This is a genomic window from Citricoccus alkalitolerans (genome assembly GCF_039528175.1).
In the GTDB taxonomy this organism is placed as follows: Bacteria; Actinomycetota; Actinomycetes; order Actinomycetales; family Micrococcaceae; genus Citricoccus; species Citricoccus alkalitolerans.
The window spans coordinates 386264-442444 of record NZ_BAAALH010000002.1; the positions used below are offsets into that span (position 1 = coordinate 386264).

Annotated in this window: 55 protein-coding genes and 1 pseudogene (1 of these 56 running past the window's edge); 25 read left to right on the forward strand and 31 right to left on the reverse strand. The window is 65.2% G+C overall.

Going from position 1 to position 56181, the window contains the following annotated elements:
• Positions 1-61: 61 nt before the first annotated feature.
• Positions 62-1489, reverse strand: coding sequence for a vanillate/3-O-methylgallate O-demethylase (gene ligM, locus ABD134_RS07630; RefSeq protein WP_344228319.1), 1428 nt, complete (start codon positions 1487-1489; stop codon positions 62-64).
• Positions 1490-1680: 191 nt separating this feature from the next.
• Between ligM and ABD134_RS07635 the strand changes: the two genes are divergently transcribed.
• Both ABD134_RS07635 and ABD134_RS07640 read left to right on the forward strand, forming a co-directional pair.
• Entirely contained in the window at positions 1681-2163 is a 483-nt protein-coding gene (locus tag ABD134_RS07635; RefSeq protein ID WP_159553023.1) for an acyl-CoA thioesterase, read from the forward strand.
• A gap of 101 nt (positions 2164-2264) precedes the next feature.
• On the forward strand, positions 2265-2885 hold the full coding sequence (locus ABD134_RS07640) for a MarR family winged helix-turn-helix transcriptional regulator (protein WP_344228325.1): 621 nt from the start codon (positions 2265-2267) through the stop codon (positions 2883-2885).
• Between the two features lie 39 nt (positions 2886-2924).
• Here the strand turns inward: ABD134_RS07640 and ABD134_RS07645 are convergent, their stop codons facing one another.
• The 8 genes from ABD134_RS07645 to ABD134_RS07680 are packed head-to-tail and all read right to left on the reverse strand — an operon-like array spanning position 2925 to position 11754.
• Positions 2925-4154 (reverse strand): MFS transporter, encoded by a 1230-nt coding sequence (locus tag ABD134_RS07645; protein WP_344228327.1) that lies wholly within the window; start codon positions 4152-4154, stop codon positions 2925-2927.
• A complete protein-coding gene (locus ABD134_RS07650; protein ID WP_344228329.1) occupies positions 4147-5430 on the reverse strand; it encodes a 2-hydroxyacyl-CoA dehydratase in 1284 nt (427 codons plus the stop codon). The genes ABD134_RS07645 and ABD134_RS07650 overlap by 8 nt, the downstream gene beginning before the upstream one ends.
• Positions 5427-6596 (reverse strand): 2-hydroxyacyl-CoA dehydratase, encoded by a 1170-nt coding sequence (locus ABD134_RS07655; RefSeq protein ID WP_344228331.1) that lies wholly within the window; start codon positions 6594-6596, stop codon positions 5427-5429. Before ABD134_RS07655 ends, ABD134_RS07650 begins: the two co-directional genes overlap by 4 nt.
• Positions 6593-7834 (reverse strand): CaiB/BaiF CoA transferase family protein, encoded by a 1242-nt coding sequence (locus ABD134_RS07660; protein WP_344228333.1) that lies wholly within the window; start codon positions 7832-7834, stop codon positions 6593-6595. The genes ABD134_RS07655 and ABD134_RS07660 overlap by 4 nt, the downstream gene beginning before the upstream one ends.
• Positions 7831-8973 carry a CapA family protein gene (locus tag ABD134_RS07665; protein WP_344228335.1) on the reverse strand — a complete coding sequence of 381 codons (1143 nt, stop codon included), beginning with the start codon at positions 8971-8973 and terminating at the stop codon, positions 7831-7833. Before ABD134_RS07665 ends, ABD134_RS07660 begins: the two co-directional genes overlap by 4 nt.
• Positions 8974-8981: 8 nt before the next feature.
• A complete protein-coding gene (locus ABD134_RS07670) occupies positions 8982-9815 on the reverse strand; it encodes an amino acid ABC transporter ATP-binding protein (RefSeq protein WP_344228336.1) in 834 nt (277 codons plus the stop codon).
• On the reverse strand, positions 9815-10786 hold the full coding sequence (locus tag ABD134_RS07675; RefSeq protein WP_344228338.1) for an amino acid ABC transporter permease: 972 nt from the start codon (positions 10784-10786) through the stop codon (positions 9815-9817). Before ABD134_RS07675 ends, ABD134_RS07670 begins: the two co-directional genes overlap by 1 nt.
• Positions 10787-10803: 17 nt before the next feature.
• Positions 10804-11754 (reverse strand): transporter substrate-binding domain-containing protein, encoded by a 951-nt coding sequence (locus tag ABD134_RS07680; protein WP_344228340.1) that lies wholly within the window; start codon positions 11752-11754, stop codon positions 10804-10806.
• 233 nt (positions 11755-11987) lie between these two features.
• On the opposite strand from ABD134_RS07680, the gene ABD134_RS07685 reads away from it, so the two are divergent.
• Positions 11988-12191: a hypothetical protein gene (locus tag ABD134_RS07685; RefSeq protein ID WP_344228342.1), complete on the forward strand. Its 204-nt coding sequence runs from the start codon at positions 11988-11990 to the stop codon at positions 12189-12191.
• 23 nt (positions 12192-12214) lie between these two features.
• Here the strand turns inward: ABD134_RS07685 and ABD134_RS07690 are convergent, their stop codons facing one another.
• Positions 12215-13414 carry a YeiH family protein gene (locus ABD134_RS07690; protein ID WP_344228344.1) on the reverse strand — a complete coding sequence of 400 codons (1200 nt, stop codon included), beginning with the start codon at positions 13412-13414 and terminating at the stop codon, positions 12215-12217.
• Between the two features lie 71 nt (positions 13415-13485).
• Here ABD134_RS07690 and ABD134_RS07695 point away from each other — a divergent pair, with 71 nt between their 5' ends.
• Entirely contained in the window at positions 13486-14508 is a 1023-nt protein-coding gene (locus tag ABD134_RS07695) for a LysR family transcriptional regulator (RefSeq protein WP_344228346.1), read from the forward strand.
• Between the two features lie 204 nt (positions 14509-14712).
• Positions 14713-15711, forward strand: coding sequence for an MDR family oxidoreductase (locus ABD134_RS07700; protein ID WP_344228348.1), 999 nt, complete (start codon positions 14713-14715; stop codon positions 15709-15711).
• A gap of 115 nt (positions 15712-15826) precedes the next feature.
• On the opposite strand, the gene ABD134_RS07705 is transcribed toward ABD134_RS07700, so the two are convergent.
• The gene (locus ABD134_RS07705) at positions 15827-16993 is read right to left on the reverse strand and encodes an epoxide hydrolase family protein (RefSeq protein WP_344228350.1); all 1167 of its coding nucleotides are present in this window, start codon (positions 16991-16993) and stop codon (positions 15827-15829) included.
• 117 nt (positions 16994-17110) lie between these two features.
• On the opposite strand from ABD134_RS07705, the gene ABD134_RS07710 reads away from it, so the two are divergent.
• On the forward strand, positions 17111-17467 hold the full coding sequence (locus ABD134_RS07710) for a VOC family protein (protein ID WP_344228352.1): 357 nt from the start codon (positions 17111-17113) through the stop codon (positions 17465-17467).
• 876 nt (positions 17468-18343) lie between these two features.
• On the opposite strand, the gene mdlC is transcribed toward ABD134_RS07710, so the two are convergent.
• The 3 genes from mdlC to ABD134_RS07725 form a co-directional block, all read right to left on the reverse strand.
• A complete protein-coding gene (gene mdlC, locus ABD134_RS07715) occupies positions 18344-19936 on the reverse strand; it encodes a benzoylformate decarboxylase (protein WP_344228354.1) in 1593 nt (530 codons plus the stop codon).
• Between the two features lie 153 nt (positions 19937-20089).
• Positions 20090-21076 carry a lactate/malate family dehydrogenase gene (locus ABD134_RS07720; RefSeq protein WP_344228356.1) on the reverse strand — a complete coding sequence of 329 codons (987 nt, stop codon included), beginning with the start codon at positions 21074-21076 and terminating at the stop codon, positions 20090-20092.
• Between the two features lie 130 nt (positions 21077-21206).
• Entirely contained in the window at positions 21207-22583 is a 1377-nt protein-coding gene (locus ABD134_RS07725; protein WP_344228358.1) for an MFS transporter, read from the reverse strand.
• Positions 22584-22778: 195 nt separating this feature from the next.
• On the opposite strand from ABD134_RS07725, the gene ABD134_RS07730 reads away from it, so the two are divergent.
• The gene (locus tag ABD134_RS07730; protein WP_344228360.1) at positions 22779-23705 is read left to right on the forward strand and encodes a LysR family transcriptional regulator; all 927 of its coding nucleotides are present in this window, start codon (positions 22779-22781) and stop codon (positions 23703-23705) included.
• An 87-nt stretch (positions 23706-23792) separates the two neighbouring features.
• Here the strand turns inward: ABD134_RS07730 and ABD134_RS07735 are convergent, their stop codons facing one another.
• On the reverse strand, positions 23793-25286 hold the full coding sequence (locus ABD134_RS07735; protein ID WP_344228362.1) for an aldehyde dehydrogenase family protein: 1494 nt from the start codon (positions 25284-25286) through the stop codon (positions 23793-23795).
• 238 nt (positions 25287-25524) lie between these two features.
• Here ABD134_RS07735 and ABD134_RS07740 point away from each other — a divergent pair, with 238 nt between their 5' ends.
• Positions 25525-26439: a ketopantoate reductase family protein gene (locus ABD134_RS07740; RefSeq protein WP_344228364.1), complete on the forward strand. Its 915-nt coding sequence runs from the start codon at positions 25525-25527 to the stop codon at positions 26437-26439.
• Between the two features lie 164 nt (positions 26440-26603).
• Complete coding sequence (locus tag ABD134_RS07745) at positions 26604-27194, forward strand: MBL fold metallo-hydrolase (protein WP_344230782.1); 591 nt, start codon at positions 26604-26606, stop codon at positions 27192-27194.
• Between the two features lie 272 nt (positions 27195-27466).
• Here ABD134_RS07745 and ABD134_RS07750 read toward each other — a convergent pair whose 3' ends face one another.
• A complete protein-coding gene (locus tag ABD134_RS07750; protein WP_344228366.1) occupies positions 27467-27787 on the reverse strand; it encodes a putative quinol monooxygenase in 321 nt (106 codons plus the stop codon).
• A 313-nt stretch (positions 27788-28100) separates the two neighbouring features.
• Complete coding sequence (locus ABD134_RS07755; RefSeq protein WP_344228368.1) at positions 28101-28901, reverse strand: gamma-glutamyl-gamma-aminobutyrate hydrolase family protein; 801 nt, start codon at positions 28899-28901, stop codon at positions 28101-28103.
• Positions 28902-29053: 152 nt separating this feature from the next.
• Here ABD134_RS07755 and ABD134_RS07760 point away from each other — a divergent pair, with 152 nt between their 5' ends.
• A complete protein-coding gene (locus tag ABD134_RS07760; RefSeq protein ID WP_344228370.1) occupies positions 29054-29794 on the forward strand; it encodes a FadR/GntR family transcriptional regulator in 741 nt (246 codons plus the stop codon).
• 327 nt (positions 29795-30121) lie between these two features.
• Here ABD134_RS07760 and ABD134_RS07765 read toward each other — a convergent pair.
• Positions 30122-31105 (reverse strand): annotated as a pseudogene (locus tag ABD134_RS07765) (aminotransferase-like domain-containing protein); the annotation flags it as partial.
• 429 nt (positions 31106-31534) lie between these two features.
• A complete protein-coding gene (locus ABD134_RS07770; RefSeq protein ID WP_344228372.1) occupies positions 31535-32008 on the reverse strand; it encodes a hypothetical protein in 474 nt (157 codons plus the stop codon).
• A 90-nt stretch (positions 32009-32098) separates the two neighbouring features.
• On the opposite strand from ABD134_RS07770, the gene ABD134_RS07775 reads away from it, so the two are divergent.
• Positions 32099-32542, forward strand: coding sequence for a hypothetical protein (locus ABD134_RS07775; RefSeq protein ID WP_344228374.1), 444 nt, complete (start codon positions 32099-32101; stop codon positions 32540-32542).
• Positions 32543-32613: 71 nt separating this feature from the next.
• Here the strand turns inward: ABD134_RS07775 and ABD134_RS07780 are convergent, their stop codons facing one another.
• Both ABD134_RS07780 and ABD134_RS07785 read right to left on the reverse strand, forming a co-directional pair.
• Entirely contained in the window at positions 32614-32742 is a 129-nt protein-coding gene (locus ABD134_RS07780) for a hypothetical protein (RefSeq protein WP_344228376.1), read from the reverse strand.
• Between the two features lie 149 nt (positions 32743-32891).
• Positions 32892-33467, reverse strand: coding sequence for a TetR/AcrR family transcriptional regulator (locus ABD134_RS07785; RefSeq protein WP_344228378.1), 576 nt, complete (start codon positions 33465-33467; stop codon positions 32892-32894).
• Positions 33468-33487: 20 nt separating this feature from the next.
• Between ABD134_RS07785 and ABD134_RS07790 the strand changes: the two genes are divergently transcribed.
• The gene (locus tag ABD134_RS07790; protein WP_344228380.1) at positions 33488-34843 is read left to right on the forward strand and encodes a multidrug effflux MFS transporter; all 1356 of its coding nucleotides are present in this window, start codon (positions 33488-33490) and stop codon (positions 34841-34843) included.
• Between the two features lie 312 nt (positions 34844-35155).
• On the opposite strand, the gene ABD134_RS07795 is transcribed toward ABD134_RS07790, so the two are convergent.
• From ABD134_RS07795 to ABD134_RS07805, 4 genes are all read right to left on the reverse strand, one after another.
• Entirely contained in the window at positions 35156-35986 is an 831-nt protein-coding gene (locus ABD134_RS07795; RefSeq protein ID WP_344228382.1) for an SDR family NAD(P)-dependent oxidoreductase, read from the reverse strand.
• Positions 35987-36325: 339 nt separating this feature from the next.
• Positions 36326-36673, reverse strand: coding sequence for an SDR family NAD(P)-dependent oxidoreductase (locus tag ABD134_RS15525; RefSeq protein WP_378108259.1), 348 nt, complete (start codon positions 36671-36673; stop codon positions 36326-36328).
• 96 nt (positions 36674-36769) lie between these two features.
• Positions 36770-38200 carry an aldehyde dehydrogenase family protein gene (locus tag ABD134_RS07800; RefSeq protein ID WP_344228384.1) on the reverse strand — a complete coding sequence of 477 codons (1431 nt, stop codon included), beginning with the start codon at positions 38198-38200 and terminating at the stop codon, positions 36770-36772.
• Between the two features lie 97 nt (positions 38201-38297).
• The gene (locus ABD134_RS07805) at positions 38298-39044 is read right to left on the reverse strand and encodes a MoaF C-terminal domain-containing protein (RefSeq protein WP_344228386.1); all 747 of its coding nucleotides are present in this window, start codon (positions 39042-39044) and stop codon (positions 38298-38300) included.
• A gap of 300 nt (positions 39045-39344) precedes the next feature.
• On the opposite strand from ABD134_RS07805, the gene ABD134_RS07810 reads away from it, so the two are divergent.
• Positions 39345-39956 (forward strand): TetR/AcrR family transcriptional regulator, encoded by a 612-nt coding sequence (locus tag ABD134_RS07810; protein ID WP_344228388.1) that lies wholly within the window; start codon positions 39345-39347, stop codon positions 39954-39956.
• A 348-nt stretch (positions 39957-40304) separates the two neighbouring features.
• Positions 40305-40841 carry a 2,4'-dihydroxyacetophenone dioxygenase family protein gene (locus ABD134_RS07815; protein ID WP_344228390.1) on the forward strand — a complete coding sequence of 179 codons (537 nt, stop codon included), beginning with the start codon at positions 40305-40307 and terminating at the stop codon, positions 40839-40841.
• A gap of 67 nt (positions 40842-40908) precedes the next feature.
• On the opposite strand, the gene ABD134_RS07820 is transcribed toward ABD134_RS07815, so the two are convergent.
• Entirely contained in the window at positions 40909-41256 is a 348-nt protein-coding gene (locus ABD134_RS07820) for a hypothetical protein (RefSeq protein ID WP_344228392.1), read from the reverse strand.
• On the opposite strand from ABD134_RS07820, the gene ABD134_RS07825 reads away from it, so the two are divergent.
• The 3 genes from ABD134_RS07825 (at position 41255) to ABD134_RS07835 (ending at position 44669) form a co-directional block, all read left to right on the forward strand.
• Entirely contained in the window at positions 41255-41590 is a 336-nt protein-coding gene (locus ABD134_RS07825) for a hypothetical protein (RefSeq protein WP_344228394.1), read from the forward strand. The genes ABD134_RS07820 and ABD134_RS07825 overlap by 2 nt on opposite strands.
• A gap of 641 nt (positions 41591-42231) precedes the next feature.
• Positions 42232-43032, forward strand: coding sequence for an SDR family NAD(P)-dependent oxidoreductase (locus ABD134_RS07830; RefSeq protein ID WP_344228396.1), 801 nt, complete (start codon positions 42232-42234; stop codon positions 43030-43032).
• Positions 43033-43103: 71 nt separating this feature from the next.
• A complete protein-coding gene (locus tag ABD134_RS07835) occupies positions 43104-44669 on the forward strand; it encodes an amidohydrolase (protein WP_344228398.1) in 1566 nt (521 codons plus the stop codon).
• 229 nt (positions 44670-44898) lie between these two features.
• Here the strand turns inward: ABD134_RS07835 and ABD134_RS07840 are convergent, their stop codons facing one another.
• Positions 44899-45642: an SDR family oxidoreductase gene (locus ABD134_RS07840; RefSeq protein WP_344228400.1), complete on the reverse strand. Its 744-nt coding sequence runs from the start codon at positions 45640-45642 to the stop codon at positions 44899-44901.
• Between the two features lie 25 nt (positions 45643-45667).
• The gene (locus ABD134_RS07845) at positions 45668-45958 is read right to left on the reverse strand and encodes an SDR family NAD(P)-dependent oxidoreductase (protein ID WP_344228402.1); all 291 of its coding nucleotides are present in this window, start codon (positions 45956-45958) and stop codon (positions 45668-45670) included.
• 191 nt (positions 45959-46149) lie between these two features.
• Here ABD134_RS07845 and ABD134_RS07850 point away from each other — a divergent pair, with 191 nt between their 5' ends.
• The 3 genes from ABD134_RS07850 to ABD134_RS07860 all read left to right on the forward strand — a co-directional run bounded on the left by ABD134_RS07850 (position 46150) and on the right by ABD134_RS07860 (position 47808).
• Positions 46150-46827 (forward strand): MFS transporter, encoded by a 678-nt coding sequence (locus tag ABD134_RS07850; protein ID WP_344228404.1) that lies wholly within the window; start codon positions 46150-46152, stop codon positions 46825-46827.
• Positions 46828-46854: 27 nt separating this feature from the next.
• On the forward strand, positions 46855-47427 hold the full coding sequence (locus ABD134_RS07855) for a TetR/AcrR family transcriptional regulator (protein ID WP_344228406.1): 573 nt from the start codon (positions 46855-46857) through the stop codon (positions 47425-47427).
• Positions 47428-47550: 123 nt separating this feature from the next.
• The gene (locus tag ABD134_RS07860) at positions 47551-47808 is read left to right on the forward strand and encodes a putative quinol monooxygenase (RefSeq protein WP_344230784.1); all 258 of its coding nucleotides are present in this window, start codon (positions 47551-47553) and stop codon (positions 47806-47808) included.
• Between the two features lie 47 nt (positions 47809-47855).
• Here ABD134_RS07860 and ABD134_RS07865 read toward each other — a convergent pair whose 3' ends face one another.
• Both ABD134_RS07865 and ABD134_RS07870 read right to left on the reverse strand, forming a co-directional pair.
• The gene (locus tag ABD134_RS07865; RefSeq protein WP_344228408.1) at positions 47856-49463 is read right to left on the reverse strand and encodes a potassium channel family protein; all 1608 of its coding nucleotides are present in this window, start codon (positions 49461-49463) and stop codon (positions 47856-47858) included.
• A gap of 439 nt (positions 49464-49902) precedes the next feature.
• Positions 49903-50481 carry a TetR/AcrR family transcriptional regulator gene (locus ABD134_RS07870; protein WP_344228410.1) on the reverse strand — a complete coding sequence of 193 codons (579 nt, stop codon included), beginning with the start codon at positions 50479-50481 and terminating at the stop codon, positions 49903-49905.
• A gap of 120 nt (positions 50482-50601) precedes the next feature.
• On the opposite strand from ABD134_RS07870, the gene ABD134_RS07875 reads away from it, so the two are divergent.
• From ABD134_RS07875 to ABD134_RS07890, 4 genes are all read left to right on the forward strand, one after another.
• A complete protein-coding gene (locus ABD134_RS07875; protein ID WP_344228411.1) occupies positions 50602-52110 on the forward strand; it encodes an APC family permease in 1509 nt (502 codons plus the stop codon).
• Positions 52111-52458, forward strand: a complete 348-nt coding sequence (locus ABD134_RS07880) for a cupin domain-containing protein (RefSeq protein ID WP_344228412.1) — start codon at positions 52111-52113, stop codon at positions 52456-52458. It abuts the gene before it with no gap.
• 38 nt (positions 52459-52496) lie between these two features.
• The gene (locus ABD134_RS07885) at positions 52497-53810 is read left to right on the forward strand and encodes a flavin monoamine oxidase family protein (protein ID WP_344228414.1); all 1314 of its coding nucleotides are present in this window, start codon (positions 52497-52499) and stop codon (positions 53808-53810) included.
• 477 nt (positions 53811-54287) lie between these two features.
• Positions 54288-55160 (forward strand): MBL fold metallo-hydrolase, encoded by an 873-nt coding sequence (locus ABD134_RS07890; RefSeq protein ID WP_344228416.1) that lies wholly within the window; start codon positions 54288-54290, stop codon positions 55158-55160.
• Between the two features lie 151 nt (positions 55161-55311).
• On the opposite strand, the gene ABD134_RS07895 is transcribed toward ABD134_RS07890, so the two are convergent.
• The gene (locus ABD134_RS07895; protein ID WP_344228418.1) at positions 55312-55776 is read right to left on the reverse strand and encodes a MarR family winged helix-turn-helix transcriptional regulator; all 465 of its coding nucleotides are present in this window, start codon (positions 55774-55776) and stop codon (positions 55312-55314) included.
• Positions 55777-55832: 56 nt separating this feature from the next.
• Here ABD134_RS07895 and ABD134_RS07900 point away from each other — a divergent pair, with 56 nt between their 5' ends.
• Positions 55833-56181: the start of an MFS transporter gene (locus ABD134_RS07900; RefSeq protein ID WP_344228420.1), read on the forward strand. 1310 nt of this gene lie beyond the right edge of the window; the window shows 349 of its 1659 coding nt (coding positions 1-349); the start codon lies at positions 55833-55835; its stop codon lies off the right edge, out of view.

Here is a 56181-nt window from a genome sequence, read left to right on the forward strand (position 1 = left end):
GGCGATCCCCAGCGGTGGGGATCGCCCGCGAAGCGGTGTAGGGCCGTTCAGGCTAAGAGCATCAGCCCTTGTAACCGGTGCGCCAGCCGCCCTGGTAGGACTCGCGGGCCACGGCGGAGAACGGAACCGGGGAGACCGTGGCGGAGACCTCGGTCTGGACGTGCGGCTCGACGGTGGTCTTCTTGGTGCCACCGTCCGGCTCGCCCCAGATGACCCTCAGCTCGGCGCCCTCGGGGACGTCCGGGTTGATAGTGGCCAGGGAGAGGGCGCGCTTCTCATTGGCGGAGTAGCCGGTGAACATGGACACGCCGACCACGTTGCCGTCGGCGTCCACCACGGCGTCGTAGTTCGAGGATCCGTAGTTGGCCAGCGGCAGGTCGAAGTACTTGAAGGGGGTGCCCTCCGTGTCGTACAGCGAGGACTGGATGCGCTTGATGTCCTCCGGATCCCAGGCCAGGGTGACCTTCTTGCGCTGGGCGGCCGGATCGATCTTCTCCAGGGCCTCGCGGCCGATGAAGTCGTGGTCGAACTTCACGAAGTTGCCGTAGCCCAGCTCCCACGGGTTGAGGTAGTAGTCCTCGATGTTGTCCGAGACGAAGGAACCGGCCACAGCGTTGTTGGCCTCGTACGAGTCGGCACCCAGCCACTGGCGGTACTCGGCCATCATGCCGTCGCCGGTGTAGATGGCCGGCAGCGGGGAGGGGATCCAGCCCGACTCCAGGGTGTTCGAGGGGTACGCACGCGAACCGACGGCGAGCATGCCGAACTCGGCACCGGCGGCCATGATGACGTCGCGGATGCGGTCGTAGTCGGCGTAGGGGCCCCAGATCTCCAGGCCCGGGGCGCCGGACATGCCGTGACGCAGGGTCCGGACCTGGGTGCCGTCGATGTTCATCCAGGACATGTTGAAGAAGCCCAGCTGCTCCAACGGGCCGCCATGCAGCTTCTCGATGATCTCCCAGGCGCGCGGGCCCTGGATCTGGAAGCGGTAGTACTCGCGGTGCACCGGCTTGCCCATGGGGCGGGACGGCGAACGGCGGTCCTCGACGATCTCGAGGTTCTTGTAGTCACCGCGCTGCGCCTGGAAAAGCATCCAGTTGGTGACGGGGGCGCGGCCCACGTACACGTACTCCTCCTCTTCCTGGCGGAACAGGATGCCGTCACCGATCACGTGGCCGGCCGGCGTGGTGGGCACGTACTGCTTGGCCTTGTTCACGGGGAACTTGGCCACGGAGTTGATGGCGGTGTCCGAGATCAGCTTGATCGCGTCCGGGCCGCGCAGGATCAGGTTGTCCATGTGGTGCGACTGGTCGAACAGCACCGCGGACTCGCGCCAGGCGCGCTGCTCCGAGCGCCAGTTGGAGAACTCGGGGGCGACGACGGGGTAGATGTAGGCGCCGATCTGCGAGTTGCGCAGGTGGTCAACCACATTGCCGGACGCGTCCAGCACGTCCTGCAGGGACTTGGTGTTTGCAACGGTTTCGGTCATCGAAACGGTCCTTTCTGGGTTTACTGCTGGGGCGACCGCGCGGACGGGGGTGATCCGCACCACACGAGGTTCACCTCACACAATATACCTATGATGATAGGTATGTCGAGGCCCTCTTCGCGTTCTCCCTCCGCATCTTTCGCCCACCCCCGCTTCGGGCGCAACACCTGGGCCCGGGCTACGCTCGGACCATGAGCGAAGAACCGACCGACCGCACCGCCGCCCTGCCCACGATCGGCCTGGACGGACCTATCGATCCGGCCACGGACGGCGTCAGCTTCCACACGCGCAAGTGGGTCAAGCCCGAGGATCTCAACGCCAACGGCACCCTCTTCGGAGGCTCCCTCCTGCGCTGGATCGACGAGCAGGCCGCGATCTACGCCATCATCCAGCTCGGCAACCACCGCAGTGTGACCAAGCTGATCTCCGAGATCAACTTCGTCTCCTCCGCCGAGCAGGGGGACATGATCGAGATGGGCTTGAAGGCCACGCACTTCGGCCGCACCTCCCTGACCATGCGCGCCGAGGTCCGCAACATGATCACCCGCCAGGTCATCCTCACCATCGAGAAGATCGTCTTCGTCTCCCTCGGCCCGGACGGGAAGCCGGTACCGCACGGCTACACGGACATCACCTACCACCGGGACCGCCTTCCGGTACAGAACCGCAGTTGATCCCGCACCACACCCCCGTGCCCGACGCCGGCCCTCGCCCTCCGGCGCCCCTCGCCGGGTCGACGGCGGAGAATCACAAGCGACTTGATATCCTCGAAAAGGTGACTGTGATCGAACGAGACCCGCGGGGCGCCCCGGCCACCGACCGGCTGAACTACACCGCCTACCGGCTGAGCCGGGCTCTGGACCGGTTCACCGAGAACTTGGCCCTGGCCCACGGGGTCACGCTGTCACAGTTCCTGATCCTCCAGGTGCTGGGCGAGGGGCTGCCCCTCTCCAACGCCCAGCTGGGACGGCGCACCTTCGTCAGCGCTCAGGCCGCCCACCTGGTGGCGAACGAGCTGATCGACCTCGGACTGGTGGAACGCGGCAACCATCCGACGAACAGGCGGGTGCGGCTGGTCAAGCTGACCGAGAGCGGCTGGGACCTGGTGCAACGCTCTGGACAGGAGCTGCAGCGCCACGAGCGGCGGCTCACTGCGGCCATGGGCGAAGACCTCGGCAACTCGATCGTCGAGGTCCTGGACCACGCGGCCCGCGAGCTCGCCGGCGGATACTTCGGGGATGACGAGGCCGAGGCGGACGCCATCTCCCGCCGGCAGATCACCAGCCGCCCCCGGCATGTCCCCTCGCGTCTGGCCGCGAACCGGCTGCGTTCCGCCGGCAAGGACGCCCAGGCCTCCAAGGACCCGAGCGACATCACGGACGACTCCGCCCACTAGTCGCTGGACCGACCGATGGTCCCCGCTGCGGCAACGGCATCAGGAGCGCGCCGGTGCCGTCCGGACCAGGACCAGCACGGTGCAGGCCAGGGCGCTCGCCGCGGCCACCGCCAGGGACACCCGCCCGGAGCTCGCGTCGATCAGCCAGCCCATGAGCAGGGCACCGAACGGCACCATCCCGTAGCTGCCGAGGGTCATCCAGGACATCATGCGCCCGATGAACCGGGGATCCACGGATTCCTGTGCCGCGGCGTTGACGATCCCCTGGTAGTAGCCGACGCCCAGCCCCAGCAGTGGGGCGGCGCACAGGAAGAGCACCAGGGTGGGGGCGGCCGCGTTCAGGCCCAGCACCACCCCGAACACCGCCGTCGCCGGGACCATGGCCCGGACGGAGACCTTGCGGTGCCGGGCCGCCAGGATCCCTCCCAGCACGGCGCCCACGGCATTCAGCGTGTGCACGGCGCCGACAGCACTGGCGTCACCGCCGTAACTCAGGTCCACCGTGGAGGTCAGCACCAGCCCGAAGTTCATGGCCAGCAGGGACACCACCACGTTCACCACCAGTAGCGTGTTCACGTCCCGGCCGCGCCGGAACGGGACCCGGCCGCGTGGGCGGACTCCGCCGTCGCGCTGGTCCCGGTGGTGCAGTTCGGTCGGACGGATCATCCACCGGGAGCCGAAGACCACGAGGTAGGCGCCGGCGTTGATGAGGATGCACACGGCCGCGCCGAATCCCTGGAAGGCCAGGCCCGCGAGAGCCGGGCCGACGGAGCGGGCGGCCGCCAGGGCGATCGTGCTGATCGAAGCGGCACTGGACAGGCTCCCCGGGCCCACGAGTTCGAAGATGATCGCCTGCGCCGCAACGCGTTCGAAGGCCTGGACGGAGCCGAGGACGCCGACCAGCCCGTAGATCAGCCACAGGTCCGGATCCTCGCTCACCACCAGGGCCAGGGCGGCGGTGACCACGGCGGAGAGCAGCGAGGTCACCAGCAGCACGGTCCGCGGTGCCACCCGGTCCACCAGCCGGCCAGCGGCCAGCCCCAGCACGAAGATGGGCAGGAACTGCGCGATCGTGATGCCGCTCAGGGCCTGGGCACTGCCCGTGGCATTGAGGACAACCAGTTGCAGTGCCAGGTTCTGGAACCAGACTCCTGTGTTGGAGATGACCTGGCCGATGAAGTACAGCGAGAAGTTCCGCTGCCGGAACGGGCCGGCCGGTCCCGAGTCCTCGTCCGCGCCGGATTCATCCGGTTCATCCGGTTCAGACACGGTGCCGGATGAACTCGGCTATCCGCTCGGGGATCCGTGCGGCCGAACTCGACCGCTGGTCCGCGTTGTTGGCCCGGATCTCGAGCACGGGGATTCCTTCGGCCTCCAGTGCCTCGGTGATGAATCCGCTGCCCGGGGTGTCGTCGGCCACCAGGTGCACCACCCCGTCCACCCCGTGGGTCAGGGCCTCCTTGACGTACCACTGGGAGGACCATGGCGGGACGTAGAGCTGGTCGGTGATCCCCACGAATCGCGCGGCCAGTGCGCGCACGGGGTCATCGCCGTACCGGAGGTAACCGTCCGCGGCGATCGCCAGGTACATGGACCACACGAACACCGCCCCGAACTCCTCCTGGAACCGGGTGTACAGGCCCAAGTCGGACCACAGCCCCCGGCCGACCCACATCAGCCGCTTCCGCTCCCCCGGGCACACGGCGACCCGCTGGTCCACGCGCTCGGTGGTCTCCTCGTAGAGGCTCCGCGCCGCGTCCACTCCCCACTGCGTGCCGCGCTGCCACTGCGGCGCCATCACGGCGGGCATGGTGTCATTGACGAGCACCGGGGTGGGCCGGGTGGTGGCGATCAGGTCCCGGGTGCGCCGGTTCCACTCGGCCTGCTCGTTGCCCAGGGCCATGATCTCGGCCAGGCGGTCATAGTCCATGGTCCGCCCGGTCCGCTCCTCGAGCCAGGCGATCAGGTCCTGGATCTCCCCCTGGAGCAGGTCCAGCCGTTCCGTGCCGAAGGCCTGCTCCCACTGATGCGGCACCAGCTCCCACCACCGGTCCGGCACCGGGTCCGCACCGGTGCGGGACAGCAGGAAGGTCTCGGTTCCCGGGCGGTTGCCCCACTGCTCGAAGATCTTGGCCGTGACGTCCCCACTGCGTTCGGCCACCGCGAAGCGGGGGACCGGCAGCCCACCCCACGGCCGGTCCTCGTCCGGCAGGTCCTGCTCCCCCAGCGGCATGGCGTCGTACTGCAGGCTGAAGTCCGGCAGCCCGCCCGCGGCCAGCCGCTCCATGGAAGCCGGCCCGGCCTGCTTCGCCGCGATGATCGAGGACCACCACTGCGTGACCACGTAGGGAATGTCCAGGGCGCGGAAGACCTCGTGCGGGGCGTCCGCGTTGACGAGCGCGATCGGCTCACCGGCGGCCGCGCGGCGGCGCACCGTCTGGAACCACTCCTTCTGATGGCGGGTGGCGGCCGCGGCCGAGCGGAGCCGCTGCCCCGCGGGGGCCTGTGGCGTTCGCGGCTGGGCCGGTGTTCGCGGCTGGGTCACAGCACGTCCTTCCTGTTCACGTAGTGGCTCAACGTGCGGATGACCCCGGCGGTCGCGTCGTGGACACCGTCAGCGGGCACCCGGAGGTGCTCGGCCAGCCAGAGGTCGCGGCGGGCCAGAGCGGGGCGGTGATCCGCCAGATCCCAAGCGGGGCCGTCGTCCAGGTCTCGCACCAGCGCCACCACCCCCACGGCACCGCAGCGGTCCGACTCAGTCAGCAGGTGGCCGGTCCGCTCGGAGGACAGGGACCGGGCTGCCGCCGGGGGGCGGGTTGCATGCCGCCGGGCGAGGAGGTCACAGGTCTCCTCGAGGGTGGCGGCGGTGACGGCGTCACCGATCCAGGCGGCATCGCCGGCGTCGTGGTCCTCGCCCACCACGACGGCCCCGGCCGCCTCGAGCCGCTCATACACGGTGGCGTCCGGATGCGAGCTGCCGGTCAGGTACACCGGCGTTCCCGCGCAGGCTGAATCGGCGGACGCGTCCGGCTCCACCGGCTCGGCGGTGATCCGCACCAGGTCCGCGATCCGCTCCAGGGCATCCTCGGGAGGCAGCTGGGCCGCGGCCCGGTAGACCATCAGCGCCGTGGTACCGGAGAGAACCCGTTCACGACGCCGGCCCCGCACTGCCTCGAGCGCCTCGCCCAGCGCCGCTTCGCGCGCCGCGGCATCGGCCAACGACGTCGCGTCGGCCTGCTGGCCGGTGACCCCGGAGGCGAAGGCCGCCAGTCGCTGGTACTGGTGGGACACGAAACGCCGCCGGTGATCGCCGCCGCCGCGGGGCGCATCCAGGAAGTGGACCGGGAACGGCACCCGGCCGCGCTCGGCCAGGATGCGCAGGACGTAGTACACGCGCAGGTCTGCCATGGAGTCGTTGCAGACCACCAGTCCGGATAGCCCATCATGGGCACCGGAGAGGATCTCGTCGAGCACCCGGGCCGCCACGGCATCGGTGGCCCCGAGCAGCTCGGTGGCCTCCTGGGAGACCGCCCCGGTCCACGAGCCGAGGATCCGCACCGGCACGGCCCCGCAGGCCAGGACGATCTGCCGCGGCACGTCCGCCCCGACCACACCCACCCTCGGCTCGGTCTCGAGCCCGCCGCCGGAACGCGGCCTCGGTGCCGGCGTGAGGGCCGGTCCCGGCACCACCGGTGTCCCGCTGGTGCTCACAGCACTCCCGCGGCGCGCAGATCCTCGATCCGGCCGGCGTCGTAGCCCAGGGCCTCCAGGACCGCGTCGGTGTGCTCGCCCAGATGGGGGGCCGGCACGTCCAGGGTGGTCTGGCTGGCGGAGAAGACCACGGGCAGTCCGGAGCCGTAGAGCCCGTCGAAGTGCCCGAACTTCGGGTGGACGAGCGGGACCACCTCGCCGCGCTGGACCACCTGCGGATCCCGGACGGCCTCGGCGGTCGAGCGCACCGGGGCGGCCGGCGCTCCCTCACGGGTCAGGGCCTGCAGCACCTCATCCAGCGGCTTCTCGGCGGCCCAGCCGGCGATCAGTCCGTGCAGGCGGTCGGCATTGGCCACGCGGGCGTCCCGGGTGGCGAAGTCCTCGGCGTCCAACAGATCCGGCCGGTCAATGGCGCGGAGCACCCCGGAGGCGAACTGGTCGGTGGGTGCGCAGATCGCGAAATAGCCATCTTCAGCACGGAACGTCCCGAACGGGGCCAGCCGGGGCACATAGGCGCCGGTGCGCAGCGGGAAGCCCACCGACTCCAGGGCGTCGAAGGGCTCGCAGGCCACCATGGAGGTCAGCGCCCCCAGCATGGAGACGTCCACGTGCTGGCCCTCGCCGGTGTGCTCGGCCTGCAGCGCGGCGGCCAGGGTGCCGATCACCGCGAAGAGCGGTGCGGACAGGTCTCCGATCGGCAGTCCGAAGCGCACCGGGGGCTGCCCCGGCTCTCCGGCGGTCATCATCACGCCGCTGAGGGCCTGGACGATCGTGTCCATGGCCTTGCGGTCCCCGTTGTCCGGGCCGGCACCGAAACCGCTGATCGAGGTGTAGACCAGCTTCTCGTTCAGGTGGCGCACGGAGGCGTAGTCGATCCCGAGCCGCTTGGTCACCCCGGCGCTGTAGTTCTCCACCAGGATGTCCGCCTCACCGATGAGGTCGAACAGCACCTGGCGGCTCTCCGGGTGCTTCAGGTTCAGCGTGATCGATTCCTTGCCCCGGCCGCGGAGCATCATCGAGACGGACATGTCGTCATCCGAGGTCCGGCGCAGGCTCAGCCCGTCCTCGGTGACGTAGGGAGAGTTGTTGCGGGAGGAGTCCCCACCCCGGGCGGGGTTCTCCACCTTGATCACCCGGGCGCCGAGACCGGCCAGCAGCAGGGTGGCATAGGGGCCCGCCAGGGCGGTGGTCAGGTCGATGACGGTCTTGCCCTTGAGCGGTGCGGTCACGGTGTTCATCGGGGATGGTCCTCCAGTTGTACGGTCAGTCGGTCTCCGCTCCAGGCCAGGACGGTGTCCAGACCGGCTTCGCGGGTGATCTCTTGCAGGTAGCGGCCCACGTCCTCGCCGCCACCGGCGCGGGGCACGGGAACGGGCCGGGCGTCGTCGTCGATCCAGCACGGGATGACCTCTGCGCCGACCTCGCCCTCAGCACCCAGGGTGATGACGGCGATCGCCGTGTTCCGGCTCTCGGGGTGGAAGGGGTACTCCGGCATGGCTGGGTCCGGTGAGAACCCGAACAGCCGGATCCGCTCCCGGGCCCAGGCTCTGCGCTCGGGTGAGTCCCCGGGCTGGCCGCCCAGGGCGTGCGTCACCGTGGCGAGGTTGCCCAGGCCGTGGAAGATGGGCCTGCCACGGTAGGCCTCTACGCCCTTGAGGATGTGGGCGTGGTGGGCGATCACGGCCACCGCCCCGGCGTCGATCGCCGCGTGGGCGATCTCGTACTGGTATTGCGCGATGTCCACGGGCTGGTGGACCAGCCCCTGGTGCAGGGCGACGATCACGTCCGCACCGTCCGCCACCTGGGCCGCGACCCGGCCCGAGAAGGCCGCCAAGGACCGCGGCTCGGCGAACGTGTAGGTCCGCGGCGGGCCTCCGGGATTGGCGCCCCGGGGTTCGTAGTGCGTGATGACCTCAACCCAGGCGCAGCCGGCCTTGCTGCTCCCGGCCCAGGACTCCCGAGGACCCACGCAATTGACGCTGAGCACCGTAATCTGCCGACCCTGGTGCCCGACGACGGCCGGTTGCCAGGCCTCCTCCAGGTCGCCGCCGGCACCGGTGGTCAGCATGCCCCGGTCCCTGCAGTGCCGCCGGGTGTCCTCGATCCCCTCGCCGCCGAAGTCATAGACGTGGTTGCCGGCCAGGGTGAGGACATCGAAGCCCGCACCGGCCACGGCGTCCAGCGCGGACGGGGGCGCGGGCAGGGCGGGCACGTCCGAGGACATCGTGGCGGTGGCGTCGGTGTGCGGCACCTCGAGCTGGCCGATGACCACATCGGCCTCCGCCAGGACCGGAGCCACGGCGGCCAAGAGCGAGGTGGCGTCCTCGCGTTCCAGGACGAGGTCCCCGGTGGCCATGACGATGGTCTTCGGTGCCATGCCCGTCGTCAACCCTGCCGCTCGTCGTTGGCCCGCATCGAGCGGGCCAGGAAGGAGCGCAGGCGGTCCGTCTCCGGGGCACGGAAGAACTCGTCCGCGGGTCGGTCCTCGATGACCCGGCCTTCGGCCATGAACACGCACCGGTCCGCGACCTCGCGGGCGAACTCCATCTCGTGGGTGACCACGACCATGGTCCGGCCGGAGGCGGCCAGGGCCTTCATGGTCTGCAGCACCTCGTCGATGAGTTCCGGGTCCAGGGCGCTGGTCGGCTCGTCGAACAGCAGCACCCGTGGCTCCACGGCCACTGCCCGGGCGATGGCCACGCGTTGCTGCTGGCCGCCGGAGAGCTGCCGCGGGTATGCGTCCGCCTTGTCCGAGAGGCCCACCTTCTCCAGCAGGCCCCGAGCAGCCTCCTTGGCCTGGGCCGAGGGGACCCCGTGGACCGCGATGGGGGCCTCGGTGACGTTGCGCAGCACCGTCCAGTGCGGGAACAGGTTGAACTGCTGGAACACCATGCTCATCCGGCGGCGCTGGGCGCGGACCCCAGCATCGGTCAGCGGGCGCAGGGTGCGGCCCTGCTCGAAGCCGAGCAGATCCCCGTCCAGGTACATGGCACCGCCGTCGATCGTCTCGAGCTGGTCGATGCACCGAACGAGGGTGGACTTGCCGGAGCCGGAGGGTCCGAGGATGGCCACCACCTCGCCCTCGTTGACGGTCAGGTCGATGCCGTCCAGGGCCGTGTGGTCGCCGAACTGCTTGCGCAGGCCCACCACCTCGAGCACCGGGGTGGCGAGTGCCGCTCCCGCCGCGCCGCGCGCGGTGCCGGTCTGGGATCCGTTCATCACTGGTTCTCCTTGGTCCGGTTGTCGATCGGGGTACCGGCCAGGCCGGCGTCGGGAACCGGCTGGGCAGCGGTGCCCGCGGCCGTGCGCCCGGTGGCCTTGGGGGCCGTGCGGGTGGCACCGCGGCTGTAGTGGGCCTCGACCTTGCCCTGGATGACCGTGAGGACGGAGACCGCGATGAGGTACCAGATCACCGCCACGATCAGCATGGGCACCACGTCATAGGTGCGGTTGTAGATGACCTGGACGGCATGCAGGAGATCGCCCATCGCGATGACGCTGACGAGGGAGGTGCCCTTGAGAGTCGCGATGACCTGGGAGCCGGTCGGCGGGATGATGACCCGCATGGCCTGTGGCAGCACGATCCGGCTGAAGGAGTGCCACCGGCTGAAGCCCATGGCCGCCGAGGCGTCATGTTGGCCCTGGTCCACCGAGAGGATGCCCGCCCGGATGATCTCCGCCATGTAGGCCGCCTCGTGCAGGGACAGGCCGATGATGGCCGCGGTCAACGGCGTGATGAGATCGTTCGTAGACCAGCTGAAGAACTCTGGCCCGAACGGCACGCCCACGGAGATCCGCGGGAGTAGGTAGGCGAGGTTGAACCAGAAGATCAGCTGAACCAGTGGTGGGACCCCGCGGAAGAAGCCGACGAAGGCCTTGCACGCCAACCGTGCGGGCCAGTAGTCGCTGAGCTGTCCGGCAGCGAGCACCACGCCGAGGGAGGTGCCCAGCACCATGGCGACCGCCATCAGCAGGATGCTGGTGAGCAGGCCGAGCAGGACGCTCGGGTTGAAGAGGTACTCGGCGACGATCGGCCACTCGAACCGTTCGTTGGTGACGAGGAAGGACAGGATGCCGAAGGCCATGAGGGCCAGCACCACGGTGCCCAGGATCCGCAGGGGCCTGATCCGGGGACGGGCGTCGGCTACATCGACGGCATCGGTTCGCACGGGGGGTGCGGCAGTGGTCATGGGCATCTCCGAGACGGTCATTCGCCGGATGATTCACCGGACGTCTGGCCGGTCATCGGGTTGAGGGTGGGGGCGTCGACCTTGACATCGTCCAGGTCCCAGTCGGCCATGATGCGGTCGTACTCACCGTTCTCGAAGATGCCTTCGAAGGCGGCCAGCATGGCCTCGGAGAGTTCATTGTCCTTGGGCATGAACATGGCGAGCTGGTCGACGCCGGCGCCCTGCTCCTCGGACTGGGCGATGAACTCGAACACGCCCTCGTCCTGGTTCTGGATGTCGATGGCTGCGGTTTGGGTGGTCCCGGCGTAGTCGGCGCGGTCCGACCGGACGGCGAGAATCGTGGAGTTGGTGTCCTCCAGCCCGAGGAACTCGGGGGCCTCCAGGCCTTCACCCGCGCACCACTCGGTGTAGCGCTCCAGCTGGCTCTCGGTGACGGAGCCCGTGACGCCGGCGACGCGGGCGCCGCAGAGGTCTTCCGGTGCGCCCAGGTCGTCCTGCCGTTCGCTCAGGTAGAGGTAGGACGTCCGGGTGGTCATCCAGACCACGGCGTCGAAGTCCTCCTCCCGCTCCGCGGTGGTGCGCACCGGCCCGTTGAAGGCGTCATAGCGGCCGGACAGCATGCCGGTCAGCATGGCGTCCAGCCCGGACGTGGTCTGAATGGTGAACGGGACGCCCAGCTGCTCGGCGAGGGCTTCCTGGATGTCCGGGTCAATGCCGGTGATCTCGCCACCCTCCTGCAGAGTGCGGTACGGCGGATGGGTGTCACCGGCGATGGTGATGCCCCCGGCAGACTTGATGTCCTCCGGCAGCAGGTCATACGCCGGAGCCTCGGTGTTGACCTCACCGGAGGCAGTGGACGCGGACCCCTCACCGGAGGACTCCACGCCGGCATCCGACGAGGAACAGGAGGCGAGGGCGAGCACGGTCAGGCCAGCGAGGGCTGCGGTGCCGAGACGGCTGTACTTCATGGCGATCTCCCAGATAAGTGAGGTGCATCACGGACGGAATGTCTGTAGAGAATATCATGTCGCTTGATATTCGTCAGCCCCTCTGGGGCAGACGCTGGCGGGCGCGCTCACCGCACAGCGGCGCCGAGGACTTGATCAACGATGTGGATCGTCAATCAAATGGCCGGGCGGCGATGAACCCGTGCACGGCGGAGCCGGGAGACCGATGATGGGAACAGGCGAAAGGAGACGTCGTGGGCGATCCGAGAACTGGCCCCGAGACCAGCAACACCACGCACACCGCCACTGCCGAGGCCACGAGCACCCACGCTGAGGTGGCCGACCAGCTCATGGCGGAGGCCACGAAGGCCCAGGCCCGGCATGATCAGGATGATGCCCGCGCGGACGACTGGGGCAAGGCCTCCTTCCCTGCCTCCGATCCGCCGCAGAACTACTGAGCCACCGGGGCCCGACGCCGGTGCTACAGCCCCAGCGCGGCGATGCCTCCCAGCGAGATCCCGAGGATCACCACCGTGGAGAGCAGGCCGAGCAGCACCGGCCGGTAACCGACCCGGACAAGGCTCTTCAGATGGACCCCGAGTCCCAGGGCGAACATCGCCGCCGAGAGCAGCAGCGTCTGCAGGATCTGGACCACGTCCAGGACAGCCTCGGGCAGGACCCCGGTGGTCCGCAGGATCATGGCCGCCACGAAACCGAGGACGAACAGCGGGACGATCGGTGGACGCTTCGCCGTCTGCTTCGCTGCCCGGGAGGAGGCAGCGGGACCAACTACGGGGCCTACGGTGGAACCAGTGCCGGAGCCGCCGTCCATGCCGAGCCCGCCAGCCGTGACCGCCCGGCGCTGCTGCCGCCGCAGGTGGATGGACACCCCGGCCGCCATCGGTGCCAGCATCAGCACGCGGGCGAGCTTCACCGTCACGGCAACGGCGAGCGCACCACCACCCACCGCCCCACCGGCGGCCACCACCTGAGCAACCTCATGGGTGGAGGCCCCGATCCAGATCCCGAGCGTCTCCGCCGGCAGGCCCAGCAGCCCGCCGACGAACGGCACCAGCGGGATCATGAACGTCCCGAACAGCACCACCAGCGCGATGGCGGTGGCAACCTCCTCCTCCTTGGCCTTGGTCACCCCGTCCATGCCGGCCACCGCCGCCGCGCCACAGATGGAGAAGCCGGAGGCGATCAGCAACCGCTGGGCCGGACTGATCCCCAGCCGGGCACCAATCCACAGTGTCCCGAAGAACGTCACCGCAACGGACGCCACCACCACGGCCAGCACCCCGAAGCCCAGGTCCAGCACCGAGGTCAGGGACACCTGCAACCCGAGCAGCACGATTCCCGTGCGCAGCAGCTTCTTGGCCGCGATAGCCACCCCTGGCGCGAGCACCGCCGGCACGGGGGCCAGGTTCCGCCACAACGCCCCGGCCGGAATCGCCACGAGCAGCGGGCTGATGCTGCCCGGCAGTAGCTGAACCAGCCCCCAGGCGAGTCCCGCCCCGGTGAGACAGACGGCGAGGCCGGGCAGGGCCGGCGTCGGGAACCAGCGGAAGCCCCGCCGTGTCTCCTGCCGATCCACGGGGGCCGAACCGCGCTCGCCGCCGTCCCCAGGGGTCGGCGAGGGTGCTACGGAGCGGTTTCGGATGCTGTCAGCTAAGGGCATCCTTCGACGATTCCAGCACCGGCGGACCGCCAGTAGCCCCCGCCTGACCAACGCGGTCATATGATGCTGATATGTCCACAGCAGCAGAGGATGACCCACAGCAGAGCCGCCTGCCTGGCCCGCAGCACGCCCAGCAGCATGCCCCGTCACATGCTCCGTCCCACGCCCCGCACATCGACTCGTGGCTGAACCTGACCATGCTGCGCCTGCTGGTGGGAGTTGCCGATCACGGGAGCCTGAGCTCGTCGGCGCGGGCGGCCGGGATTGCGCAGTCCAACGCCTCCCGATCCCTCCGGACGCTCGAGCGGCGATTGGGATACACGCTGCTGCGCCGGTCCACCCGCGGCTCGACGCTGACCCAGGAGGGCGTGCTGACCGTCGAGTGGGCGCGCGAGGTGCTGGACGGCGTGGACCGACTGTCCGCGGGGGCCGATGCCCTGGCGCACCGGGGGCAGGAGGAGTTGGCGATCGGGGCGAGCATGACCATCGCGGAGCACCTGCTGCCGGGATGGATCGGGGCCTTCAGGGCGCGGCGGCCGGGCGTGGCCACCCAGTTGCGCGTGATGAACTCGGCCCACGTCATCGAGGCGGTGACGGCAGGGACGGTGGCACTGGGCTTCGTGGAGACTCCCGACCTGCCGGCGAACCTGCGCGCGGTCACGGTCTTCACGGACCAGCTGGTCGTCGTCGCCGCTCCGGGGCAGGCGTGGGCCCGCCGCACCGAGCCGCTGGACCCGGACGAACTGGCCACCACCGCCCTGGTCGAGCGGGAGGAGGGGTCCGGAACCCGCGCGTTCCTCGACCGCCTCGTGGACGACCACCGCCCCGCCCCGCTCGTGGAGCTCAACAGCAATTCGGCGATCTGCCAGGCCGTCGTGGAGGGCATCGGCCCCGCCGTCCTGTCCCGCCTCGCAGTGGAGGGCTACCTGCGTTCCGGCCAGCTCGCCGAGATCCCGACGCGTGGGCCACGACTCGATCGCATGCTCCAAGCCGTCTGGCGGGGTCGACTGCCCGACAGCGGCACGGCAGCCGAGTTCCTCGAGGTCGCCCGGGGCGGTGGATGCGGAGGCTCCCCTGTGCAAGATTCCCGGTGATCCAACGCTGCGGCTTGAGCCCTGGCGTTGACCTACTTCTCGCACGATTCCCGGTGATCCTGACTCTTCCCGGTCATCATGACCGGGACTAATCAGGATCGGCGGGAAAACTGCCCTGGGCCCATGGCGCCCGGCAGTGCTCCTCCGTACCGTGAGTGGAGAAGAGCCACCGGTATCGAACGAAAACCGAACGAAGGAGGACGCATGCGCGCAGTGATTGTGGCAGCCAAGGGCGCCGAGGCCGAGGTGAGAGAGGTGATGGAGGACGAATTGCTGGTCGGCGTCGGCGAATCCGGAACCGTGGAACTGGACGTGCTCTATTCCAGTTACAACTACAAGGACGGCATGGCCATCAACGGTGGCGGCAGGGGCATCCTGCAGAGCTTCCCGATCATCCCGGGGATTGACATCGTGGGCACGGTGACCCGTTCTGAGGACCCGAAGTGGTCAGCCGGAGACACCGTGGTGCTCAACGGGGACGGCATCGGAGAGTCCCTCCATGGCGGCTTCGCCACCCGCGCCAGGGTTCGGCCGGATGCCCTCGTGGAACTTCCCGAGGCGCTGAGCCCGGAGCGCGCCGCGGCCCTCGGCACGGCCGGATTCACCGCGATGATCTCCGTCCTGCAGCTGGAGGACGCTGGGGTGACCACGGAATCCGGTGATGTGCTGGTGACCGGTGCCGCAGGCGGGGTCGGCTCCGTGGCGGTGTCCCTGCTGGCCGGCCGCGGCTACCGCGTGGTGGCCTCCACCGGACGCGTCGAGGAGGAGGGCGACTACCTCCGCGGCCTCGGCGCCGCCGACCTGATCGACCGCCACGATCTCTCCGATGAGCTGGGCAAGCCCTTGCAGTCCGAGAGGTGGGCCGGGGCCATCGACGTCGCCGGCAGCACCACCCTGGCCAACATCCTCGCGCAGATGCGGTACGGCGGCACCGTCTCGGCGTGCGGCCTCGCCCAGGGCATGGACCTCCCCACCTCTGTCACACCGTTCATCCTGCGCGGCGTCACGCTCACGGGCGCGAACTCCGTCAATGCCCCGCGGACACTGCGGCAGCGGGCCTGGGACGCACTGGCCGCGGAGCTGGACCTGGAGAAGCTGGATGAGATGACCACGACGATCGGGCTGGCGGACACCATCCCCTACGCCGAGTTGATCCTGGCCGGACGCACGCGCGGGCGCACCATCGTCGACGTCAACCGCTAGGCCGGACCACGACGGCGGCGCGGTCCAGCAGACGAGCCCGGCGCACCCCGCGCTCCGGGCCCGGCCTCGGCGACCGGAACCACGCCGCGGGGGCGCGGAGTAAGGCTCACCACCGTCACCGGAGGTCGCGGAAGAACGCGGTGATCTCCTCCGCCAGGGCCTCGGGCTGCTCGAGTGCCGCGAAGTGCCCGCCACGGTCCATCTGCGTCCAGCGGCGAATGTCCGTGAAATGCCGGGCGGCCAGGCTGCGCGGCGGCACCCGGATCTCGGCGGGGAATGCTGCATAGCCGGTGGGCACGTCCACGGTGGCACCGCCGGAGAAGGGCCCGATGCCCTGGACCTGCGCGTGGTACGGCCAGAACGAGGAGGCGACGGCTCCGGTGAACCAGTACAGGGCGATGTCCGCAAGCATCCGATCCCGGCCCACCGCCTCGAACACGTCACCGCTGTGGTCTGTCCACGCGTGGAACTTCTCGCTGATCCACGCCGCCAGTCCGGCCGGGCTGTCCATCAGGGCAGCCGCGAGAGTCTGGGGCTTGGTGCCCTGGATCTGCGTGTAGGCGCCCTCCTGCCGACGCCATTCCGCCTGCTCCTCCAGGTAGCGCCGCTCGTCCTCCGTGGCATGTCCGGCGGGAACCGTGCCGGGCAGCCCGATCAGGAAGTTCAGGTGGATACCCGTGATGCGTTCCGGGTGGCGGACGGCCAGGTTGGTGGAGACATGTGCACCCCAGTCTCCGCCCTGAGCCGCGAACGCGCGGTAGCCGAGAACCTCCGTCATCAGCTCAGCGAAGAGATCGGCCATCTCCGGCACTCCGAGCCGAGGCTGCCCCGGCCGGAAGGAGAGCCCGTAGCCCGGCAGGGAGGGCGCCACCACGGTGAACGCATCGGCCGGGTCTCCACCGAAGCGGGCCGGGTCGGTCAGCCGCGGGATGAGGTCCAGGAACTCGAACACCGAGCCGGGCCATCCGTGGCTGAGCAGCAAAGGCATCGGCGCCGGCCCCTGCCCCTGGACGTGAAGGAAATGGAGCGGGATCCCGCGCACCTCGCTGCGGAACTGCGGGAAGGAGTTCAGCTCGGCCTCCTGGGCCCGCCAGTCGAACCCGTCCCGCCAGTAGCCGACCAACTCGGCCAGCCAGCCGACGTCGGTCCCGTGGGCCCACGCGTCACCCGGCGCCGGGTCCGGCAGCCGCGTGTGGGCCAACCGCCGGTTCAGGTCCTCGAGGGCGGACGCGGGGATGTGCAGCTCAAAGGGCGTGGGCTGGCGAGGGTCGACCGTTGTCATGGCCCTATTGTGGACCACGCCACACCCGGCCGCGACAACCTCGGATGGACGGACGCGGGAGACGGACAGAGCACCGGATCATCGACGCCGGCCCGCCAGCCTCCTTAAGATGGACCGATGGCACCCACCCACCACACCATCGACTACGTTGAGCTCGCCGCCCCGGACCTGGAGACGGCCAAGGCCTTCTACGGCGAGGCCTTCGGCTGGGCCTTCAACGACTACGGCCCTGACTACGCAGGCATCCAGGCGACCAAGGGTGACGGTGAGGTCGGCGGCCTGAACCCCCACGCGGCCGCCGGATCCGGGATGCCGCTGGTCATCATCTACTCGGACGACCTCGACGCGACCGTGGAGGCCGTGCGGTCGGCCGGCGGGCAGATCACCGAGGGCCCCTACGAGTTTCCCGGCGGCCGGCGATTCCATTTCACCGATCCCGGCGGCAATGAACTGGCGGCCTGGTCCACGTCCTGACGCGGCGAGGTCCGCACCCGCAATGCTGGCCCGCACCACGGATGGACGGGGCGAGCCCCTTCAGGGCGGCACGGGGCGTTCCACCCCGGCCCTGAACCCGCGGTTCCTCGGAGAGCTGCCCGCCATCTTGGGCACGGACGTCGCCCAGTTCGCCCGGTTGGCCTGCTCTTCTGGGCGACGGCGGCCATCGAGGTGGCTACAGCCCTCGCCATTGCTTTGATCGTGCCCGCGGCCCGTCCCGTTGATGGCGACGATCCCCACGCGGCCCGCACTGCGGGCGGACCCCGGCCGGAAAGCCCTGTCAGCAAGCCAGCCGGCTTCGACGCAGTCTGGGCGGTCGGCCTTGTTTGAACCGGCTGGACACGGCCTCGTTGATCTCGCGATCCCGGGCCTGATGCGGGAGCACCACCGCACCTGAGTCAGGGCACTCCAATGGCCGAAACCGTTTCTGACTAGGGGTCTTGCCATAGCTACGGTTTTCAGCGATGAACTAGCATGGGAAGACAACGTTCCGGTGCGTCCCAATGGAACGATGCCCCCCACTCGAAAACTCCACTGCGCGCCCTCTGAGGGACCCACCCTGACTGACACCTGTTTCTCAGGATGTAGATGAGTTGAGAACTCACGGATACTGCCGCGACAGCGTGACAACTCAATTGGCGCCAAATGGAGACCGCCGAGGCCACCTCCAATAAGAATCCAACAACGCCTCTGTTCCCTCGGTCGCGCCAGTCACGCCCGCCTCCTCTCGAAACCGGCCGGACCGTCACACACCTTCTCCTTTCAGCCCCTCATGGCCGGCAGACATGGTTGAGGCGGCTTGCCAGGAGTTAGTATGCGCTGGTATTTTCTGTGCCCCGCTCCTCTAGTTGTGTATCACACCACTCTGGCGTCGATGAGGACGGGGCCTTCTGCCTGTAGCGCCTGGCGATAGGTGGCCATGAATTCCTCGCGGGTGGTGGTGCGGCTGGCGTTCACCCCGTATCCCTGCGCCAGGGCGACGAAGTCGATTTCGCCCAGCGTCAGCCCCGGCACGTCGGGCACGCCCATGCGCCGAGCGAAGCCCGCCAGCGCTCCGTATCCGGAGTTGTTGACGATCACGAACACGGTGCGCGTGCCGCGCTGGGCGGCCGTGTACAGGGCAGTGATCCCGTAGTTGGCCGATCCGTCCCCGACGGTGGCCACGACGGTGGACTCCGGGGAGGCCAGAGCGATCCCGACGGCTGCTGGCAGGCCGAAGCCCAATCCTCCGGAGGCTGGGAAATGATACCGGCCGGGTTGGTCGATCGCGATCCGCTCGAGGTACTCCAAGTCCAGGGTGGTGGTCTCATTGACGTAGACGACCCCGTCATGGACGTGCTGGTTCAGCACTTCCAGGATCTCCGTACCGGTCATACCCTCCGTGGAGGTCCTGGCCGCGGGCAGCTCGCGTTTCGGACGCCGGGACCCGCGGTCCCGCACCTTATTGGCCAGCACCGTGATAGCGGCGGCGACGTCAGCGATGACTGCCCGGCCGAACGGCGCCCGGGTAGCCTCAGAGGGGTCCTGGGTCACGTGCCACACCGACGTGCCGGCGTCGAGGTAGTCCCCCGGTTCCCACCGGTGGTAGCGGAACACGGGTGCACCGAGGACGAACACGGCGTCGTGTCCGGACAGTTGGCGGCGCACGGAATCGATTCCCGGGACCATGACGCCGGCGAAGTTGGGGTGGGTGGTGGGGAACGGACCGCGGGGCGGCGACGGCGCGACGTACACGGCGGCATCGGCGTGCTCGGCCAGGCGGACCACGGAGTCGAGGACCGCCGGATCTGCCACGGCTGCCGCGTCGATCTGGGGACCGAGTACCAAAGCAGGATTCTGCGCGCCGTCGATAGCTGCGATCAGCTCCTCGGCCAGATGCTCGGGCAAAGCCCCCGCGGTGCTCACAGAGCGATGGCTCAGCAGGGCGTCGTCGGACAGGGCTGGCTCCGCCCAGTCATCCAGTGGGACCGAGACGTAGACGGGGCCCTGGGGGTGGGTGGTGGCCTCGAGAACGGCCTGGGAGAGGGTACGGGGCACATCGGCGGCGGCCAGCGGTTCGTGGGCGTACTTGGTCAGCGGTGAGGTCAGCATTCCGGCGTCCACGTTGGCCAGCATCGCCTGCTGCCCGACTGTGCGGCGGACCTGCTGACCAGCCAACAACACCAGCGGTATGTGGGCATACCGAGCGTTGGTCAACGCGCCCATGGCGTTGCCAGTCCCTGAGGCGGCGTGCAGGTTCACCAGCACGGGTCGGCCGGTGGCGCGGGCGTAGCCCTCGGCCATGCCGACCACGACCTGCTCGTGCAGACCCAGGACGAAGTCGAAGTCGGGCCCGAGTCCTGCTAGAAAAGGCAGCTCGTTGGAGCCTGGATTGCCAAAGATCGTGGTCATCCCGTGGGCTCGCAACAGATCTGCGGATGCTTCCAGGACCGTCTGTTTCTCTGCCATGATTTGATTCCCTTCAGTAGTGCGATTCGAGAGTGAAGCCTTCACTGTGTCCGATGTCCCAGCCACCGGGAGAGAGAGACGAAGAGAGCGGTTTGGCCCGTGACCGGCTCGCTCTCTGTTGTTTCAATCGGGGCGGTCTAGAGGGTTTCCTGATCACGCCAAGGCGTCTACCTCAGCTTGAACGCGCCGGGCTGCGGCGAGCAGCTCCAGAGCCTCAGTTGGTTCAGCGGCCGGCGGGAGGACGTCGATGCGGTCCTCGGTTCGCCGAACCTCTAGGGCTATGAAGGAGCCCGGATAATCGTCTAGGTGTTCGGTACTGGCGGTGGTGACGACGGGTCGGCCGGCCTGCAGTTCCTGCAGTAGGTACCGCACCCCCACGCCGGTGGCCCAACCGGAACTGCGGCCCGGTTCCAAGTCGGACCAACGACGGAACCAACCGTGGACATCCGCCAGAACGTCATCCCGCTGGGAAGCGCTGAGGGCCACAGGTTGCCCGTCCAGCGTGAGACTGGAAAAGAGGGGGACCTGGCCGTTGCCGTGCTCGCCCATGACCTTGCCCTCGATGCGTTCGGTGTCGACTCCGAGGACCCGGGCCACTGCCAAGCAGAATCGAGCGGAGTCGTTGAGGGAGTAGCCCAGAATCCGGTGAGCGTGCAGTGAGCTGTTCCGGGACAACCATCCAGCCAGGATGTCGACCGGGTTCGAGAGGAGCAGGACAAGGCCACCGGGTCCGGCGAGGGATTCGATCTGCGGCCGCAACAGGCCCAGCAGCTCGGTATTGGCGTCAAGAAAATCATTGCGGTCGCCGTCGGGCACCTCTGGCTTGGAGGCGGCCACCACGACGACATCAACCGGACCGTCCGCCGGCGCTCCGTTGACGACCCGGGGCGCTGGGACATGGGCGACGACTTGAGCGTCCGTGATGTCGATGGCATGGCTGGCCACGAGGTTCTCGCGAACGTCCACCAAAAACAGTTCACGCCCTAGCCCGGCCAGGGCGATGTGGGCGGCCACGGACGATCCTACGGTACCGGCGGCACCGATAATCGCGATCCGGCGAGGCCAGTCAGCCCCAGCTTCACTTGTCTCACGGCCAAGGTCGGCGACCAAAGTCGGAGGAGGCGGCTGAAAACTCTTCATCGCGGTTGATGCCTTTCTCTCTCGCGCCCGCGAATCTCCGGGCGTCAATGCACTTCTTCGATGCCTCGGTCTTTCGTGGTGATCCAGGCGGCTCGGGATGTCCGTGCCACGGCGAGGCGGGTCCGCGCGGCTAGTCTCGACCAGCGGGTACGGCGTCGCCTGCGGCGCGGGTTTGGGCGCCCGCCGAGTCTTGCAGATGCCTCTGGCCGGCTGCGCTGCGCGACATGCGCACAAAGGCGATCGCCACGGCGGCGATCACGCCGGGTACGGCAACGGCCAGGAAATTTTGCTGGAACGGGAGGGCCAGCCCCAGGAGTGCGCCCCCCAGCACGGGACCACTGATGGCACCGATCCGGCCGACCCCTGCGGCCCAGCCAACCCCGGTCGAGCGGACCAGCGAGGGGTAATACTCCACGGCAAGGGCGTGGATGATTGCCATGGTTCCGATTGTCGTTGCGCCGGCCACGACGAGCAGCAGGTTCAGGACGAGGGCGTTCGGGCTGAAGCCCAGGGCCGTCAGAGACAGAGCCGCCAGGACAAAGTAACTGAGAATGATCTTCTTGATCCCCAGTCGGTCGGCGAGCCAACCAGCGGTTATCGCTCCGGTTAGGCCTCCCACGTTGAGGATGACCAAGTTGAACAGCCCCGAGCCCAAGGGGTAGTCGGCCGACATCATCAAGGTGGGCAGCCAGGTATTCAAACCATAGGTAAGCAGCATGGTCATGGAGAAAACCACCCAGATAAGAACAGTGTTGACGGCGTTGCCGTGGCGGAAGATCTCAGCGATGGGCGCTTTCGGGGCCCCGACCGACTCCACGGCAACGACCGTCGAGGAGTCTACCTGCGGGGCGATGCGGGACACGACGTTTTCGAACTCCGCTCGGCGGTGGGGCTGCCGGCTCAGAAACTCCGGTGATTCGGGAAGGCGCTTCAGCATCACTGGAACCAGCAGGATGAACGCGGTAGCCAAAAGGAAGACACTCCGCCAGCCGAAGGCAGGGATCATGACGATTGCCAACAGCGCAGCCATGATGCCGCCTGCCGAATACAGGCCGGCGACCAGGCAGACAAGGAACGCTTTGGATCGCCGGGGCGCGTACTCACCGACCAGAGAGATGAAGTTGGGAGCTAGAGCGCCGATGGAGATGCCCACGATCGTTCTGCTGATGCCGAGAGTAATCACGCCCACAGACAGAGCACACCCGAGCGATGCCACCGCTGAGGCGACGAGGGAGGCAATGATGATGGGACGCCGGCCATAGCGGTCCGCGAGAGGGGCGATGACCATCCCACCGATGAGCATCCCCACCAATGCGACAGAGCCCAGCACCCCCGCCTCGATCAGGGTGAGTTGCCAGTCCTCCCGAAGCACGGCGACGACTGAGCCGTAGGAGACCATGTCGTAGCCGTCCACGATCATCAGCAGCGAACACAGCAGGACAACGCGCCAATGGAACGACGTCATCTTTGACTCGTTGACGAGCTTGTCAATCGGAATCGCGGTCATGGCCATCCTTGAGGGTCGGAGATTGATCTGAAGCAACGCTAGTGAACCGAATCACATAGGTCCAATGAATAGCCTCAATTGCGTCTATTGAAATAATCTATTATGGTGGTGTTGTCTGAAGTGCGAGCCTTCCGACGCCTCAAGAACGCTGTACGAGCCACGCCATCGCTGCAGGAAAGGTCGCGAGATACCGCCATGGGCCACTTTGAGCTTTCCCTGATCCCCACGTTTATCGCCATCTATGAAACCGGGAGCCTCACTCGCGCGGCTGAGACCCTCGCCATCTCGCAACCGTCCGTGAGCTACACACTGGCCAAGCTGCGCAAGCAGCTCTCGGATCCGCTATTCGTCCGGACTGCCGAGGGAATGCAACCGACGCGACGAGCCATAGAACTGTTCGCCGTGTTCAAGGCGGTCGCGAACGACGTCGAGGATGTCGTCCAGAAGGGACGCGAATTCGACGCGCGGACGTCGAATCACACGTTCAGGTTGTGCCTTTCAGACCTCGGCGAACTCGCCTTCCTGCCAGCGGTGACGGAACGGCTGGCCGTGGAGGCGCCCCAAGTGCTGTTAGAGGTGGTGCCGATGCAGATCGACCATGTCGCCGAGTGGCTAGAACTAGGCACTGTCGATGCGGCCATCGCTAGCGTGGAGCTCCCCGGGCACGCTCGCCAGGAGATCCTGGACCAGGAGCGGTATGTCTGCGTCATCCCGCAAGGACTGGACGCGGATAACCCAGCTGCTCCCGAAGGCGGGCGCCTGTCCGTTGAGCAGTTCGGCGCTTTGAGGCACGTGGTCATTGATAGAGCCATGGGGCACTCCCAGGCCGATGCAGCGCTGGCCACTCTTGGCGTAGGGCGCGACGTCAGGTTGAGGCTGCCACATTTTGCCAGCGTGCCGGCCGCCCTGACGAGCAGCGACCTGGCCGTCATCGTCCCGCTGCGGGTAGCGCAGATCTTCCAGCGCCTCTGGCCGGTCACCGTCCGGGAACTTCCCGTGGAGATCCCCAGTTTCGATGTTCGACTCTACTGGAAAGACGCGGAAACCCGGTCGACGCCAGCGGAGTGGTTCCTCGACTTCCTCAGGCGCGTCCTAGCCGAAGCCGGCACTGGCAATCCCTGACTGGGCCGCCAACACAGCGTTGGCCGCCGGCCCCACCTTGCGCCAGAGCGGAGGAGGGCCGGCAGCCGGATCGTACCGAGAGTCCGATTAGAAGGGATACTCGCGCGGAGTGTGCTGAACGCTGATCCAGTGCTCGGTGGTGAACTCGTCGATGGCCCAGTCACCGTTGAACCGGCCCAGCCCCGAGTTCTTCTCCCCACCGAAGGCCACGTGGCTCTCATCATTGACCGGGATGTCATTGACATGAGTCATGCCGGCTCGAATGCCCTTGGCAAAGCTGATACCCCGATGGAGGTCGCCAGTGAACACGGCGCTGGAGAGCCCAAACGGCGTGTTGTTCGCGGCCTGGAGAGCTTCGGCCTCGTCGGCCACTCGGATGATCCCTACCAACGGACCGAAGATCTCCTCACGGGCGATCTCCATCTCCTCGGTCACATCAGCGAACACGTGAGGAGGCACTACCTGTCCCTGCACCTGCCCCTCCAGCATGACGCGCGCACCTTCGTGCCGGGCGCGAGCCACCTTTTCGAGAAGTCCGTCAAGTTGGGAGCGATTAATGACGGGACCGACGACAGTCGCCGGATCCGCCGGATCTCCGCACGGGAGAGTACGGACATGGGCCACGAATTTGGCCACAAACTCGTCATAGACGCCATCCTCGACGATGATGCGGTTCACAGCCATGCAGATCTGCCCCTGGTGCAGGAACTTCCCCATGGCCGCGGCGCGGACCGCCTGATCCAGGTCCGCATCCGCGAGGACGACGAACGGGCTGTTGCCGCCAAGCTCGAGGGCAACATGCTTGAGGTGTCTGCCGCCGGCGGCGATCTTGCCGACGTTCTGACCTACCGGAGTGGACCCGGTGAAGGAGATCAGCGAAGGAACCTCGTGTTCGACAAAGGCGTCGCCGATCTCACTGCCGGCACCGACCACCACGTTAAGCAGTCCGGCCGGCAGGCCCGCCTCTTCGAAGATCTTGGCGATGAGCAGCCCGCCGGTGACGGCCGTATCGCTCGCCGGCTTCAGCACCACGGCATTGCCCAGTGCCAGGGCTGGGGCAACCGAGCGCTGCGAGAGATGCAACGGGAAGTTCCAGGGGCTGATGACGCCGACGACGCCCAGCGGTCCACGGTAGACGTAGTTATCCTTGCCCGGAATGTTGGACTCGTGAATGCGACCATGGGAGCGGGCCGGAAAAGACGCGGACTCCATGGTGATAGCCCGAGCGGCAGAGGCCTCGATGTTGGCCTTAAGGACGGTGCTACCAGACTCCTTGACGAGCCAATCGATGATCTCTTCCCGACGCGCGTCCATGATCTGTGCCGCACGAAGCATCACGGCCTGGCGGGCCGCCGGGGTCGCAGCAGCCCATGACCCTTGGGCCTCAGCCGCAGCCCGGTAGGCGTCGTCCAAGTCGGCAACCGAGGCCTGCTGGATCTCACCCAATGTTTCCTGGGTATAGGGATTGGCAACCGTCAGCGTCTTCTCGGATTGCCCCCGACGCCAGGCGCCTCCGATGAATTGATGCTCGGGCGTCCAGGTAGTCCACGTCGAAGTGTCATTCTCAATAAGGGTGGTCATGATGCTCCTCTCAGCATGTGAGCCACGCTACGTTCAGGCGCAGAATCAGGCAAATAGATGTCATTGAGCACCAAAACAAAGAACCTCTATTTTGCTCGAGGGCTTGGGGAACACGATTCAGGCGGGACCATATGCGTTTCCTATCGGCCGAGAAGAAGATTTCTATTGGTGCGCAGACTCGCAGGATCCTAGGCTGACCGGGATTTCTGCCACTCTCTACCGCCAAGGACTCCACCACATGAAAACAGCGATCGTCGGTTCCGGGGCCATGGGCCAGCTTTTCGGGGCCCGCCTCCTGTGGGCCGGTGAGGACGTCGTCTTCGTAGACACGAATCCCACGACCTTGCACGCGCTCAACGAGCGGGGCATCACGCTCACCACGGACCAGGGCCGCCAGCACACTCCGGCCACTGCGGCACCTGCTTCGGAGCTGGAAGGAGCCTTCGACCTGATCATCATCTTCACCAAGGGATTCCACACTCGCGCTGCCGTCAAATCGGTAGCCCATCTCATCGGCCCGGATAGCGTCGGACTCACCCTCCAGAACGGGCTCGGAAACGCCGAAGTACTCCAGGAGTACTTCACCCAGGACAGGACCCTGCTGGGAATGACGGACTTTCCCGCGGATATGCCAGAACCCGGGACCATCACCAGCGCGAGCAAAGGCAAGGTGTTGCTGGGTGGGCTGACTGAGGGTGCAGTGGCGCAGACCGTTGCGACTGTGCTCGACCGGGCTGGGTTGAATGCGTTCGCCGCCTCGGACATTCGGATCCCCGTTTGGGAGAAGGTCGCTTTCAACGCAGCCCTGAACACCATCAGCGCCGTCACCGGCCTGACGGTCGGGCAGATCGGAGATGAGCCCCATGCGCGCGGCCTCGCTGCAGCGGTCCTGGACGAAACGATGGCCGTAGCGGCCGCCCAGGACATCTCCCTCTCCCGGGAGCGGGTCGAGACCACCTTGTCCGAGGCCTTCGCCCATCACACGCACCACAAGACGTCGATGCTGATGGACCGGGAAGCGCACCGGCGGACCGAGGTGGAGTCGATCGGCGGTGCAGTCGTCGACCTTGGAACCCGGAGCGGCGTGGCAACCCCAGTACTGAACACCCTGTGCGAACTAGTGCGCGCCTTGGAGCCCTCCCCCACGGAATAGAGAGCCGGTCCGCCGCCAACAGTGGTGGTGGATTCCAGGATGAACGAACGCGTCACTGATAATCGGGCACGCCAGTTGCTCTTCCGGATGACCATTGACCACTAGGAGTGCCCACTTTGTACAACCTGTCCGAACTCACTATCCGCAGTGTCTCGGTATCTGAGATGAGCAACAACGTGTACGTGCTCACCTCCAAGGCCAGCGGCGCTCAAGTCCTTATCGATGCCGCCGACGATGCTCCGGCCATTCTCTCCCTCCTCACTGATGCGCAGGAGGACACGGGCGCTACGGCCCACGTCTCAGGCATCATCACCACGCATTCACATTGGGACCATGTGCGCGCGTTGGGGGAGGTGAAAAAGGTGACGAAGGCACCGACTGCAGCCGGAGAGGACGACATCGAAGCAATCAGCGTGCCGACGGACATCGCACTGGGTCACGGAGAAGCGCATTCCTTCGAGGACATCGAGCTTGAGGTGATCCACTTACGTGGGCATACACCCGGTTCTATCGCGATGCTGTACCGCGATCCTGAAGGTACTGCGCACCTGTTCACGGGCGACTCGCTCTTCCCGGGCGGCGTCGGCAACACCGAGGATGATCCGGATCGGTTCCTCTCCCTCTTGACCGATGTCACTGAGAGGATCTTTGATCGCCTGCCGGACACGACCATCGTTCATCCAGGTCACGGCACGGGCACGACGCTCGGCGCCGAACGGCCCCACTTGGCCCAGTGGAAGGCGCGAGGCTGGTAGACGATTCTGCCTCATCCCAGCTTCTGCACCTCAAGCAGCTGCTAGCACGGAGCAACGGAGAATCCGCATGGCTCACGTCACGGGGTTGACCGGGTCGATCCGTGCTTGCTGAGGCGGACGGACATGCCCGTATGCGTCTCATGATGGGTTACTGGACTCGGTGTCCTTGTGTTGCCGCTCATTGCGTCAAGCGGCCACACAAGGGACCCGGTTCAACCCATCGGTCGAATTTGACCGATCATTTGCTGTCGGCGGCGTGATCGGATGCGGAATTAACCGACCTGCAGCTCGCCCATCTCGTCCCAGCCCTCACCATCGACCTGGCGGCTGATGATCTTTGGTGTAGCGGCAAGCGCCGGTCGCATTGCCTTCAGTCCTGCGGCGAAGTGCGCGCTGGTGACGTGGGCTTCGGCCGCGTCGTCCCGGAAGGCTTCCACGAGTACGAATTCATGAGGATCTTCTAGGCTGCGAGACCACTGGAAGAACAGGTTCCCCTCCTCGGCACGGGACGCTTCGGTGAAGGGACGGACCATTTCGGGGAAGCGGTCGACGTACTCGGGCTTAATTTGGTGCTTTGCAACGATGAGGATCACTACCCCATGCTAGCCCGACGTTCTCACAAGTTCTTCAGTGCGCACAGCTCGCAAGTGAGGGTCGGGTCCTCGTGACCTCGGTGAATGTAGGTACTGAGTTTGCCTGCCGAGCCCTGGTCCAGCTTCCACTGAAAAGCGGGACACGCCATCTCTGGGTAGTACTTCAGACACTTCGGCGGGGAATGGTCAGGTCATGCACGACCGCATTGCGGTCGCACGCCAGATAACAGGCGCGCCAGGAAGGCACTTGCCGGTTACTTGATCTACAAACCCGAATGCAGGTCCTTAGCTCGGTTTTTGGAGCATCAGACTTCTAGACGGCTGGTCGCAGTGTCGAGTTCACAGTGTCCTCTAGTTGTCGGTGAGAACGGACGGCGCTGACGAGTGCACGTGCAAGGGCTCGAAGATGGTTGTCGTTAGCGCCAGAATCTTCCGGATGCCACTGAATCCCTACGAGCCACCCAGAACCGGAGGACTCATATCCTTCAATCAGGCCGTCGCTGGCCCAAGCCGCCGGCGTAAGGGTTTCAGGTAGTCGCGCGACGGCCTGATGATGCGCTGAACGGACACTGACGCGGGTTACGCCATAAATGTGGGAGAGCCTAGTGCCCTCCAGGATCTGGACCTCGTGCTCTGTCATCTCATCAGCGCTTGGTCGTACGTTGTGCATGGTTCCAGGGCCGATATCAGAAACAAGTGTTCCCCCAAGCGCCACATTAATCACCTGCATGCCGCGGCAAATGCCAAGCAGCGGAACGTCCCGTCCGACTGCGTTTCGAGCCAGCTCGATCTCGAAGACATCAGCTTCGGGGTTCACCGCATGCGTGTCCGCCTGTTTCTGGACAGCCGGATCTTGTGTGTAGAACGTGGGATCGACGTCCGCGCCACCGAGAATGACGACGCCGTCCACTCGATCAAGCAGCTCTGACGCTAGTCCTCCGGGCCTGCTCGCATTGACGAACAGCACCTGAATGTCCGGTCCGGCGTAGGCCAGTGCCTGCCCGGCCCGCTGCGCTAAGGAGTGCAACGTGTTGGCGTATCGCTCAGAGACCCTGGCGTCGTCCATGCAGTATGATGCCAAAATTCTCAATGGACGCTGTAGGGGTTTGGTCATGCCGACTCCTCCGTCATTCTTACCGCCGTGCGGCGCCGTGCTCACTCGTGTGGCCTCGCAGCCCGCGGCCTCCACCGTCGCGGTTAGGGTGGGGACGTGCGTACCCTGCGAACCACCAGTCAATGAACTCTAAACTACAGAGGTTATGTTTCATGGGTGTGAATAGTTGGACTGCACTGCTGCGCCCTATTGAGGAGGCTGGAGTCTCCGAGGCCATCGTTCGGCGCTTGAGCGAGCTGATGTGCGCCGGCACGCTACGGGCCGGGGATCGTCTCCCTTCAGAGACTGAGCTTGCGACGTACTTTCAGGTCGCGCCGATGACGGTCCGGGGCGCGCTTAAGGTTCTCCGAGAAGAGGGCTTTGTGGAGACCAAGCGTGGGCGACACGCGGGCACAGTGGTCAGTCCGCGGATCGGTGAGATCGTTGCCCGCATTGCTGACACAGCCCCACGGCTGGAGGTCATCGCTGAGCTGACCTCGTGGCGGAAGGCCATCTCGGGGGAGTGCGCTGCCTTGGCTGCGAAGTACGCCACGGAAGGGGAGATGGTGGAACTCGGAGGGCTGGTTCACCAGGCTGACTCCCAATCTCCGGACTATGAGAGTTACCGATTCGCCGATGCGCGGGTTCACCTCTACATTGCAGAACTTTCCCGCTCAGAACGGCTGCTCAATGCTGAACGGCAGATTCAGGCCGAACTTTCACGATTGCTCGGCACCAAGCTTCACCAGCCCGGCCTGGAGGAGGCACCGACCCAGGGCCATGGCCCACTCCTCGCCGCAATTAGTGTCGGCGATCAGGAGCTGGCCCGTCGACGCTTGCGTGAACATGTACAGGCAACCCTGAACTTGGTGAGGGGGACCGGCTTAGAGTCGGGACGGCATTCTCGGTCCTAGGTTCACATGCCAAGCTGTTTGCCGCAGCCAACCCGGCCGGGTTGGCTGCGGTGCGGATCGGGGCGCTCATCCACATGCAACAGTCTTCCTCCCGGCCGCACCAGCTTGTGAACGGAATGTTGAGGAACGGAAAGTCCACTGGAACTAGCTGCCTTCTAGCCCGTCGGCCCGGACAACTCTCTTGGCTCAGGAACCGCTGACAGACCCTCTGATCCCTGCCTACCGATGCGGACAACGTGAGCCTGGCAGAAGAGACCCACGCATTCCGATCGAGGATCGTGTAGCGGGACCGCCGCTGTGGTGCATCGAGGCGGGGTAGTGAGCGGTTCAGGTATAGCGCGGCTCGGTCTCCGCGGTGGTGATTGCTCGTCCGATGATGCGTGCCGCGTCGGGGAATGTTCCGGGGTTGGGGCCGGAGTAGTTGAGGCGTAGATACCGGCCGGGTGGTTCTGCTGGGAACCAGTCGTCGCCGGCGGCGATGGTGACGCCTTGTGCTTCGCAATCGCGGGAGAGATGAGTCAGATCCGTTTCGTCGGCCAGGCGGAGCCAAAGGTTCAGTCCGCCGCGGGGGACGGCTTCGAGGTGTGCGGCGGGAGCGTGTTCGCGCATTGCCTCGATGAGGAGATCCCGGCGGGCGGCGAGTTCTTTGCGGAGCGCGCGGAGATGCGTCTGCCAAGCCGGTTGGGTGACTACATCGAGCGCAACCGTTTGCAGCGCCTCGCTGACGTACATCGTGTGCGCCTGGGTATCGGCGAGGATGCGGTCACGGGCGGGGCCGCGTGCGATCAGTCCGGCCACCCGAACGGATGGGGAAACACTCTTGGTGAGTGAGCGGAGGTAGATGACGTGGCCGCTGTCGTCACGGGCGGCGAGGGGTGCCGACTCGGTCGTGATGCCGAAGTCGTGCGCCCAATCGTCTTCGATCAGGAATGCGCTCCGCTCCCTCACGATGCCGAGCACCTGCTCGGCGAGGTCGGCCGACCACTGCCCGCCGGTGGGGTTGGCGAAGTTCGGTTGCGCGTAGAACGCGCGTGCGCCGGTCTGCGCGAACGCGCGGTCCAGGTCGTCAGGGTTGGGGCCGTGCGGCCCGCTCGGGATTGGGATGAGCTGCACGCCGACCTGCGCTGCCGCGAGGATCGCACCCCAGTAGGTCGGTGACTCGATCAGCAACGGCCGCCCCGCGCCTACCAGCGTGCGAAAGAGGGTGCTCAGGCTGCTCTGACTACCGGGGAGGACCACCACGTCACTTGCGGCCGGGGGTGTGAGCCCTGCGGCGGTGACGGAACCGAGTTCGGCCGCGAACCACGACTGCCTTGGCCCGACCGCCCAGCACGTGATCACCGCGCCCTCTACGGAATGGTGGTCGAAGGGCCGGCAGGTCGAACAGTGGACTATCGACTGGCGGTCGGCAGACGATCCTGCACCGTTGCCCAGGCAGCCATCACAAGTCCTGTCAGATTGGGCCCATGGCACGCGAGCCGAGGAGGTCCGCGCTGACAAGGAAAGGCCCCGAGACCCTCATGCCAATTGGTCGGGGACGTGGTGGTCGTTCCCGCAAGGGACCATTCAGTCGGTCGGCCGGATACCGCTGGGGCTGAACCTCATCGAGGACTCCTTCGGCGAGGAACACGTCACAGTCATCCCCGTGCGTGGTGTCAGCAGAACATATGAGGTTCACACAGAGGACGATTGGGTGTCACTGTGCCGGGAGTACCCCTTAGAGGTCACGGCATCGCGTCGTCATGACTGGTTTCGTTGTACCGGGCATGACGGCAAATGGGTGATCCCAAACTGGGAGAAGGTCGCCGAGGGGTGGACGCGGTGCACATGACAGCCATGGCCTACCTCAGTAGTGCCAATCGTGCGCTGCACGTCAACACCGATATTTCGACGGTCATCGCGGGGTGGAACTCCGACACGACGATCTGGCTGACAGATGCCGCACGCGAGTGGTACAACCCACGCCAGGAATGGCAACGCAGCATCGAGCCCGAACTCGTCCCAGCTGGCTTCAACAGCCTCGTTCACCGGTTCTTCCGTCACCTCGATCGGTTCAGTCTTGGGAATAAGGAACTCCATGGATCGGTGCCCGTTGTGCATGGCGGACTCCGGCCAGGCTGCCCCGATCAGCTTGGTGATGGTACCCATCAGTGACAGGGGGAGGGAAAGGCCGATGCTCAGGACGTGACGGTCCTCATCAGGAATAATGCTCATGACCGTCATGTGTGCGGAAGGATGTTCGAATCCGCGGTTTGCGCATGTCATCCATCAAAGCACATCCATGCCGACGAAGGACGAAAGTCAATGAAACCAGTCGTCAAGCTGTCCGCACTGCTGGTATTCGCCGCGATCCTATCCGCTGGCTGTTCCACGGCTGCCCCAGATAGCCCGACACAAAGCTCAACCGTTGCCACCACAGACTCACAGCCCGTCTCGGAATCGTCAGGAGTCACTGAGCTGGCAGTGGCTGAGATCGAGCGCGACGAGTATGCCGAGTCGAACGTGGTCACCAGCGTGACGGCGGAAGATGGAACCTCACTTATCGCTAAGACGACGCTGGTTGATCCCAGAGGTGACAGCGGGAGCAGCGAGGCGGAACGTGCAACCTTCATTTGCGAGGCCGCTCGACGAGTCCCGGGGATCGAGAAGGTCAAGGTGATGGAAGCCGTCGGAACTCACTGGATCGTCTACGGAGAGAACTTTGAATCTCTCGTCCCCGGCTCATCCACATCGTGCGGCGAGTATTGACCTCGAGGCAGGGCAGCAGTTGAGGATCCCCATGCACCTGGATCTGGAACTGCATTGAGGGTTCTCCCGGATCAACTTCCCGGCACGTAGTCCTCGTGCCACCAGCGGGTGATTGGCTCGAAGTCCTCCGGGTTGTCGTACCGGAACACCTTGTCCACGGCGTCATCGTAGGCCTCACGCTCTTCACCTACTCCGCTCACCCGCACTGAAGGAGGCCGCGGCCGAATAAGTCGGCCACGTTCTGAGGTAGGTGCAGAAGTTCCTCGCCTGCGAGAGGGTCAGCGCCGCCGGACGGTGAACGATCTGAGCTGAACTGGATGGTGTGCACGAGGGTCTCCGGTGGGAGGCCTCAGTTCAGGAGTGCTGCTAGTTCGTTTGTCGCGATGTCGGCGAGGTTGTCGTGGCGGAGCGCGGCGGCGTTGAGCAGGCTTCCGTCGATGACTGCAGCGGCCAGTGACACTGAAACGTGAGCGCGCCCGCATTTGGCCAGCAATGCCGAAAAGTCCCGCTCTATGACCACGCGCTGTTCCTGGAGAAGGCTCGAGAGCTCAGGTGTGGCACGCGCGCAGTCTACAACCATCCCCACGATCCCCAGGAGCCTCCTGTCACTGAGATCCGCCCCGTAGAAAGCCCGCAGGAACAAACGCGCAGTCTCCTTGGCTGTCAGCCCAGGGTGTGCTTGCTCGAGGACACGTTGGGCTTCGGTATCGCGTTCGCTCATGTCCTGCTGCATGCACGCCCGAAGAAGGTCCTCACGGGTCGTGAAGTAGTATCGGATCGAACTCCAAGGGACATCTGCGGCCTGCGCGACCTGACGATGAGTGACAGCGGACATGCCCTCACCAATCATCAGCCCCAAGGCGGCCCGGAGGATCGCGTCGTGGCGTCGAACGGCGCGCAACTGACCGCTAGTGGTGCTGGGCATAAGTAGTCCAATCCTCAAAGTTGTACGTTCGTACCATTCTAGGGGTAGAGTTACTTCTTGGCACCATCACCGTGGATGTGCCCGCCTGCTCTCCCCGCCATCTGGGGTTCTACTGTCATGAAAGAACAACGCTCATGTCCACGTCTGTACGTTTTTCCACCACGCTTTCCCTGGCTGCCATCGTGGGGCTGGTGCCCTTCGCCATCGATATGTACCTGGCGTCACTGCCGCAGATCAGCCAGGAGTTCACCGCACCGGTATGGGTCACGCAGCTGACTTTGACCGGATACCTGTTGCTGCTCGGACTGGGACAGCTCTTCGCCGGTCCGCTCAGCGACGCCATCGGACGCCGCAAGCCGCTGATGATCGGGCTGGCCCTGTTTATCGTCGGATCAGTGGTCGCCGCCCTGGCGCCGAACATCACCACGCTCGTCCTCGCCCGATTGCTCCAAGGCGTCGGTGGAGCATTGGCTGCTGTGGTTGCCACCAGCACGGTACGTGACCGCGCTGAGGGCCCTGCGGCCATGAAGCTCTTCGCCGTATTGATGACCGTCTCGGCGCTGGCACCGATCGTTGCACCTGCCGCCGGAGGGTTGCTCGAAGGCGCCGCCGGATGGCGCTCGGTGTTCTGGACCCTGGCAGGACTCGGCGTCATCGTGTCCCTCACGTCCTGGTTCGCCCTGCCTGAATCCCTCCCCAAACTATCCCGCCACCCCCTGAAGCTGCGCGGTGTCCTGTCCGCCTACTCCACCCTGCTGCGCACCAGCAGCTTTAGTCTGCCGCTGGCCGCACTGGCGACGATGTTCATGCTGCTGTTCGCCTACATCGGTGGCGCGAGCTACGTCTATCAGGACCAGTTCGGCATCAGCCCGCAAACCTTTGGGCTCGTCTTCGGCGGAACCGGCGCCGCACTGATGCTCGGCGCCATCGTAGCCAACCGTTTCGCAGAAAAAACCGGCGCCTACCAGCTGAGCATCATCGGCATCATCATCTCCCTCATCGGGGCCGCAGCAGCAGTACTGGTCACCGCAGCGACCATGCCGCTGGGCGCTCTCGTCGCAGCAATGAGCGTTGCCATGTTCGGACTAGGACTCAGCGAACCGGCCCTAATGAGCCTGTGCATGAGCGCCGTACAACGACACACCGGCCAAGCCGCTGCCCTCATCGGGGCGGGCCAGTTCGCCCTGGGTGCAGTAGCCACTACATTCGCCGGTATTCTCGCCGCACGCGGAGCTCTGCCTTGGGTCCTGCTGCTGGTAGGCCTGGCGATTGTGGCCCTGGTGTTGGCTGTCATCGGTTCACGGTCGATCAACACCAAGTCATCGACGATGCAGACCGCTGAGCAGGCCACTGGTGTGCCTGTCCCAACGGCGTGACCGCGCGTTAACCGTAAGCGACTCCACCGCGTATCGGCCATGCATGCCATAACCAGTGATTCTGTGACGATGTGGGCATCGAACCAATAACCGAAGGTGGCCGGCGCACCAGTCGGGGCGAACCGTCCCTTCCATGCTTCATGGGGCCGGAATCCGCCATGGCCAGCGCAAAGGCATCCTGCCAACGCAACGTGCGATGAAGTGCAGCGGGAGCTGTGGGAATAGAGCCGAGCTGATCACTCATGATCAAGCCTTCCGAAAGAGGGAGTGGTCTCAGGTAGGCGGCGGCAGTCGGGAGGCTTCAGTGCTTCCTCACGGGCGGGCGGGAACGTGGTCGGGCTGGATGCCGGACATCTTTACCCGGGAATCCAGCGTCAGGGAACCTGGATCGCCGGCGATCATCCCACCGTCCACCGGAATCACAGACGCATTGACGTACGAGGCCTGCTCGGAGAGCAGCCAGGCGACGATGTTCCCGACTTCGGCCGCTCTAGCTGGACGTCGGCTGGGGACGAACGAGGTGGCCAAGGAATAGGCCTGCTCTCGTTCCAAGCCTAGTTCGGTGCCGTATTCGTCCATTTCCATATCGGCCATTTCGGTTCTGGTCCACCCCGGACAAACAGCGTTGGCGCGGACTCCGGAAGGTCCGTAGTCCACGGCAATTGACTGCATGAGCATCGTTAGTGCGGCCTTCGTTGCGTTGTATCCGGGGATGCCTGCGCTGGCACGGAGTGCGGACGCCGAGGCGATCCCTACGATCGATCCTCCGGCGGCTACCAGATGCGGCATGGCCGCCTTTGCCAGCAGAAAGGGACCCGTCAGATTGGTGCGGACCATTGCGTCCCAGTCATCGGCTGCCAGCTCCCCTACCGTGCCGGGGCGGACAATGCCGGCGTTGAGCACCAGGCCGTCTATCGCTCCGAGCCGCTCAAGGGTCGTCTCGACCAACCGCTCCACGTCACCTGCTGAGGCGACGTCGGCAACCACCGGGATCGCGCCGGTAGATTGAGCGATCTTATCGAGCGTGTCGGGGCGCCGTCCGCAAACAACAACGTCCCATTCCTGGGCCCGGAGGATCGCGGCCGTGGCGGCGCCGATGCCTGTTCCTCCACCGGTGACTATGGCTACGGGGTTCTTGGTCATTCTGCTTCCTTGAGGTTAGGGGGGTGCCGTTGACGGAGTGAGTATGCGGGGTGTTGTTGCAGGCCTCTGCGCCGGTTTCCGAGCGACGGCCCGGACGTTTGTGGCGCGGGTGGCGCAGGGTGCCTGTCAGCTGAAGTCCAACGAGGGCAAGACCGAGCGAGCCGCGTAACCGAACTCCGCCACTACGGTGGTCCTCGTGATCGGCTCACTGGTCGGCGAGGCCGAAAAGGACGGCGTGTCGAGCTATTTGGTTTGGTTGCATCATCGGAAGGCCGAGTTTGGTGGAGCCTTCGTCCGCGCCCAAGTCTCCCCGGGACGTCGGAGTGACGTTCACCGGCATCACACCGTCCCAGTTTTTTCCAACGGCACCTCTGCCGCGACTTGTCCCACCGGCCCGGATATTCTCGCGCATGCGACGACTGAATGCAGGCGGCCGAGAAGACTCTGCGCAGTGTGGGCGACTATCCGAATATCGGATTCGTTTGTGTGGTCGGTCTGGACGAATTTCACGCATTGGTCGGCTTGCTCGAGCTGGCTCGCCACCGAGGACCCCTCCGGGTTTCGGTCGACGATCAGGACGGTCGCCCCTTCATTGGCCAGGACCTCGGTGCAGGTTCGGCCAATGCCAGACCCCCTGTCACGAGCACGACACGGTCGCGCAATTACATGTCCGTTCGCCTTCTCCATCCCTGCAGTTGCCGAGGAAGCGGCCGGATCTGCCGACCGCTCCCCGTCACGTTAGGGTTGGCGAGACCGCTCCGTAACGCGGTCCTGCCGTCCGGGCTAATAGCTGATGACCTGGGGTTGCCCGAGATGCTTGAGCCCTTCTACGCCGAACTCGAGTCCGTAACCGGAGGCCTTGGCCCCACCGAACGGCACGCGGGGATCTACGGCGCCGTGCTTGTTGATCCACACGGTGCCCGCCTCGATGCGGGCCGCGACATACCTCGCCGTCTCCTTGTCGGAGGACCATACGGAGGCTCCTAGGCCCACGTCCAGGGCATTGGCCATCTCCACGGCCTCGTCCACCGTGGAGTACTTCACGATCGGCAAGGCCGGGCCGAACTGCTCCTCGGCCACCAGCGGGTTGTCGTTATCAATGTCCGCGATCAGCGTGGTGGGAAAGAAGTAGCCGGGCCGGTCCGGGTCCGGATTGCCACCGGTGACGATCCTCGCCCCGGCATCTTTCGCAGCCTGCACGAGATGAGCCACGATGTCGTACTGCGCTTTGTTCTGCAGTGGCCCGAGAACGTTGGCCTCGTCCAAACCAACACCCATCGGCATCTGCGCAGCGACTTCCTCCAGCGCGACGACGACTTCCTCGTAGATGTCCTCGTGGACATACAGACGCTTCAGGGCCGCACAGGTCTGACCGGTGTTAATGAACGCTCCCCAGAACAGGTCTTGGGCAATGGCGACCGGGTCGGCGTCCGGCAGGACGATGCCAGCATCGTTGCCACCGAGCTCCATGGTCAGGCGCTTCACCGTGTCGGAGGAGTTGCGGATAATAGCCTTGCCCGCCTCGGTGGAACCGGTGAACATGATTTTGGCGACGTCCGGATGCTCCACCAGACGGTTGCCCACGACCCGGTCCCCGGATACCGCGTGCAACACGCCTTCTGGCAGGACAAGGTTGAGCACGTGGATCAGACCCAGGACGGAGAGCGGGGTCATGCTGGAAGGCTTCATAACCACGGTGTTGCCCATGCGCAGGGCCGGGGCGAGCTGCCAGACGCCGATCATCATCGGCCAGTTCCACGGACCGATCGCGCCCACCACGCCCAGGGGACGGTAGTGCAGCTCCGCTCGTCCGCTCTCGTCATCGACCAATACCTCGGGCTCGAGCTCGAAGGACGCGGTGGCGCGCAGCCAGGCCGCGCACGCGCCGACCTCGAAGCGCGCATTGGGTCCGTTCAGAGGCTTGCCCTGCTCCCGGGAGAGCAGCACTGCGAGGGCCTCAGCGTTGGCCTCGACGGCGTCCGCGGCCCGGTTCAGGAAACCGCTGCGCTCCTCATGGGACAGCGCGCCCCAGCCGGGCTGTGCCGCGCGGGCGGCGGTGATCGCAGCTTCGAGGTCGTCGAGGGTGTGCTGTGGGGCCTGGCCCACCGTCTCGCCAGTGGCCGGGTCCAGAATGTCCCGACCGCCCGTGGCCGGTTGGATGACGGCGAGGAGGTCCTCGTAAGTCGTGAACGTCGTGGTGGCTTCGGTGGTCATGTCCTGTCCTTTGTGGTGTTGGGGCCAGCTGGAGCTGGCAGGCGTGAAGGAATCGGAGGTTCTGCGGTGCCGCTGGTCAACCAGCCGCACTGGCGCCTCATTCGGCGGGGTAGTGCGTTTCGTTCAGGACGGTGAACCTGCTATCGAAGGGCAGGTGCATGGGCGCTAGGGATGGTCCGTCCCAGCAGAACATGCGCCCGATGGAGCGTTCGTTGCTGAGGTCAATGACGACGAACGATTCGACGGGCATGACGGTTTCGCTCCAGTAAAGGAGCACGATGCCGTCGGCGAGCTCGAAGACGCGGATGGGGTCGACGTCGCCGAGACCGCTTTCGGCACCTTCGATGCAGTACCAGACGAAGGTGCCGGAGTTCAGGTAGATATGCTCGTAGCGCTCGGTGGGGCTGTAGCGGTAGAAGATGCGCTTGCCAACGAGCTCGTTGCTCTCGGCCCGAGCCTCGATCTCCCCGGTGCCGGCGACGCGACCGGAGAGGAAGTCGGTGTGCATCCGGACCTCCCCGTTGCGATTGACGAAGGAGGAATCCGCGACGGTGACCTTCCCGTCGGCGCGGTTGATGATCATGGTGACGTCTCGGGTCTCGGTGCCTTCGCCTTTGAGGAAGTCGACATAAAAGATCTCCTCGCGCACTTCCACGGCCCGGTAGGCGTGCGTGCCGGTCGCACCGGTGTTCTCTCCATCGGTGATGGCCCAGGTCACGCGACCAGTGTCGAAGGTGTGGACGACCGTCCAGCCATTGTCGAAGCCGATCTCGAGAGAGGTTCCCTCGAGCTTGTCGCTGGCCGGAAGGGAAGGATCACCGAAGCCTTCGAGCATGGCCGTCACTGCCGGCCACTCGTGCTGGGGAACGTAACCATGGTCATTGGTGGGTACGGCTGCGCTGGTGCTCGACATAGTGTATTTCCGTTCGTCGTTGTCGCTCTGAGGAATTTCGGGCCATCAGCCGCAAGCGGACGTCATGGCCAATCGATCGTTCGCGATCGTGCGGTCGAGCTTGTGAATGCCCGCCCCATGTGTGCTGGATCACCTGCCTGAACTGTACGCATGTACAGTTTGAGCGTCAAGAGGAAATTGTGTGGTTTTAGAAATCGCGATTCCGGGAAGAACTCACCCTAGAATCGTCCAATGAACAACGAAGTTGAGCGCCCTCCCTACGGCGAGGGACGGAACGCCCTGATGTCAGCGGTCATGCGGATCGTTGCCACGAAAGGGCTTCGGGGCGTCACCTATCGGGCCGTCGCCTCCGATGCGGGCGTCAACCACAACCTCATCAACCACCACTTCGGCTCGCTCGAGGACCTGCTGACCGCCACAATGGAACGGGCAGTCGAGCGGGCAATCGAGAACACGGAACTGGCGCTCTTCGCGGACCTCGACGAACGCTACGCGGATGCGTTGACCGCGTCAGTGGACTCCGAGCCCGAAGTGCACCTGTTCCAGTTCGAGATGCTTCTGGAGGCCCGGCGCCACCCCGAGCGGCGTGAATCATCGCGTCGGCTTTACGACAACTACGTGAAATCGGTCCAAGACGCACTCCGCCGCCGCGGCATGGAGGCCAACGACGCACTCTGCAGCGCAATCTTCGCTGCCATGGACGGACTTATGCTCCAATTCCTGACCATCGGCGACCCTGCAAAGATCAAGGCCGCAGTCATCGAGGTAGGAAAACTGGTCGCCTCTAACCTTGAAGAAGCCCCTCAGGCCAACGACAGCCACCACATGCCTCTTAGGACATAAGAGGCGAACGCCCGCCCACAGATCGTGCGGCTACTTGCCTGTCAACCCACATGCGACTAAGCCGAGTGTGAATCGCCGAGAGAAGGTGCCGGATCTTCGCAGATCTATCTGGCCGCTCGCGCTCAATCGCGTTGTCCGCAGGAGCACAATTGGGTGCCCGGGTTTTGCAACATAGGCCGGGAAGGCTTCGCCCAGGTCTAGGCCTGCCGGAGCGATGAAGCGGGATGAATCGGGCCGCATGGTGTCTGGTACAGACAGTGCAGGCGGCGGGCAGAAGAACCCGTCCCTCCGGGCTCGTCCCTCGTGAGGAGGAGCACATGAGTGCACTATCACCTTGAGGAGGAACACATGCCGGAGCAGCCGAATACAGAGTTTTGGAAGGGCATCAAGCCGATCGAGAACTCGGCGAAGCCACTGTCCCTGCCGGAGATCCATCTGCCGAATGCCGATGACATTGCAGACGAGCGCTACTACGTGCCATTGAGTGAAACCGCGTGGTCAAGACCGCTGTTCATCAGCATCCAAGACAATATGTGGTCCGACATCATGCTGTGCAAATCCGCAGGGCTGGTGCACCGCCACTATCATCCGCGGGAGGTGTTCGCCTGGACCATCTCCGGCAAGTGGGGGTACCTCGAATACGACTGGACCGCCACGGCCGGCTCCTTCGTCTATGAAACCCCCGGTGGCTCACACACGCTGGTGGCTTACGAATCGGATGAGCCCATGCGTACGCATTTCATCGTCCGCGGTCCGTTGATGTGGCTGGACGAGAACGGGGAGTCCACCGGGCATTTCGATGTGCTCGACTACATCGACCTCTGCAAGGACCACTACGAGAAAGTCGGTCTCGGGGCTCACCTGATCGACGAGCTGATCCGCTGACGCACGGGGGACCATTCTTCGTGACCCCCGGCGTCTGGAGCGTGTTGGAAGCGATAGACCCCGGGGGTCATTCCCGTTGTCTCGCGGAATCGGCGATGTGCATGGGCCACGGAGGAGATGCCGCAACCCAGGATGACCTCACGGATCGGGTGGTGCCGGGTGTGCGCGCGAGGAGGTCCGAGCGCAGTTGCTTGAGTCTCTCGAGCAACAGCAGCTGCGACCACGTCATCTGCCGGGCTGCCAGTATCCGGGTGAGCTGCCGCTCCGACAGCGGGATCGCGGCGGCCAGCTGGTGGGCTCGCAGCCCCGGATCGCGGAGGCGCTCCCTGGTTTCCCCGAGGATGTGTTCCCACCACGGTGAGGAAGCGCTGACGGGCATGATGCCGCCCAGCACGGCCTCGACCAGCGCGGACATGGATGGTACGCATCACGACGTCGTGCGGGATCATCATGGCGTAGGGACGATCGGTATCGAAGATCAGCAGATCGCCCCGCTGGGCCGCATGCATCCCGGCCTGGTCGGCCAGGTGGATCTGGCCCTGATCGACGAAGGAGAGTTGAACCAATCCCGTCGGCGACCGCGCCGCATCCAATGCAGTGCGTTGAATGAAATGCGGCTGGCCCTCAATGAGAATCGCCGCGTAGTGTCGACCGCGGATGTTCGTCTGACGAACCACAATGCCACCCGAGGACACGTGGAGCAGGACAAGTCCACCATGGTGCGGGCAGTGAACTGGCGCGCATCCTGACCTTACCGTAGCCCGATTCCGACAGGGTGAAGCTGCCAGCAGGCCGGCTCTTTATCCCTCGGGAGACAAGCCGCCGATGGCAGCTCCAGAACCACTTCGATTCACCTCGTGTCGCCGGCCTCGGCAGCCACCGGACGAAAGGTGAATCCCAGCAATCTCGTTCGTGTCGCGACCGATACAACGGCCTCCAGAAGGCTACGCACCCCGCTTCGTGAGCGGGGCTGGCGGCTCGCTGGCCAAGACCCGTGGGGTCATGGTTCGAACATGGAGGCCAGCGGATGGGCAGAGAATCGATTGACGGGCCAAACTAAACAAACGTATAGTCTTGATCGTGGCGAAGCTCACAAGGCTAGCCACGCATCTCGGGATCATCATCGCGCAGATCCGCGCACCGTAAGCCACACCCCGCCCGTCCGCCTCTTCGAGTTCCGTTGACCCACGGAACAGACGCACCCCTCAGGGGCTGTAGACCTCCGCGCATTGGGGCGCGAGACCCAGAGTCGGAACCCGGGCGGTTCAGCTGCCGTATTGCTGCGCTGAATCACCAGCGTCCTTGTGTCTCCTACCAACGCCGCAGCGGGTCTTACGCGCTCACTCCGTGGCGTCCTGCGCGTCACACAAAGCACGGAAGGTTCAAGAACATGGGGATTGGTGAGAACGGCAACAAGCCGGTTGCGATCGTGACCGGAGGCGGGACGGGCATTGGGGCCGCCACGGCAGCCCTCTTGTCCGAAAGCGGATGGGACGTGGCGATCTGCGGACGCCGTGCGTCCCTTCTGGATAAGGTTGCCGCCGAGACCGGCGCACGCGCAATACCGGTCGACATGAGCGTAGAATCCAGCGCCGAGGAGGTCGTCGGGTCCGTCCTGGACCAGTTCGGTCGAATCGATGGTGTCGTACTCAATGCCGCGATAGCGCGTGCGGGGAGCTTCTCCGAAACCAGCGACTGGCTCTGGCGGGAAATGCTGGAGACGAACCTCGTTTCGGCGGCACGGCTGACCAGGGCGGTCATTTCGCACTTCCCGGACAGCGGGGGCTCCGTTGTCGGAGTGGCCTCGCTGGCCGCACTGAGGGCCAGTTCGTTTCTGAGCGGCTACGCCGCGTCAAAGGCCGGGCTGGGCCTGATGTTGCAATCCGTCGCGGTGGAGTTCGGCAAGGCGGGGGTGCGCGCGAACCTTGTCTGCCCCGGGCTGGTCAAGACGGAAATGTCTGCTTCCTCCCTGTCGGCCGTGGCGGAGAGAGACGGGGTCTCCCTCGACGCCGCCTATGACCTTGCCACCCGACCCGTACCCCTGCGGCGCGCGGGGGCCTCTTCCGAGATCGCCTCAGTCATCGCCTTCCTCCTTTCCGAGGGAGCCTCCTATCTCACCGGAACCATCATTCCCGTGGACGGCGGTGCCTCGGCGGTCGACGTAGCGGCCCTGGTCTACGAGGACAACTAGAACGGTTCAGACCCTCACAACCCGGACACACAATCCGGCCCACGAGGGGTCGGCATGAAAGGAACGAATCGGTGACGACAGCGTTCATCAACGGAAAGTTTTACACCGTCAACCCGGACCAGCCGTGGGCCGAAGCACTCCTCGTCGATAAGGGCAAGATCCGCGCGATCGGCAGCGAAGACGAAGTCCGGTCCATCGCATCTCCGGAGACGGACTTCGTGGACCTTGGAGGCAAGATGGCCATGCCGGGGATCCACGACGCCCACCTGCACTTGCTTTTTAGCGGACTCAAGTTCCAGTTCGAGGCCCGCCTCACTCCCGGCGCCGACGCCGCACGGATCATCGAGGAACTCCGGTCTTGCCACTGCCACGGACCCGTCGATGCCGAAGGCAACGAATGGCTCATCGGCGGTGAGTACTTTCCCCAATCGTTCGGCGAGGATCCCCCCAGCAAGGACTTCCTGGACGAAGCGTTCCCCACCCGCCCTGTCTTCCTGTACGACTACTCGATCCACCACGGTCTGGCCAACACTCGAGCGTTGGAGCTGGCAGGCGTCGAGGAATCAACCCAAGACTCCGCTGGCGGCCGGCTCGTTCGCGACGCCACCGGACGCCTCACGGGCGAACTGGTTGAACAGGGCCGCTGGCCCGTCCTGCGCGCCATCCCCAACTACCCCGAACAAAATGCCGTCGAGGCCGTGTCTTGGGCCATATCCATGTGCCACAAGTACGGCATCACTTCCGTGCAGGAGGCATCGGCAAACCCCCAGACGCTCAAGGCGCTTCGAACGTTGGATGAGGACGGATCTATGGGACTGCGGGTCGCGGCGCACCTGGTCTGGCGGGAAGAGGGCTTCGGCGGCGCCAGCCGCGAGGAACTGGACCGGCTCATTGAGGAGCGAGAATTGTGGCGTACTCCCCACGTCGACCCGGGGTTCATCAAGATCTGGCTCGACGGCGCTCCGCTGCCTCCCCACGCGACCCAGGCCGGCCTCACCGAGCAGAACACGGTCGATGAGTCGAGTATCCTCGTGGCCCGGGGCGAGCTCATCGACGCCCTGACCGGCTTCGATACCCAGGGCCTCACGGTCAAGATCCACTGCGCGGGCGAGGGCGCCATCCGCACGGCCCTCGACGCCATCGCGGCCGTGCGGGAACGGAACGGGACGGACGGCCCGGTGCACGAAGTGGCGCACGCCGGCTTCATCAGCGATCAGGATTACGACCGGCTGCACGCACTGAACGTAACAGCCGAAATGTCTCCCGCGTTGTGGCACATCCCCGAATACGGCCTGCAATCTGGCTTCAAATTCGCTTCCGTCTTGGAGCACGGGGCCACAATGACGGTGGGGTCGGACTGGATCATCACCGAGAACCCCAACCTCTTCCCCGGATTGCAGGGCATGCTCGAACACGGCACGGAGTCCATTGACCTCCCCCGCGCCCTCCACGCCGTCACGCTGGCCGGGGCCAAAGCCATCAACCGTGCCGAGCACCAAGGCAGCCTGGAAGTGGGCAAGACAGCGGACTTCATCGTCCTTGACCGCAATCTCTTCGAGATCCCGCTCGAGAAGATCGGCGGCACCGAGGTTCTTCGTACTGTCTTCGAGGGATGCACAGTGTTTCAGCCGATCTAATCTGCTATGCGGAACGCAGCAAACCTGTGCATTCGGATGATCTGGACGGCGTGCTCGAGAGTGGCTTGACCACGGCCCGCATCGACGGCGGTAAGGATGTCTACAGCGATCTAAGTCCTTACGGCTGAGGCACCCGAGAACGTCATCGGGCCCTGAACGAAGCAAAGCGTTCAGGGCCCGACACGTCACCAGCGCCGAATTCGAAGAGCGGGCAGACTCAGGAGCCGGTTCAGATGGCGCCGCCGTTGGCTCGGATGACCTGCCCATTCACCCAGTGTCCAGCCGGGCTCGCAAGGAAGGCGATGGTGTCGGCGATGTCCTCCGGACGTCCGAGCCGCTCCAGCGGGGGAATCTTCGCGAAATGATCCAGCTCCTCTTCGGTCTTGCCGTCGAGGAACAGCGAGGTGGCCGTGGGTCCTGGAGCAACGGTATTGACGGTGACGTCGCGCCCGCGCAGTTCGCGGGCCAAGATGAGCGTGGCAGCTTCCATCGCCCCCTTCGTTGCGGCGTACGCAGCGTAACGGGGCAGCTGAGAGCTTGTAACGGAGCTCGACAGGCCAATGAGCGCTCCCCCGGGACGCAACCGCCGGGCAGCTCGTTGCGCAACGACGAAGAAGCCGCGGATGTTGCTGCGGTGCATATCGTCGAGGATATCCAGGTCGAACTCAACGAGAGAACCGAGATCCATGCGGCCCGCCGAATGCACAAGCACGTCAACGCCACCGAATCGAGTAGCGGTGTCATTGAAGAGATCGACGACGGCGCGCTCGTCGGCAACGTCAGCCTGAATGGCGACGGCGGTGCCACCGTTGTCCGTGATGGACTGGACGGCGGCTTCGGCCACCTCGGCATCGTGTGCATAGTTGACCACAACGGCGTAGCCATCGCTGGCCAGCCGTTGTGCGGTAGCGGCACCGATGCCCTTCGAGCCGCCTGTGACGATCGCAACGCGGTGTACGGAGTTCTTAGTCATGCTTGAGTTACCTTCCTTCTTGTGCTCAGTACGCGGAGAGTCCGCCGTCGATGGGTAGCGCGATGCCAGTGATGTAGGTGGAGCGCGACGACATCAGCCAGACCACTGATTCAGCGATCTCTTGGGGATCAGCGAGGCGCTTTTGGGCCTGATTGGCGACGAGGTCTTCGCGGGACTTGGCGGACAGTTCCGCCAGCATCGGAGAATCGACAGCGCCTGGGGCGACGGCGTTCACACGAATGCCCCGCTCGGCGTACTCGGTCGCGACCGAACGCGTCAGCCCGACGACGGCGTGCTTTGAACGCTCGATGTGCACCTGACCCCGAGGCTTGCGATCAGAGCAGCAGTCTCCTCGAGACGTCCCTTCTGCCCGGGCAAGTCCGCGACGACAACACCGGCGCCCTCGCGCGCCAGAACCATCGCCGTGGCCCGCCCTTTACCCCCGGCCGCCCCGGTGACGAGGCCCCTCATTCCTGCAACCAGCACTTGTTTACTCCTTTTCACGCGATGGCCGGTCAGGTTGTCCCGACGGCCAATGTGCACCTATCGTATGGCTACCGACCGTTAGTTAGCGAAGCCCAATCTACCCACAAGAATTTCTATTACTGTCATCAACCGAGCCCCCCGAGTAGGGGTCTAGCAGCATCGGTGTGGGCGTCAACAACCACTGATATGAGCATGCTTCTTGTCGCCCGCGCAGTGCAGGGATTAGCCGCCTCTCTGACACTCGTGGTGGCCATGAGTACTGTCCTCGATCGATTCGAGGGTGCGCAGGCAGCTCAGCTTTTCGCCATGCTGATGACTGTTCAGAGCCTGGCTCCGGTTCTTGCCCCGTCGGTCGGCGGCATCATCGACGCCGCCTTCGGCTGGCGCGCGGTGTTTCTGGTGCTCGCCGGCCTGGTGGTGGCCGGCATGGTTGTGGCCCTCTTCGGTGTCGGCGTCGCCGAATCGACACTCATGGCCCTGGCCATGTCGTCTCGGCGAACCGCATTGGGGTCCACTGCCGCGCTGCTCGGTGCATTCCAAATGGTCATCGCTTCGATGTCCACCCCGATCGTCGGTAGCATCGTTCAGGCTGGCGCAGCTCCGTGGTTGATCTTCCTCCTGGGCTCAGGAGTAGTCGCGCTCATCATCGTGGCTCTCAGCGCTGGACGTGCACCCGCTGTCAGCGATCTGGCGCACTGACCCCACTGAAGCAGAGAGACAGGGACCATGACACTCAGCCCCGCGGCGCTGCGCATCTGTAGGATCGCCGTCGAGCAGTTGGCCGAGCGCGGCTACGACGGCGCGTCCCTCGGTGACATTGCGCAGGCCGCTGGCATGCGCAAGGCATCCTTGTACTCCCATTTCAAGAGCAAGGACGACCTGGTTGGCCGGGTTCTGAGCATCGCTCTCGAGCAAGAGCGTTCGTTCGCCACCGACGCGTTCGCTGCCGACACCGCTTCTCTGCCCGGCGAGAAGTATCTTGCCCGCATCGGAGAACGGTTCATCGCCTCAGCTGAGTTGCGGTTCCTGCTCCGCACCGCTTATGCGCCACCAGTGGCTATTCGCGACCACATCATTGCCACGTATGCCACTTTCAATGACCACATACGCACACTTTTCGCGTCCAACCTTGGCGCGGGATTCTCCGCAGAGACGCGGGAAGTCCTCATGGAGGGCTACCTAGGCATCGTCGATGCTGTCCAAGTCGAGCTTCTCTACGGCCCAACGCGCCTCCTCGAACGTCGGCGCGCTGCGCTATGGACTCTGCTGACGAGCTTCGCGACTTCGCGCGGCAATTAACTCCCCCAAGCGCAGCAGCCGGACCAGGTGCACCACACCTCGAATATCAGCCTTGCCCCAGTCACCTGAGGGATGCTGCTATCGATCCAAGGCGGCGAGCACGCGCCGGACCCCGTGGTTGCGATGGATCCGGACCGGGCCGGACCCGGTGGGTGGATCGATTCTCGCAGCCTGGAGGACCCGAACGAGTTCGTGCTTATGGAGGCCTTCCGCGATGGGGCGGCCGAAGCCCACGTCACCAGCGCGCATTTCGCCGCTGGATTGGACGCAATGCGACCGGTACTAGCGGCCACCCCGAAGATCATCAGCCGACAGATCGATGGCGAGGGCTGGGAAGAGATGGGCGAGCTACAGATCGACTTATCCGAGCCTGCACCCTAGTCGTGGCGGGTCGGTCGAGGGACGGCACCCTGGCCCGTCGATGCTTTTCAACCCGCGTAGCGGTCCACGAACCGTTGCTCGGCAGCTTCTTCACCGATGAGCAGCAACTCTGCGTTCGACGGGAGCAACTCGTTCTGGTCGGGAATCTGGAACCGTCCCTCCCGCACGAGGGCCACGACCTCGCAGCCGGTTCGGGCCCCGACATTGGCGTCGTTTAGGGTGCGCCCGCGCAGCGCACGCGGGACTGGGGCGCGGAACACGTCAATGCCTTCGGCCACCACAAGGCGTGGCCTCCACCCAAGGATGTTCCAGATTGTTGATGCTCCGATGGACGCGTAGGACAAGACTGCGTCCGCACCTGCACGATGCAGAGTAGTGACGTTGCGTTCACGCGTCGCTCTGGCGATTACTTGCAGATCAGGCTCAAGTTTTCGCAAGTACAGCGTCAGGTATACATTGACGTCGTCTTCGTGGGTAGTCACCAGGACGGCGGCAGCGTCACGCAAGCCGGCACGTTCGAGGACGTTGATATCCGCCGCGTCGCCTACAACATAGGTTCGTCCGGGCTGGACCCGCTCCGGGCGCTTCTCTACGATCACCGGGTGAATACCGACCTCTTCCAGTGACTCAGCCGCCGCGCGCCCGACACGACCGCCGCCTATCACCAGCACCGGGCGGTCCAGGGTTGTGTCCTCGGCGAGGATCGCATCGTACTTGGACAGTTGCTGTACCGAGCCGGCCAGCACCAAGATGCTCCGCGAGGTCAGACGGGCATCAGGGCTGGCAACGGAGAAGGCACCCTTCTCTCGCACGCCCAGGATGTTGAGATCAGGATGGTCGTACACGCCGGTTTCCGCAAGGGTCTGACCGGCTAGTGGAGTACCCCTGACATTGGCCTCGGCAATGCACAGGTCGCCGAACTCGCCGATGACGTGGGAACGGGTGTCGACACCAACAACCCGTTGCGCCAGGGCCTGCCCCAGGTTCTTTCCGAGCTGCACGACTTCAGTACAACCAGCGAGTTCAAGGATAGGAACTGACGCGCCGGCATTCGCTGTTGCGACGACTGCTACATGGGGGGAAATCTCGCGAACGGTGAAAGCGACGTTGGTGTTCGTCGTATCAGGTCGGGTGGTAACGACCATGGAAGCCTTGTCAACGCGAGCCCTACGATAGGTTTCCGGATCGTCAAGGTCCCCGAGCATGACCTCATAACCGCTGTTTTGAAGCCTTAAGGCCTCCGTCAGCTCGGGCACGAGGAGCACGTAACGTGCTCCTTCGTGCTTGGCCAACTGGCAGAGAGCATCGGTCACGACATCCAGTCCAGTCATGACGATATGGTCTTCCATGCCTTCCCTGACTCTGCGTGGCACCCGAGCCGCCTCGAGACGATCCAAAAAGGGACGGACGATGAACTGGATGATCAGGAATGGCAGCAAGACAAGAATGACGGTGACACCGGAGACGAGGACGACCGAGGTGAAGACATGACCCATCTCAGAGTCGAAGACAATGTCGCCATATCCCAAAGTCGACATCGTCACGAGAGTCCAGTACACGCTGGTGGACCATGAATACTCACGCCCCTCCACGCTCATCAGATACTGAAAGAGTGCGCTGTACACCACCACAATGAGCACAACGACCAGCAACATCAACACAGCCAAACGCACGTTGCGCCCCCGCGGAGATCTAGCAAATCTCGCCACTAAAGGTCTTGGCGTTCTCATGAAGTCCTTTTCCCCTCAACAAACGGCACATTGCAGCCAAACACCGCGGGTGCCCTGCCAGTACAGCAGAAACGGTCACGGAACAGTGAATGCTCCCCTCACATGTGTGAAGACAAGGGTCTGCTGCACTTTTAGGTGGAGATTCCCGTTGCGGCGATGAGCCGGGTTCAGGTTCACTGACAATCAATGAGACCTGCCAAGAGATGATCTCCAACCCCTCAGAGGGGTGCCCAGCCAACCCCGGTTCGACTTCTCCTCTGCAGGGTGCAGTGGAAGTTCGCCATAGATGGACGAAGCGCCACTGAGGTTCTCCATCGTGGCCAGGGAAAGCAGGGAGCCTACGATGAGATATCCGCTCTAGCCGTCAAGATGGCTGGTGACTGCGGGTAAGGTTCGCTTCGAGCAACTGGCCAACGCATTCGATGGCGTCGCGGACGCTCTCGGGGTAGGCGACGGTCAGTTGTTGGATGACCAGCCCGTCCAGCGCAGCGAAGATCGCCCGGGCTAGGTGGCGAGTGTTGTGGTGACCCTGTTTGACGAGCGCCAGTTCAAGTGCGCGAATATAGCCTTCATACAGAGCAACGGCCTTTTCCCTCAGGTCGGGACGTCGCCGGGATTCTAAGACGAACTCGTACTGGAAAACCTGTAGTTGCGGCTCGCTCGAGACCAATTCAACCAGCGCGCTGGCGAAGTCCTTGTCGATCGTTTCAGTCTCAGACAGGTCACTGAGTCGGATCGCCCGGGCGGTGGCCCAGGCCACGGCCTCGTCCAGCAGGTTGTCTTTGGTTCCGAAGTGGTGGCTTATCAGGGTGTTGGTGACTCCCGCCCGCTCGGCCACGGCACGAAGGGTCAGACCGCGCAGGCCATGCTCTGCCACGACTTCGACCGTGGCCGCGAGCAGCGCCTCGCGGCCCTCGCCGTACTTGTTCGCCCGTGGTGCCACATCCCAAGTCTATGTGCCCCCAGGAACCCTTGACAGACGAACTGAGCAAGCGCATAGTTTTAACGTGATGCACCTCACGTTCCAGCCGACATCCCGGCGTCCCTTCCGAAAGGCTTGATCATGAGTGATCAGCTCGGCTCCATTCCCACAGCTCTCGGCTCCATTCCCACAGCTCCCGCTGCACTTCATCGAACCTTGCGTTGGCAGGATGCCTTTGCGCTGGCCATGGCGGTCTCCGGCGGACTGTTCGTGTCGTTTGGCCCGACCATGGCCGCCATCGGTGCGTTGTCGGCCATGGTCATCTGGGCACTGGCGGCCGGGATCGGGTGGGCGCAGAACCACCTCTTCGCGGAGATGGCCTCGATGTTCCCGGACAAGCCCGGAGGTGTGCCGGTCTACGCCCATGAAGCATGGAAGGGACGGTTCGCCCCGGCTGGTGCGCTGGCCACCTTTGGTTATTGGTTCGGCTGGTCCGCTGTGATCTCCATCGTGTCCCTGACCGCCGGCGGCATCATCCAGGCCCGGTGGTTCCCCGAGGCAACCGGGGCCTTGGACCTGGGCGTCCTGCAGATCGGTGTTGGTCAACTCATCGCGATCGGGCTCATTCTGGCCCTGATGGTCCCCAACCTCTTCGGCGCCCAGCCGGCGGCCTGGGTCAACAAGGTCTTCGGGGCTCTGTTGCTGATCCCGCTGCTCGTCTTCGTGGTCGCTCCCCTCATCAGCGGAGAATGGGAAGCCGCCAACCTGTCCTGGGGCTTGGGGCAGCCTGGCGCCGACCACTGGGGCGGGTGGCAGGACGCCATCGTTTGGCTCTACCTGGTGGGCTGGACCGCCTACGGCACGGAGATGTGCGCAGCCTTCACTCCCGAGTACCGCAGCACCAAAGACGCCCGGCGCGCGCTGTCTAGCTCGGGGGCCTATACCTTCATGATGTTCGCCCTCGTCCCCATCGGAGTGGGCGGGCTCATCTCCCAGGGCGAGGCTGCCGCAGATCCGACCGCGGTCTTTGTCAACGGCTTCGCCTCTGTGCTGCCAGCCGGCTTCGCCGGAGACGCCGCACTGGTGATCACCATCGGTGCGCTACTGATGGGAGTGAACGCCAGCATGGCAGACGGCTCCCGCGCACTGTACGGAGCCGCCGTGGACCAACTGGTGCCCCGCCAATTCGAGGCTCTCAACCGCCACGGCGTGCCGGCTCGGGCCATCGTGGCCGCCGTGATCATGAACGTGCTGCTGGTGCTATTCGTCTCCAACCCCATCTCGATCCTGGTGGCCGCCAACATGGGTTACCTATTGGCCATCCTGCTGGCCGTGAGCGGATTCCTGATGCTGCGCCGGGATCGTCCCCACGCCCAGCGTCCCTTCAAGCTCGGCCGCTGGGCGGTGCCCCTGGCCGCGGTGCTCAGCATTTACGGCGCTGCCGTCTTGATCATCGGGGCCGCCTCCTCCGAACTCTCCGGCTACGGCGGCCCGCTGGAACTGGCCATCGGCGCGGGCATCCTACTGCTCTCCCTGGTCCTGTTCACCTACAGGCGGCGCATCCAGGACCGGCTCCCGCTGCTACGCGAACCACCGCCACTGCCCGCCCCTCTGACCACACCCGACCACACAAGACACACCGACGTCTAGATGGAGAACACCACCATGTCCCACGTCTTCTACGCCCACCACGACGCCACGGCCTTCGAGCCCTTCGACCTGGGAAACGTCCAGTGGCTGCGCCGCCCCGGCGACAACGGCAACGAGGCCCTGTCGGCTGGCATCTGGCAGGTCAGCCCCGAGGAAGCTTCCGACCCCTTCGACCTGCCGATCGAGCAGGACGAGACCATCTACATCGTCTCCGGCCACATCCGCATCGAAGTGACGGACGGGCCCACTCACGACCTGACCGCCGGATCCATGGCATCCCTCTCCCGCGGGGCGATGACCCGTTGGACCATCCTCGAACCCACCGTCGAGTTCTTCGTCTACACCTGAACCCCGGTCCCTGACCACGAAGGAGTACCACCCCCCCCATGGAGACCACTGATGTCATCGTTGTCGGCGCCGGCTTCGCCGGGCTCACCGCTGCCCGCGAGCTCACCACCCGCGGCCACAGCGTGACCATTTTGGAGGCACGCGACCGCATTGCCGGACGCACCCATCTGGAGGAGCGCCTGGGCCGGAACCTGGAACTCGGAGGGACCTGGGTGCACTGGACCCAGCCCTATGTCTGGTCCGAACTGGGTCGCTATGGCATCGGCGTGGTCTCCGGCCCGGAGTTCACCAAGGCCTACTGGACCACCGCCGGGAGGACTGAGGATCTGTCCGCGGACGAGTTGCTGGCCCGGCTGGAAGCCCCGAACCAGGCGCTGCTGGCTGAGGCGCGCCGCTACTTCCCCCTGCCCTGGTCGCCGCTGTCCAACTCCGAGATCGATCAGATCGACGGCATCACCCTCTCCGAAGCGATCGACCGTCTGGGCTTGCCGGAGGACGAACGTCAGCTGCTGCGCACGTTCTGGACGCTGAACTTCAACGGCAAACTGGACCAAGCAGCTTTCACCCAGGCCCTGCGCTGGGTCGCTGCTGCCTCCGGGTCCTGGCAACTGATGTTCGAAACCTGTGCCACCTTCAAGGTCGACGGCGGCACCCGCCGGCTGGCCGAAGCCATCCTCGCCGACTCCACCGCCGGCCTACGGCTGAACCACCCAGTCACCGCCATCACCCAGGACCAGGCCGGAGTGGTGGTCCGCACCGAAGATGGCAGCGAGTTCTCCGCCCAACAGCTCGTGCTGGCCCTACCGCTGGGCGTGCTCAACACCCTCGAGATCACGCCGGCGCTTTCCCCCGTCAAGCGAGCTGCCGCCGATCGTGGGCAGGCAGGACGTGGCGCCAAGGTCTGGATCAAGGTCGCCGGCCGCCAGGAGCGATTCGTCGCTTTCGGCCCGGAGGACGCACCACTGAATTTCGTCCAGGCGGAATACCTCGATGAGGACACCACCACCTTGGTCTGCTTCGGCCCAGACGCCCTCGCCGTGGACATCAACGACGTCGTCGGTGCCCAGCGCATGCTGGACACCCTCGTTCCCGGTCTGGAAGTCCTCGAGGTCACCGGGCACAACTGGGTAGACGACGCGTATGCCCGCTCCACCTGGCCGATGCACTACACCGGGTACCTCACCGGCTCCCTGGCCGAGCTCCAGCGCCCCGAAGGTCGGATTCATCTGGCCGGCTCGGACTTCGCCAACGGCTGGGGCGGCTTCATTGATGGCGCCATCGAGAGTGGCATCGACGCGGCACGCGTAGTCCGCGCTGCTCTGACGTTGCGCACCGCAATGGCTGCGCAGTGAACAGGATCGGCGAGCTCGACGTCTAGGCCCACAAAGCGAAAGTTCGACCCATGACGAGTCGGACTCGCCCCACATCAACCACTCAATGACCCTCAACCACTGGAGAGACCGATGACCAGTCAACCATCTTCGAACCCGACTGGACCGTCCCGTCGTTCGCTTCTGCTCGGCGGAGGGGCTGCCCTTGGCGCACTACCCCTACTCTCAGCCTGCGCCGAACCGACCCAGGCCGAAACGAGCTCCACCGCGAGTGCCACCGCGACCAGTTCAGAATCCGCAGCCAAGATTCCACAGGACGCCCGCCTGCCCTGGGTCCAAACCGCCCATCACCAGAACGACACGCGCCCCAACGGTACCCACCTGATCACCTTGGGCGTGAGCGGCGGGCCGGGCTGGTACCCCGCCAGTGAACACTGTGGCATCGGCACGGCCATCGTCGTCGGAGGACGGACCTACCTCGTCGACGCCGGAGACCGAGTGCCCGAGCAGTACATGCGGGCCAATCCCAACCAACAGGAGACCTTTGAGGAGTTCTCCAGTCTTGCCGGAGTGTTCCTCACCCACCTGCACTCCGACCACACCATCGACTACTTCAAACTGTTCAACTACGCCTGGTGGCACGGCATCGGACAGGTTCAAGAGCCCATCACCGTGCGAGGACCCGGCCGCCGGGAAACGCTCACCCGCGCCCTCGACCAAGAGCACGCCCCTGGGCCGTTCAACCCCGACAATCCGATGCCGGGCACCGTGGATATGACAGATGCGCTCTTCGCTGGGTATGCCACCGACATCAACGATCGACAGCGCGACAACGGCCTGCCAGTATTGCGTGATTTGCTGGATGTCCAGGACATCGTCATTCCCGGGGCCACTACCCAGTGGGAGTCCATGGAGCAGATGCCCAGCATGGACCCGTTCACCGTTCACGAGGACGATCGTGTCAAGGTCACCGCAATCGCCGTCAACCATTTCCCGATCTACCCTGCCCTGGCGTTCCGCTTCGACACGGACGACGGCTCCATCGTTGTTTCCGGCGACACCGGTCCCACACCCAATCTCATCACCCTCGCACAGGACGCGGACGTCCTCGTGCACGAAGTGATCGACGAAACCTATATCGACACGGTCTTTGCGGACCAGGAAGGCATCGCCCAACATCTACGCAAAGCCCACACTCCGGCCACACAACTAGGTCCCATCGCCGAAGAAGCCGGCGTCTCCACGCTAGTGCTCCACCACCTCGTACCCTCGGAACCGCCGATGGAGCGGTTCATGGCAGCCCGCGATGGCTTCAGCGGCAATTTCCATATCGCTACCGAACTCGACGTCATCCCCGTACGTCAGCCGTGAACCATGCCGCCACCATCACTGCGACTTCACATCATGAGATGCCCCGGGAGCAGTGATGGTGGCGGCCGGCGTTGCGATGCTGATCCCGGCGTGGGCGCTAGCGCGGGGGCGGCCTGGTCCACGTCCTGACGCAGCCAAGGACACACTCACGTCAGAAGCGGGGCCACGTCCTTCCGGAGCGGTCCTCGATCGAGCGGTTGAATCTGCCCAACAACGTTGCGAAGGTTTCCCGGTCCTGCTGACTCCACTGCTCCAGCAGGTCCTGCAGCACCGCCCTGCTGCCCCGCCGCTCCTCATCCACGGCCGACTCCCCGGCCGGTGTCAAACGGAATTTCCGAGCCATGCCGCCGTCCGGGTCCGGGATGCGTTCGGCGTGTCCATCGCGCAGTAGCGCGGCCGTCTGCCGGTTCAGGGTCGAGGCGTCCAGCCCCGTGATCGCGGACAGTTCACCGATACTGGCCGGCCCGCCCGCCTGGAGCAACGTGAGCAGGGTGTAGGCGCTCTGGTCCAGAACGCCACCGGTGCGTCGCGACCGTCCGGACATCTCCGACTGATGACGGGAGAAGACCAGGCTCTCGTACTCAATGCTCGCGATCTCGGTGTCTGCATCATTCATTCCCTCAGGATGCCACAGCATTAGTGCATCATGCATATCAGATGTAGCATGCATGAGTGCCTTTCCCAGATCCGCAGACCAGCGCGGCCAGCGCTCCGCAGGCCGTCCCAGAGTCCACCCCGCGGCCCACTCCTGCGAACGACCCGTCCGTGAACCCGCGGTTACTCGTCGCAGTGCTCGCCGCCACCGGCATCGTGGTGTCCCTGGCGCAGACACTCGTGGTACCGATCCTGGGTGAGCTGCCCGTTATCTTCGGCACAGACGTCGCCACCGCCTCCTGGGTGATCACGGTGACCCTGCTCGTCGGCGCCGTGAGCACGCCGGTGATGGGCCGGCTGGCGGACCTGTACGGCAAGAAGCGGATGATGCTGGTGGCGGTCATCCCCTTCATCGTCGGCTCCATCG

What these genes read in the sequence shown, in the direction of transcription:
- ligM (WP_344228319.1), bottom strand. Translation starts at nt 1,489, where the DNA reads ATGACCGAAACCGTTGCAAACACCAAGTCCCTGCAGGACGTGCTGGAC.
- ABD134_RS07635 (WP_159553023.1), top strand. Translation starts at nt 1,681, where the DNA reads ATGAGCGAAGAACCGACCGACCGCACCGCCGCCCTGCCCACGATCGGC.
- ABD134_RS07660 (WP_344228333.1), bottom strand. Translation starts at nt 7,834, where the DNA reads ATGAACACCGTGACCGCACCGCTCAAGGGCAAGACCGTCATCGACCTG.
- ABD134_RS07665 (WP_344228335.1), bottom strand. Translation starts at nt 8,973, where the DNA reads ATGGCACCGAAGACCATCGTCATGGCCACCGGGGACCTCGTCCTGGAA.
- ABD134_RS07670 (WP_344228336.1), bottom strand. Translation starts at nt 9,815, where the DNA reads ATGAACGGATCCCAGACCGGCACCGCGCGCGGCGCGGCGGGAGCGGCA.
- ABD134_RS07675 (WP_344228338.1), bottom strand. Translation starts at nt 10,786, where the DNA reads ATGACCACTGCCGCACCCCCCGTGCGAACCGATGCCGTCGATGTAGCC.
- ABD134_RS07680 (WP_344228340.1), bottom strand. Translation starts at nt 11,754, where the DNA reads ATGAAGTACAGCCGTCTCGGCACCGCAGCCCTCGCTGGCCTGACCGTG.
- ABD134_RS07690 (WP_344228344.1), bottom strand. Translation starts at nt 13,414, where the DNA reads ATGCCCTTAGCTGACAGCATCCGAAACCGCTCCGTAGCACCCTCGCCG.
- ABD134_RS07695 (WP_344228346.1), top strand. Translation starts at nt 13,486, where the DNA reads ATGTCCACAGCAGCAGAGGATGACCCACAGCAGAGCCGCCTGCCTGGC.
- ABD134_RS07700 (WP_344228348.1), top strand. Translation starts at nt 14,713, where the DNA reads ATGCGCGCAGTGATTGTGGCAGCCAAGGGCGCCGAGGCCGAGGTGAGA.
- ABD134_RS07705 (WP_344228350.1), bottom strand. Translation starts at nt 16,993, where the DNA reads ATGACAACGGTCGACCCTCGCCAGCCCACGCCCTTTGAGCTGCACATC.
- ABD134_RS07710 (WP_344228352.1), top strand. Translation starts at nt 17,111, where the DNA reads ATGGCACCCACCCACCACACCATCGACTACGTTGAGCTCGCCGCCCCG.
- mdlC (WP_344228354.1), bottom strand. Translation starts at nt 19,936, where the DNA reads ATGGCAGAGAAACAGACGGTCCTGGAAGCATCCGCAGATCTGTTGCGA.
- ABD134_RS07720 (WP_344228356.1), bottom strand. Translation starts at nt 21,076, where the DNA reads ATGAAGAGTTTTCAGCCGCCTCCTCCGACTTTGGTCGCCGACCTTGGC.
- ABD134_RS07725 (WP_344228358.1), bottom strand. Translation starts at nt 22,583, where the DNA reads ATGACCGCGATTCCGATTGACAAGCTCGTCAACGAGTCAAAGATGACG.
- ABD134_RS07730 (WP_344228360.1), top strand. Translation starts at nt 22,779, where the DNA reads ATGGGCCACTTTGAGCTTTCCCTGATCCCCACGTTTATCGCCATCTAT.
- ABD134_RS07735 (WP_344228362.1), bottom strand. Translation starts at nt 25,286, where the DNA reads ATGACCACCCTTATTGAGAATGACACTTCGACGTGGACTACCTGGACG.
- ABD134_RS07740 (WP_344228364.1), top strand. Translation starts at nt 25,525, where the DNA reads ATGAAAACAGCGATCGTCGGTTCCGGGGCCATGGGCCAGCTTTTCGGG.
- ABD134_RS07745 (WP_344230782.1), top strand. Translation starts at nt 26,604, where the DNA reads ATGAGCAACAACGTGTACGTGCTCACCTCCAAGGCCAGCGGCGCTCAA.
- ABD134_RS07755 (WP_344228368.1), bottom strand. Translation starts at nt 28,901, where the DNA reads ATGACCAAACCCCTACAGCGTCCATTGAGAATTTTGGCATCATACTGC.
- ABD134_RS07760 (WP_344228370.1), top strand. Translation starts at nt 29,054, where the DNA reads ATGGGTGTGAATAGTTGGACTGCACTGCTGCGCCCTATTGAGGAGGCT.
- ABD134_RS07770 (WP_344228372.1), bottom strand. Translation starts at nt 32,008, where the DNA reads ATGAGCATTATTCCTGATGAGGACCGTCACGTCCTGAGCATCGGCCTT.
- ABD134_RS07775 (WP_344228374.1), top strand. Translation starts at nt 32,099, where the DNA reads ATGAAACCAGTCGTCAAGCTGTCCGCACTGCTGGTATTCGCCGCGATC.
- ABD134_RS07785 (WP_344228378.1), bottom strand. Translation starts at nt 33,467, where the DNA reads ATGCCCAGCACCACTAGCGGTCAGTTGCGCGCCGTTCGACGCCACGAC.
- ABD134_RS07795 (WP_344228382.1), bottom strand. Translation starts at nt 35,986, where the DNA reads ATGACCAAGAACCCCGTAGCCATAGTCACCGGTGGAGGAACAGGCATC.
- ABD134_RS15525 (WP_378108259.1), bottom strand. Translation starts at nt 36,673, where the DNA reads ATGGAGAAGGCGAACGGACATGTAATTGCGCGACCGTGTCGTGCTCGT.
- ABD134_RS07800 (WP_344228384.1), bottom strand. Translation starts at nt 38,200, where the DNA reads ATGACCACCGAAGCCACCACGACGTTCACGACTTACGAGGACCTCCTC.
- ABD134_RS07810 (WP_344228388.1), top strand. Translation starts at nt 39,345, where the DNA reads ATGAACAACGAAGTTGAGCGCCCTCCCTACGGCGAGGGACGGAACGCC.
- ABD134_RS07815 (WP_344228390.1), top strand. Translation starts at nt 40,305, where the DNA reads ATGCCGGAGCAGCCGAATACAGAGTTTTGGAAGGGCATCAAGCCGATC.
- ABD134_RS07825 (WP_344228394.1), top strand. Translation starts at nt 41,255, where the DNA reads ATGGATGGTACGCATCACGACGTCGTGCGGGATCATCATGGCGTAGGG.
- ABD134_RS07820 (WP_344228392.1), bottom strand. Translation starts at nt 41,256, where the DNA reads ATGTCCGCGCTGGTCGAGGCCGTGCTGGGCGGCATCATGCCCGTCAGC.
- ABD134_RS07830 (WP_344228396.1), top strand. Translation starts at nt 42,232, where the DNA reads ATGGGGATTGGTGAGAACGGCAACAAGCCGGTTGCGATCGTGACCGGA.
- ABD134_RS07840 (WP_344228400.1), bottom strand. Translation starts at nt 45,642, where the DNA reads ATGACTAAGAACTCCGTACACCGCGTTGCGATCGTCACAGGCGGCTCG.
- ABD134_RS07850 (WP_344228404.1), top strand. Translation starts at nt 46,150, where the DNA reads ATGGCCGGTCAGGTTGTCCCGACGGCCAATGTGCACCTATCGTATGGC.
- ABD134_RS07855 (WP_344228406.1), top strand. Translation starts at nt 46,855, where the DNA reads ATGACACTCAGCCCCGCGGCGCTGCGCATCTGTAGGATCGCCGTCGAG.
- ABD134_RS07860 (WP_344230784.1), top strand. Translation starts at nt 47,551, where the DNA reads ATGGATCCGGACCGGGCCGGACCCGGTGGGTGGATCGATTCTCGCAGC.
- ABD134_RS07865 (WP_344228408.1), bottom strand. Translation starts at nt 49,463, where the DNA reads ATGTTGCTGGTCGTTGTGCTCATTGTGGTGGTGTACAGCGCACTCTTT.
- ABD134_RS07875 (WP_344228411.1), top strand. Translation starts at nt 50,602, where the DNA reads ATGAGTGATCAGCTCGGCTCCATTCCCACAGCTCTCGGCTCCATTCCC.
- ABD134_RS07880 (WP_344228412.1), top strand. Translation starts at nt 52,111, where the DNA reads ATGGAGAACACCACCATGTCCCACGTCTTCTACGCCCACCACGACGCC.
- ABD134_RS07885 (WP_344228414.1), top strand. Translation starts at nt 52,497, where the DNA reads ATGGAGACCACTGATGTCATCGTTGTCGGCGCCGGCTTCGCCGGGCTC.
- ABD134_RS07895 (WP_344228418.1), bottom strand. Translation starts at nt 55,776, where the DNA reads ATGAATGATGCAGACACCGAGATCGCGAGCATTGAGTACGAGAGCCTG.